Origin of the sequence: Nocardiopsis sediminis (genome assembly GCF_042650565.1) — a bacterium.
Classification (GTDB): Bacteria; Actinomycetota; Actinomycetes; order Streptosporangiales; family Streptosporangiaceae; genus Nocardiopsis_B; species Nocardiopsis_B sediminis.
Window position 1 is genome coordinate 69384 of record NZ_JBHSBH010000009.1, and the last position, 56706, is coordinate 126089.

Consider the following 56706-nt stretch of genomic DNA (forward strand, 5'->3'; position numbering starts at 1 on the left):
CGGGTCGCCCATCGACGCCGTCGACCCCGGCCGCCCCGACCGCACCCCCAGCGACCCCTCCCTGACCGCCGAGCTGTTCGGCACACCCGCTCCGGAGCCGCGCGCACCGGAGCCGGGCCCCAGCCGTCCGGCGGACCCGGGTGCGCCGCCGCCCGGTATCGGCGGCCGCAGCGACCCGATCCGCATCCGCACCGTGCCCGCGAGCCGCATCAGCGCCGAGTGGGAAGAGGGGCGGCTGCGCGCCATCCGCAGCGTGCGCGCCGCGCGGGAGACCGGCGGGGTGGGCGGACAGGCGAGCGGAGGCGGCGCCGCACCCGGCCGAAGGTCCTCGCGCGGGGCCGTCGGAGCGGAGCGAGGAGGCGGGCGCGACCGGAGATCAGCGCCTCCGGCGCCGCCGTGGGTACGCACGGCGCTGTCCTTCCCCCAGGCCGGACGCCTCACTGTGGTGGCGCTGACGATAACGATTTGGGACGCCCGGGTGACGTTTATCGCACTGATCGTCGGTTGCGCCATCGCCATCACCCGGGAGCTCACCGAGCAGCCGGCCCGAGACGCCGCGAGGTAGAGCATGGGCGCGCCCCGATCGGACCCCGACACGCACCGTCCTGACCTGCGTTTTCTCCGTGATGATGGTCACTTGAGTACCGGTCTGGGCCGGTTCGCCCCCGGTGCGCTGCCGCCGTTGCTGCCCGCGCTGGCCGGGGCGATGGTCACGGGCGTCCTCCTGGTGGCCGGGATCGGCCACGCGTCAGGCATTACCCTGTTCGCACCGGTTGCGGCCCTCCTGCTCTCGGGGGTGGCTTCAGGGCATCCGCACGACGGACGGTTTGATTGGATGGTCCCGCCGGTCCTTCGCGGAACGGAGTACCTTTACCTACTCGCGCTCGGCTATGGATCGGGCGTACCGGGCCCGCTGGTCTTCGTACTCTTGACAGCGGTCGTGCTGCACCACCGCGACACCGTCCACCGGGCACGGTGCGGGACCCGTCCGCCCGGCTGGGCCGTCCGGGCCATGCTCGGATGGGACGGCCGGATGCTGCTCGTCGCCCTCGGCGGCGCGCTGGGCTGGCTGCCGTTCACCTACGGTGTGCTCACCGGCCACCTCGTGGTCCTGCTCGTCTGGGAGACCACGGCGAGCTGGTCGGCGACCCCGGTCACACCCTACGAGGGCCCGCCGCGAAACGAACGGGGAGGCATGGACGCCTCCACGACCTAAGGAGGAAGGCGCCTACATGCTCGGGATGGTACTTGCCGCGGGAGCGGGCCGCCGACTGCGCCCGTACACCGACACCCTGCCCAAGGCACTGGTGCCGGTCGATGGTGACACCACCATCATGGACATCTCCCTGCGCAACCTCGCCGCGGTCGGACTGACCGACGTCGTGGTCGTCGTGGGATACAAGTCCGAGGCGGTCGAGGAGCGCAAGGAGCTCCTGGAGAGCCGCCACGGCGTCAAGCTCACCCTGGCCTACAACGACAAGGCCGAGGAGTGGAACAACGCCTACTCCCTGTGGACCGCCCGCGAGTACTTCTCCGAGGGCGTGCTGCTGGTCAACGGCGACACCGTCCACCCGGTCAGCGTCGAGGAAACGCTACTCGCCGCACGGGGACCGGAACTGCTCCTCGCGGTGGACGACGCCAAAACGCTGGCGGACGAGGAGATGAAGGTGACCCTGGACGCCTCCGGGCACCTGGCCACCATCACCAAGCTCATGGACCCCGCCACCGCCGCGGGCGAGTACATCGGCGCCACCCTCATCGAGGGCACCCTGGCCGACCGCCTCGCCGACGCGCTGAAGGCCACCTGGGAGCGCGACCCCCAGCTGTACTACGAGGACGGCTACCAGGAGCTGGTGAACCGCGGCGGCAAGGTCGCCGTCGCCCCGATCGGCAAGGTCGACTGGGTCGAGGTGGACAACCACGACGACCTGAACCGCGCTCGGGAGATCGCATGCCGCTACTAGCCCGCATGCTCCCTTCCCCCCTGACGATCGACGTCCGGCGCGGCGCCATCTCCTCCCTGGGATCGGTGCTGGCCGACCGGCGGATCGCCACCGAGGGCCGCATCGCCGTCGCGGTGGGCCCGGGGCAGGGCGCCCAGATCGGCGCCGACCTCGACCTGCCCAACTGCGAGGTGTTCCGGGTCGAGGGCGGCAGCGTCGACGTCGCGACGGAGCTGGGCAAGAAGCTGCGCTCCGGCGCCTACGAGGCCGTGGCCGGCATCGGCGGCGGCAAGACGATCGACGTCACCAAGTTCGCCGCCTCCATGGCGGGCATCCCCATGGTCGCGGTGGCCACCAACCTGGCCCACGACGGCATCGCCTCGCCGACCGCGTCGCTGGAGCACGAGAGCGGCAAGGGCTCCTACGGGGTCTCCATGCCGATCGCCGTGGTCATCGACGTCGACTACGTCCAGGCCGCCCCGCAGCGCCTGGTCCGGTCCGGGATCGGCGACGTCGTCAGCAACCTGTCGGCCATCGCCGACTGGGAGCTGGCAGGCCGCGAGCAGGGCGAGCCGGTCGACGGCATGGCCGTCACCTTCGCCCGGGTCGCCGCGGCGGCCGTGCTGCACCGGCCCGACTCCATCGAGTCCGAGGAGTTCCTGACCGTGCTGGCCGAGGCGCTGGTGCTGTCGGGCATGGCGATGTCGGTGGCCGGCTCCAGCCGCCCGGCGAGCGGAGCCTGCCACGAGATCCTGCACGCCATCACCCACCTCTACCCCGGCGTGAGCAACCACGGCGAGCTGGCCGGAGTGGGCGCCCTCTTCGCGTTCTACCTGCGCAACCGCTACCGGGGCGAGGGCGAGGCCACCATGCAGGACATCCGCGCCTGCCTACTCCGCCACGAGCTGCCCGTGGTCCCCGCCGAGATCGGCCTCGACGACGACCAGTTCGCGCGGGCCGTGGTCTACGCGCCCGAGACCCGCCCGGGCCGGTACACGGTCCTGGAGCACCTTGCCCTATCCGAGGACGAGATTCGGCGGAGTGTCGGTGAATATGTCAAGACCGTCGGTCGCTGAGGTCCGCGCGGGAGGCCAGCCCGAGGGCATCAAGGAGCGCGTCAACGAGGAGCACTGGGCCGGCCGCCTCTACATGCGCGACATCTCCCCCTACGTGAGCGCGGTGTTCATCCGCCTCGGCGTCGCGCCGAACCCCATCACCTACCTCATGATGGCGTTCGGCGTGCTGTCCGGGGTGGTCCTGGCATTCGGCGGCCTGTGGTCGGCGCTGCTCGCCCTCGTGCTCATCCAGATCTACCTGCTGCTGGACTGCTCCGACGGCGAGGTGGCCCGCTACACCGGCCGCACCAGCGTCGCGGGCATCTACCTCGACCGCATCGGCCACTACCTCTCCGAGATCGCCCTGCTGATCGGGCTCGGTATCCGCGCCCAAGGGGAGTTCGCGGCCGGCGGCTGGGTGATCGCGGGGATGGCCGCCGCCCTGGGCGCCGCGCTGATCAAGGTCGAGACCGACAACGTGGTGGTCGCCCGCGCCAAGGCGGGGCTGCCCGAGAAGATCGCCGACTCCGCCATGGCGCCGCGCTCCGCGGGGCTGGGCCTGGCCCGCAAGGCGGCGGCGGCGCTGCGGTTCCACCGCATCATCCAGGCCGTGGAGCTGTCCATCATCGTCGCGGCCGTCGCGGTCGTCGACGCCGTGCGCGGCGACCTGCTCGCCACGCAGGCGCTCGTGGTCGTGTGCGTGGCCGTCGCGGCGCTCCAGACCGTGCTGCACCTGGTCAGCGTGCTGGCCTCGCGGCGCCTGGAGTAGCGCCCGCCGTCCGGCACACCGCACGAACATCAGCGGTGCCGGTCCCTTGCAACGGGGACCGCACCGCTTCCCCGGGCCGTGGCGTTCGCAAACGCGGGTTTATGCTTCCGTTAGCCTGGACATGCGATCGTCGACTCCCGTCCATTCCGTCGCCACGTTTGAACGGTGCTCATGACCAGTCCCGTATCCCCGGATCTGCCCGCGACCGAGCCGCAGGGCACGGACACCCGGCTCTCCGGCGCGACCGGCGACCCCGGTGCCTCCGAGCACGCCGAGCATGCGGCGACCCTCAGCGGCGCGCAGCGGCTGAAGATCTCCTGCGTGCTGCTCACCATGGGAAACCGCCCCGCCGAGCTGCGCCGCGCCATCACCAGCGTCTTCGAGCAGGAGGACGCCGACGTCGAGGTCATCGTCGTGGGCAACGGCGCCGACCTCCCGGAACTGCCCGACGGCGTCGTCACCGTGCGGCTGCCCGAGAACGTCGGTATCCCCGAAGGCCGCAACCACGGGGTCAAGGCGGCCACCGGCGACATCATCCTGTTCCTGGACGACGACGGCTGGTACCGCTCGCGTGACCTCGCCCACCACGTCGTCGCCCGCTTCACCGGCGAACCCGCCCTGGGCGCGCTGTCCTTCCGCATCGCCGACCCCGACGGCGGCCCCGACCAGCGCCGGCACGTGCCGCGGCTGCGCGCCGGCGACCCGCAGCGCTCCAGCCGGGTCACGACCTTCCTGGGCGGCGCCTGCGCGATCCGCCGCGAGGCCTTCGAGAAGGGCGGCGGGCTGCCCGGCGGGTTCTTCTACGCCCACGAGGAGACCGACCTCGCCTGGCGGATCCTCGACTCCGGGTACGAGATCGAATACGACGCCGACGCCGTCATGTACCACCCGGCCGTCGCCCCCACCCGCCACGCCGACTTCTACCGGCTCAACGCCCGCAACCGGGTCTGGCTGGCGCGGCGCAACCTGCCGTGGCCGCTCGTCGTCGCCTACCTGGGCACGTGGGTGGGGATCACGCTGCTGCGCGAGCGGTCCCGCTCCGCGCTGCGCGCCTGGTTCCAGGGCTTCCGCGAGGGCTGGCGCGAGGACCCCGGTCCGCGCGCGCCCATCTCGTGGCGGACCGCCTGGCGCATGACCCGCATCGGGCGCCCGCCGATCATCTGACCCGCCGGCCGCACGGCCCGGGGCGCCGGTCCGGCGGCCCCGGGTCAGCGCTCGGATGTGGCGGGGCCCACCAGCGGGAAAGGCCCCTGCGTGCGCTGGGGCGTCCCCGCGGGGCCCGTCGGCATCTGGCGCGGCAGCCGCACCCCGGCCACGCCCTCGGCCTCGCTGCCCCGGGCGGCCTGGGCCCACTCCTCGAGCTGCTGGACGAACTGCGTGGCCTGCGTGGGCCAGTGGTAGGCCGACCGTGCGATGGCGTGCCCGGCCTGGGCCAGCCGGTTGCGCAGCGGCGGGTCCGAGCGCAGCCGCAGGACGGCGTCGGCCGCCGCCGCTGCGTCGCCGTAGGGCACGACCAGGCCGGAGTCGCCCTCGGGGCGCCCGTTGACCAGCCGGGCCGCCACCGGGGTGGGCGAGGTGATGACGGGCAGCCCGTGGGCCATGTACTCGATCACCTTGGTCGGCATGGAGTGCCGGTAGTTCGGGGTGTCGTGGAGCAGGCTGACACCGGCCAGCGCCCCGCTGATCATCCGCAGCGCCTGGTCGTTGGGGACGAACCCGTACCAGCGGACCGCCCCTTCCTGCTGGGCTTCGCGCAGCAGCGGCTTGGTCTCGCCGTCGGCGGCGCCGATGACCTCCACCTTCACGCCGTGCGGCTGGAGGATCCGGCCCAGCTCGACCAGCTCGCGGGCGCCGCGGGCGGTGGAGAGGTGGCCGAGGTAGACGACCCGGTCGGTGCCGGGGCGGCGGGCCGGCTGCTCGGGAACGTAGGTGGTGTTGGGGACCACGGGGTGGCCGTACTCGAAGCGGTCCCGGTAGCCCTCTTCGGCCAGCAGCAGGTGCATGTGCTTCTCGGCGCGGCGCTCGAAGCCGCGCACGATCGGCGCGAGCGGGCGGCGCAGCGCCTTGGGCAGCCACGGCTTGGTGAGCAGCGCGGCGGCGGCGTCCTCGTGCACGTCCCAGATGGTCACGGGCCGCTTGCGCGGGAGCGCCAGCATCAGCTCGGGGTCGTGGAAGAGGAGCACGTCGGCGTCCGGGGCGTGCTCGGCCAGTGCGGCGCGGGCGGCGCGCAGCGCGCGCAGGCGCCGCCGGCCGGCCGCCCGGGGCACGTCGACCACGTTGAGCTCGGGCCAGGGCGTCACGCCGCGCTCACGGAAGGGTGCGACGTAGGTGACGGTGTGTCCGGCGTCGAGGAGGGCGCGGATCTGGCGGTGCAGGATGCGCGCGTCCTCGGGGTGGTGGACCACCGTCGCGACGAGAGCGTGCATGTGCAGTTTCACCCACTTCCGACTACTACGTCCCAGTTTGGCCGAATGACGGCATATGGCCTGGACAGGACGGTAAATGCTTCCGGAAACATCAGGTGAATCAGCGAGTGACGGAAGGGGGTTCTCCCGGTGAATCCAGAGGTCGGATCGCCGGATTCCGGGCAAAGGCCGACCGCCGCGGCCCCTTGGGCCACGGCGGTCGCGGGTAAATCGCCGGACCGCGGTCAGCGGGTCAAAGGACCTCGACGCCTCGCGGTGACGGGTGGGTTGATCCGGCACTCCCTACGGAGCGCCGGAACTGCTCAAAGGACCTCGACGCCCTCGCGGGTGATGGGCGCGGTGATGCGGCGCTCCGCGCCCGGAACCGGCGCCGCGCCGTCGGCCCGGCGCATCACGCCCCGGGTGTCCAGCAGCAGCCGGGCGTGCTCGGCGAGCAGCTTGGGCCGGTAGTCGCTGTGGTCGGTGAGCAGGACCGTGAGGTCGGCCTCCTGGAGCGCCTGCTCCAGGTCGTCGATCCGCGGCACGTCGGTGCCGTTGACCGACCACTCCGCCACCCGCGGGTCGTGGTAGACCAGCGTGGCGCCCTTCTCGGCGAGCTTGCGCGCCACCGGGCGGGCGGGCGATTCGCGCTGGTCGGCGATGTTGGCCTTGTAGGTCACGCCCAGCAGCAGCACCTTGGACCGCGACAGCGCCAGCCCGGCGTCGTTCAGCAGCTCCTGGGCGCGCTGGAGCACGTAGGCGGGCATGCGGTTGTTGATCTCCTGGGCCAGCTCGACGAACCGGAACGGGTAGCCCAGCGTCTTGACCTTGTAGGAGAGGTAGTTCGGGTCGATCGGGATGCAGTGCCCGCCCACGCCCGGCCCGGGGTAGAACGCCTGGAAGCCGAACGGCTTGGTCGCCGCGCAGGCGATGGCGTCCCACAGGTCGACGTCCAGCTCGCGGCAGAAGATCGCCATCTCGTTGACCAGGGCGATGTTGACGTGCCGGTAGGTGTTCTCCAGCAGCTTGGCCATCTCGGCCTCGCGGGTGCCCCGCGCCTTGACGACCTCGCCGACGAACTTGCCGTAGAACTCCGCGGCCAGCTCGCCGCAGCGGTCGGTCAGGCCGCCCACCACCTTGGGGGTGTTGGCCACGCCGAACGCGGTGTTGCCCGGGTCGATGCGCTCGGGCGAGAACGCCAGGTGGAAGTCGGCGCCGGCGACCAGGCCGGACTCCTCCAGGATCGGCCGCACGACCTCCTCGGTGGTGCCCGGGTAGGTCGTGGACTCCAGCACCACGAGCGTGCCCGGCCGCAGGTGCCCGGCGATGGAGCGGGCCGCGGAGGTGACGGCGCCCAGGTCGGGGCCGCCCTCGGCGGACAGCGGCGTGGGCACGCAGATCACGATCGTGCGGGCCGAGCCCAGCACAGCGGGGTCGGTGGTGGCCGTGAAGCCGGCGGCGCGCATCTCGGCGAGATCGTCGCCGCTGAGGTCGTCGACGTGCGAGGTGCCCGAGGTGAGACCGTCGACGACCCGGGAGCTGACATCGAGCCCGGTCACGCGCAGCCCGGAACGGGACGCCTCCTGGGCCAGCGGTAGACCGACGTAACCCAGGCCGACGACGACCAGATCGGTGGTTGAGGTGACGACGTCCACAGGGGTTCCCCCTCGTGATTCATGGCTCGGGTGTGGGAAATCGATCGAGGAACAGACTTTCCGCGTGAACTGGACGCCCGAGTGGTGTTCTCAGTTGCCGCAGCCGGTGCGGCTCCGCGGTTATGGCCTGCTCCGGACAGTCTTCGCAATAGGGGTGCTCGACCCCTGCCGACGCGGTAGGGCGCGCGCTCGTGTTCACCGCCGGTTCACCGCCGGCGGCCGTTCGACCTGCGACGGCGCGGTCCCATCGCGTTTTTCGACTGTAAGCCCCGATTCAGGGCTAATGGGCGATCATTTCCGATCCTTGTGGAGGAATTAACTCACCGGCCACTTCCGGTTCCGGTGGCCTCCCCGATCACACCGGACGATCGGGCGCGATTCCGCTCCGCGGCCCGCCACCACCGGTGAAAGTGCCGTTCCATCCCCGGCAAACGCCTTCTGTTCCCCCGAGATCACATTCAGGTCCGCGTGCGGTGATCGGCCGGTGAATACGCGGTGGCGGGAATACGGCCGGACGGCGGGCCCGCCCGCCGTGCCCCGGCCCGCCCGCTCCGCCCCGAGCCGCCGCTCCCGTGCCGTTCAGCCCGCCGCCGGGCGGCCCTGGAGCAGCGCCGTGTAGGCGTCCAGATAGCGGTGCGCCGCCGCCGTCCACGTCCGGTCGGCGCCCACCTGCTCGCGCGCCGCGCGCCCGTAGTCCGCCCGCATGTCGGGGCTCGCCCCCAGCTTCTCCAGGCACGCCGCCAGGGCGGCGGCGTCGCCGGGCGGCACCAGGTCGCCCGTGACCCCGGGCCGGACGATCTCCCGCAGCGCCTCGACATCGGAGGCCACCACCGGCAGCCCGCCCGCCATGGCCTCCACCGGCTTGAGCGGGGTGACCAGCCGGCTCACGCGCTCGTCGCGCCGCGGCACCGCGAACACGTCCAGCGCCGCGTGGTAGCGGCGCACCTGGTCGGCCGGCACCCGGCCGGGGAAGTGCGCGGCCCCCGCGAGCCCGGCCTCCTCGGCGCGGCGGCGCAGCGCCCCCAGCTCCGGGCCGTCGCCGACGATCAGCGCGTGGGCCGCGACCCCGCGCCGGCGCAGCTCCGCCACCGCGTCCACCAGCGTGTCCAGGCCCTCGTAGCCGTAGCAGCTCGTGGTCGTCCCCGCCACGAGGTCGCCGGGGCCGATCCCCAGCTCGCGGCGGATCCCCGCGCCGTCGGGCAGCGGCTCCAGGAACGCCTCGTCGACCGCGTTGGGCACCACCACGACCTTCTCGGCCGCCACCCCGCGCGCGACGATGTCGGCGCGCATGGTCGCCCCCAGCGTCACCACCGCGTCGGCCGCCAGCATGCAGGCGGTCTCCCGCTCGCGCTCGGCGGTGTAGTAGGCGTCGGAGGTGCTGCGCGAGGGGTCCCGCGACAACCAGGACTCCTCCAGGAACCCGCGCACCTCGTAGACCACCGGCAGGCCGAAGCGCCGCCCCAGCTCCAGGGCCAGGTGCGCGTTGCGGTGGTTGCTCGCCGCGTGCAGCACATCGGGGCGGACCCGCTCCACCAGGGCGCTCGCCAGGCGCAGCCCGGCGCGCAGCTCCTGCTCCGGCCCCGCCGGGGCGGTCCACGGCAGCAGCCGGTGGTAGGGGATGCCGTCGACCTCCACCCGCGTGCGGGTGTCGGGCACGCCGATGGTCATCGGGTACCCGAGGCGGGTCACCACGTGGGGGTCCAGCCCGGCCGCGCGCTGGCCCAGGGCGATGCGGTGCGTCCGCTGCGTGTAGCCGGCGTTGGTCAGCGGCAGCGCGTTGGTGACCAGGTGCAGTACCCGCAGCGGACCGCCGCCGGATATCCGATCGTTCATCGCCTCGTAGCGCTTCGTTCTCTCCCCCGGCGTTACGGTAATGGCGTGCCACTGGCCAGGCGCTTCCTCGGGGACCGCGCGACCCGTCGTGAGCGCGAGCCGGTGCTCCAGATGTGTCCGGCGCCGATCTCGGGGCAGTCGTTCCAGGAGTTCTCCGGCGATCGCGGGCTGCTCGATGGCCAGCGAGAACGCGGTCAGACGGGCCAGGTGACGAGGGGAGGCGCCATGGGCAGCGCTGCGGACCGCCTCCAGGGTCTCCGTGCGGTGCCCGGCGTCCCACAGCGCGTACGCACGGGGCAGCGCCCCCGCGCGGCCCAGGGCGCCCCGCGCCCCGGCGCGCACCCGGCCCGGGAGCAGCCGCAGGCCCAGCAGTGGCAGCCGCGCCGGCTGCGCCCGCAGATGCCGCCAGGTCAGAGTGGTGGTGAAGGAAGCCGCTTTCACGATGTTGCGCACGGTCGGGTATCCAACCACGTCAGGGTGGCCGTCCGGTGACGCCACGGCGTCTTGCACGGGTCGTGATCGCACGTCGGTTCATGCGAAGGGAAGAAGATGTCGTCAGCATCGGCCGAGCGCCGGCCCGCATCCGCCGCCTCCGGGGCAGCGCCTGAGGCCGAGATCGTGCACATCGTCGGGGCCCGCCCCAACTTCGTGAAGGCCGCCCCGGTGGTGGCCGCACTGGAGGCCAGGGGGGTCCGCCAGGCCGTCGTGCACACCGGCCAGCACTACGACGACCGCATGTCCGCGGTCTTCTTCCGCGAACTGGGCCTGCCGCGGCCCGATGTGGACCTGGGCGTGGGGTCCGGATCGCACGCCGAGCAGACCGCCGCCCTCATGGTCGGCCTCGAACGCGAGTTCACCGAGCGGGCGCCCGGCCTGGTCATCGTCTACGGCGACGTGAACTCCACCCTCGCCGCCGGGCTGGTCGCCGCCAAGCTGCACATCCCCGTGGCCCACGTCGAGGCCGGGCTGCGCTCCTTCGACTGGAGCATGCCCGAGGAGGTCAACCGCCGCGTCACCGACCAGCTCTCCGACATCCTCTTCGCCACCAGCCCCGAGGCCGTCGGCCACCTGGCGCACGAGGGCGTCGACGTCGACCGGATCCACCTCGTGGGCAACCCGATGATCGACACCCTGCTCGGCAACCTCGACCGGTTCGACGTCGCGGCCCTGCGCTCCCAGTTGGAGCTGCCGGCGAAGTACGTGGCCGCCACGCTGCACCGCCCCGCCAACGTCGACGACCCCGCCACCGTCGCCCGGCTCGCCGCACGCCTGCACGAGGTCGCCGACCAGGTCGACGTCGTCATGCCGGTGCACCCGCGCGGCGCCGCCGCGTTCGAGAAGGCCGGGCTGGCCGACCACCCGCGGATGCGGCTACTGGAGCCGCTGGGCTACATCGACTTCGTCACCCTGGTGCGCGGGTCCACGGCCGTGGTCACCGACTCCGGCGGCGTGCAGGAGGAGACCACCATCCTCGGCGTGCCCTGCCTGACCCTGCGCCCCAACACCGAGCGCCCGGTGACCATCACCCACGGGACCAACCGGCTGGTGGTCGACTCCGAGCTGCCCGGGCTGGTCTCCAAGATCCTCGCCGGGGAGACCCCCGGCACGCCCGCCATCGCCGACGTGCCCCCGCTGTGGGACGGGCACGCCGGGGAGCGCATCGCCACCATCCTGGCGGACCGGTGAGGTTTTCACGCCGCTCCGCCGCGTCGCCGGACCCCGTTCAACCCCGCAAGGTAGGAATGTTGCTGTGAAACGGCGTGAACAGAGCCAGACCGAACAGCTACGGCAGGCCCTCTCCGAGCGGGAGGCCCAGCTCCAAGAGGCGCAGACCCGTCTGGCCGCCCTGGAAGGGTCGACCTCCCTCCAGGTCGGGCGCGCGCTGACCGCCGCCGCCAAACGGCCCGGGCGCGGCCTCATCAAGCTGCCCCGCGACCTGTTCCGGCTATGGCGCCGCAGCGGCACCAGCGCCCAGGGCACCGGCCGCCGGCGCCGCAGCGAGCCGGTGCGCTCCTACGACGCCGAGCGGCAGGAGGCGCGGCTGCTCTCGGGCACCATCGGGGTGCGCGAGGACAAGCTCGTCGTGGCCGGCGTCCTCTCCCCCGAGGTGCAGGCGGCCCTGGAGCCCTACGTGCGGGTGATCCCCCTGCGCCCGCAGGACGCACAGGTGGTCCTCGACTCGGTGGACGTCGACGTCGTGTGCGTCGCCGCCTCCGCGACCGCCCCCGGCTCGCTGTGGGCGCACGCGGGCGACCCGGCGGTGGCCGACCGCACCCGGACCCTCAACTGGGTCGTGGAGTCCGCGGCCGGCCGCGGCACCCCCACCGTCCTGCTCGCCGACGCCCCCGCGCCCCCGGCGCTGCGCACCCTCGCCTTCGACCACATCCACGAGGGCGACACCGGGGTGCCGCTGCACCGCTTCAACCCGATCGCGGCCGAGCCCGAGCGCGAGCCCGAGCCCGCCTACCTGCCGTCGGCCGGCCACGAAGGCCCGGTCGTCCACCGCCTGGTGGAGACCCTCGACGGCGTCCGCCGCCTCGACCCCCGCTGGGACGACCTGCCCGGCGTCCTGCGCGCGGCCACGGGGGTCGTCGTCGACGACGCCGGGCTCGCCGACCGCGCGCTGGTGTGCGGCGCGCGGGCGCTGCTGATCGGCGACCGCCGCACCGGCCGCAACCCGGCCGGCGGGCCGTCGCTGCACTCGGTCCCGGCCGACGCCGGGGCGCTGCGCTCGGGCGACGCCGCCCGCGAGCTGGCCCGGATGCGCGAGTCCGGCCAGCTCACCGCGGAGGAGCTGCGGCTCGCGCTGCGCTCGGTGTTCCTCACCGACGCCACGCCGGTCCGGCTCGCCGAGATCCTCGGCAAGGTCGCGTTCGCGCCCGGATCGGGCAGCGCGTCCCTGCCGCTGCGCGGCCGCGAGAGCGCCATCGTCGCCTGCCCGGCCGACGACAACGCCTCGCTGGCGCTGGCGGGCGACGTCCTCGGCCAGGTGCACGCGCCCGTGGAGGTGGTCGTGCCCGAGGCCGCCGCGCACTTCGCCGGCGTCGAGCGGCTGCGCTCGCACGGGCTCCCGCTGCGCATCGCCGACGGCATGGCCGCCGTCGCCGCCCCGGGACCCGCCGACTGGGCGCGGCTGGCGCAGGCCGCCACAGCGCCGTGGGCGGCCCTGTGGCGGGGGTCCCGGGGCGAGGCGTTCCTCGCCGACCTGCTGTGCGCCGCCGAGTGCTCGGGGGCCGACGCCGTGGGCCCGGCGATCTCCGCCTGGCGCGGCGACGGCGCCCCGGAAGGCGACCCGGTCGACCGGGCCATCGCCGACCAGGAGTACGTGTTCGTCAGCGCCATCCAGCCCCACCTGGCCCGCCGCGAGCTGCTCGCCCGCGGCATCCAGCCGGGCGTGTGGAACCGGCACGGTGCGCGGCTCCTCGCGCTCGGCCCGGTCGGCGACCACCGCGAGCCCGCCGACCACGCGCGGACCGCGCCCAATGTTCAGCCGTGACAATCGAGCGCTGCCGCCGGTGCGCCGCGACGCGGCGGCAGCGCGCACGTCCCCCGGGGTGTGGCCCCGGCGGATCGGTTTCGAAGGGAAGCACGTGACCAACCACCGAGCGGACACTCAGGCAGGGCCGGAGGGCGGCGGGGGAACGCCGCTCCCGGCGACGGGGCGGCACCGCATCGCGGCCGACACGAGCGGGCGGGGAGCATGAGCGTGCAGGGCGACGGAACACGGCTACGGGCGCTCGTCTACGGCGACGTCGACCTCAACATCATCGACGGGTCGGCCATCTGGGCCCAGTCCATGACCCAGGGGCTGGCCGCCGCCGGATGCGATGTCACGCTGCTGCTGAAGGCCCCGGTGACCACCGACCGGCTGGTGGCGCCGCTGCTCGACACCGAGCACGTCACGGTGCGCCGCCCCTACGAGGAGCGGCTGCTGGCGGACCTGGGCCCGCGAGGGCTCACCCCCGACCAGGCGGTCTCCCTGATGACCCGGCTCGACACCGAGCGCCGCTACGACCTGGTGGTCGTGCGCGGCAGCCGGCTGGCGGGCGTCGCGGCGCAGGCCGAGCAGCTGACCGGCCGGCTGTGGACCTACCTCACCGACGTGCCGCAGAACGTCGCCGAGATGACCTCCACCGCCGCCTCCGAGCTCACCGACATCGCGGTGGCCTCGCGCTACCTGCTGTGCCAGACCGAGGAGCTGCGCGGCTTCCTGGAGGCGTTCATCCCGGCGGCGTGCGGCAAGAGCGTGCTGTTCCCGCCGGTCGTGGTCACGCCCGAGGGCGTCGCCGGCGAGGGCACGCCGCACACCCCGCTCAAGCTCGTCTACACCGGGAAGTTCGCCCAGCGCTGGAACACCCTGGAGATGACCGAGCTGCCGGCGGCGCTGGCCGCGCGCGGGGTCGCCGCCGAGCTGCACATGATCGGCGACAAGGTGCACCGCGACTCCGCCGAATGGGCCCGGCGCATGACGCGGGCGCTGGAGTCGACCCCCGATGTCGTCTGGCACGGCGGCAAGCCGCGCGCCGAGGCGCTGCGCCTGTCCGCCGCCTGCGACGTCGGCCTGTCCTGGCGCGACCCCGAGATGGACGCCAGCCTGGAGCTGTCGACGAAGGTGCTGGAGCTGGGGGCACTGGGGCTGCCGGTGGTGCTCAACCGCACCCCGATGCACGAGGAGCTGCTCGGCGCCGACTACCCGCTCTACGCGGGCCAGGACCTGGACTCCGTCGCCGACACCCTCACCCTCGCCGCCGAACCCGACATCTACCGCGAGGCCGCCGAGCGGTGCCGTCGGGCGTCGGAGCGCTTCTCCCTGGAGCGCGCGGCGGCCCGGCTGCGCGAGTACCTCACCGCGGCCTGCCCGTCGGCCCCCTCGGGCACCGACCCCGAGCGCCCGCTGAAGGTCGTCATCGCAGGGCACGACCTGAAGTTCTTCACCCGGCTCGCCGACTTCCTGATGTCGCTGCCCGGGCTGGACGTGCGGCTGGACGAGTGGGAGTCGCTGCGCGCCCACGACCAGTACCGCAGCAAGGAGCTCGCCGCCTGGGCCGACGTCGTCATCTGCGAGTGGTGCGGGCCCAACGCCCTGTTCTACTCGCAGAACAAGCGCCCCGGCCAGCGCCTGGTGGTGCGGCTGCACCGGTTCGAGCTGTACGCGGAGTGGCCGCGCAAGCTCGACATCGACAAGGTCGACGCGGTGATCTGCGTCAGCCCCTACTACGCCTCGCTCACGCGCGAACTCGCCGGGTGGCCCGCCGACAAGGTCATCGTCCTGCCCAACTGGGTCGACGACGCCCAGCTCGACCGGCCGAAACTGCCCGGCGCGGAGTTCACGCTCGGCATGATCGGGATCGCGCCCTCGCGCAAGCGCCTGGACCGCGGCTTGGACGTGCTGGCGGAGCTGCGCCGCCGCGACCCCCGCTACACCCTCGCGGTCAAGTCCAAGCAGCCCTGGGACTACTGGTGGATCTGGAACCGGCCCGAGGAGCGCGAATACTACGAGCGCACCTACCGGCGCATCCAGCGCAGTGACCTGCTCGCCGACGGGGTCGTCTTCGACGGGTTCGGGCCCGACGTCCCCGCCTGGCTGCGCAGGGTCGGGTTCATGCTCTCCACCAGCGACGACGAGAGCTTCCACCTGGCCCCCGCCGAGTGCGCCGCATCGGGCGGTGTGCCCGCGGTGCTGGCCTGGCCGGGCGCCGACACGATCTACTCGGCGCGCTGGCTGCACGAGGACACCGCGGCCATGGCCGACGCGATCCACACGATCGTCACCGAGGGCCGCTTCGACGCCGCGCGCCGGGCCGCCCAGGCGGAGATCAACGGGAACTACGCCCTGCGCCGGGTCTGCGACATGTGGGCCGACCTGATCGTGCACGGCAAGGTGCCCGAGCCGCTCGACCTGCGCGGCGCGGTCTCGGCCTAGCCCCGCATACGAGAACCGCCCCGCACCGGAGGCGCGGGGCGGTTCTCACGTGTCCGGGCCCGCGCGGCGGGCGGGCCCGGGGGCTCAGGGGGCGGTCAGCACTCGGACCGGGCGTCGGCCGCGCTGGTGCTGTCGGTCCCGCCGTTTCCGCCGCTGATCTTGACGCCCGCCCAGTCGGCGGCCATCACCAGCTCGACCGCGGGGCCGGCCAGAGCGGGGTCCTCCTCGGTGGTGCCGACCTCCAGCTTGTCGGCCAGCGCCTGGGCGTGGGCCTCCTGGCCGGGGGCGTAGTAGACGGTGGTGGTCGCCGGGACCGGGCGGTCGGGGTTGCCGGTGTCGGCGACCTGGAAGCCCTCGTTGGCCAGGACCGTGCCGACCTGGTCGGCGGCGCCGGTGACCCCGGTGCCGTTGCGGATGTCGACGCTGACGTCGCCGGGGCCGACACTCGGCTCCTCGTCGCCGCCGGAGTCCGAGCCGCCCCCGCCGTCGCCGCCGCTGGACTCCTCTTCCTCTTCGCCGGGGAGCGCTTCGTCGGCGGCGATGGCCTGGAACAGCTCGCCGGCGTCGGGCTCGCTGAGGACCAGCCGGTTCTCGTCGGTCGGGTCGGCGCCGTTGGGGGCGGTGACGAACTTGACGTCGGACATGTCGACCTCGCGCATGGCGATGGCGATGTCGGCCATGGTGTCGACCGTGAGCTCGTCGTCGGTGGTGATCGTGTTGGTCACCGACCCCAGGAAGTCGTAGAGGTTGGTCGGGCTGCGCAGGATCTCGCCGCTCATGACCTGGCTGAACATGGCGCCCAGGAACTCCTGCTGGCGGCCGATCCGCGAGGTGTCGCTGCCGTCGCCCTGGCCGTAGCGGGAGCGCATGTAGCCCAGCGCATCGGTGCCGTTGAGGGTCTGCTGGCCGGCGTCGAGCTGGAGGTGCGCCTTGTCGTCGTCAATGGGCTCGGGGATGCACATCTCCACCCCGCCGATGGAGTCGACGATGTCGCGGAAGCCGGTGAAGTCCACACTGACGAAGTGGTCGATGTGGATCCCGGTGATCTGCTCCACCACGGCCCACTGGCACTGCACGCCGCCGAACGTCATGGCGGAGTTGATCATGCCGCGCTGGGCGTCCATGCCCTGGTACTCGCCGTCGTCGGTGGCCGGGCAGCCGGGCAGGTCGACCATGGTGTCGCGCGGCAGGTTGATGAGGGTGGCGCTGCCGCGGTCGGGCGAGACGTGGGCGATGATCAGCGAGTCGGGGCGCTCGCCCTCGGCCTCGCCGCCGAGGTCGGCGTTCTCGCCCGTGCGGACGTCGGAGCCGATCACCATGATGTTCAGCGCGCCGTCGACTCGGCTCGGGCGGTCGCCGAAGGCGTCGGTGTCGATGCTCTGCTGGCTGATGTTGCCGTAGATGTCGTAGTAGGCGCCGTAGGCCGTCAGGCTGCTGCAAATGACGAGCCCGGTCGTGATGACGGCGGCCCAGCCGCCGCGCGACAGGTTCGTCCGCGCCGCGCGCGCCTTGGCAGAGCCTCGGGAGGAACGATTTCTGGGCATCGGGCACCAAACGGACGGAGGTCAGGGAAGATGGCGGATACCGCTCGGGATCTCGAAGAAGCGATCCTCCAGGCCCACGTACGCGGTGACGCGCTCCATGCGGAGCTGGGATTGCAGGCGGGCCGAATCCCTTTCGTGGCTGAGGACCAGAGGGAGGCCACCGGCCACGGGGCACAGGAGATCGGAGAGGTCCGATCCCAGGACGGCAAGGGCTTCCGATTCATCGGTGATGATAGCCACGCGATCAGTGGATGTCAGCTCCGACTTCGCAAATCGGTCCTCTGCACGGGCTGCGAGATCGGCTCCGCTGTAGGTGCCGGGATACGACGACAGTGCCGCGGCGTCCGGGTCGACCGGGGCACCAGGTACGAACCGGTCGCCGTACCCGCGGACCTCCACCGTGTAGTCCAGGACCGAAGGAGGGCAGGTCGGCAGCGGGGCACCCAGCGGATGCAGCGAGGTGGCGACCACTTCTTCAGCCCCGCTGGCGAGCGCGGCGTCCATGCCGTCGGGGCCGGTGACCACGATGTCGGGGTCGTCCTCACCGAGGGTCGCGACCGTGGCGGGGATCACGTTCAGCCCGGCGGTCCAGGAGGCGATCAGCCAGACGAAGCCCTGCCAGTGCACCGGCAGCGCCAGCGCGATCTTCGCCCCGGGTTCGGCGGCCAGGCCGTCGACGATCATGTTCGCCGTCTTGGCCACCCAGTTGTCGAAGGTCGCGAACGACAGCTCCACCCGGCCGCCCGCGGCGTCGTAGGCCGTGACGAAGGGGCGCGCGGGGTCGGCGGCGACGGCCGACCGCCACAGGTCCCCAGGGGTCTTCGCGGGCACCGCCGCTCCTTCCTCACCGCGCCGGTTCGGGCCGGCGGCACCGCCCGCCGATTCGGGCGGGTCGGCCCAGGTTACCCCGTCTGTCCGGTACCGCCGCTGCGGCCAGAGCGGCCGGGGAAGGCCGCAGCGGCGGTACCGGGCCGTGTTCCCGGGGGCACAAGGGCCTCCACGGGATCAATCGGACTCCGACGAACACACGGCTCATCCGGGCGGATGGTTCACGGCGGGCTTCCCGGCGCCCGCGCCGAGGCGACGGAGGGGGGTGGGGTCCGGCCGTCACGGCCCGTTATCCCCGAGTTCGGTGGTGCGCCGCTGTGGGCTTCGGTAGGTTCGGCCGGGTGGCGTCACCGGAGCGTGGCGGCGACGCGACACCGTGCAGCCGCCTCCTTCACGCCGATCACAGCCCCCGATAGAGACACTTTCCGCCATGCCCCCGAGCCCCGGACGCCTCTTCGCCCGCGTCACCGCCCTGCCGGCCATCGCCTTGGGCGCGTGGCTGCTGGTGGCGTTCCCGCTGCTGCTCCTCGGCCTGTTCACGCCGCTCGCCGGGGCGCTGGCCGGGATCCCGGCGGTGGCGGCGGCGGTCGTGCTGCTGCCCCGGCTGCTGCCGGACCTGCCCGAGGAGGACGTCCCGTGGTGGCCTCTCGCGGCCACGGCGCTGATCACCCTCGCGTTCGCGGCGGTCCAGGTCGCCTACCACGCCGAGGCGCTGGTGATCCGGCGCGACCCGTCCTCCTACGCCCAGTTCACCGCGTGGATCGCGCAGAACGGGTCGCTGCCCATCCCGCAGCAGCGCGACCTGATCGCCGGCGACGACCCGGCGCTGATCTACGGCAGCCTCGCCTTCTACCAGGTCGGCGACGTCGTCTGGCCGCAGTTCCTCGCGGGCGCGCCGCTCGTGCTGTCCATCGGCTACTGGATCGGCGGGCTGACCGGTATGGTCGTCGTCCCGCCCCTGCTGGGCGCGCTGGGCGTGCTCACCTTCGCCGGGCTGGCCGCGCGGCTGATCGGGGCGCGGTGGGCCCCGCTCGCGGCGCTGCTGCTGGCGGTCTGCCTGCCCGAGCAGTGGGTGAGCCGGTCCACCTACAGCGAACCCCTCGCGCAGGTGCTCCTGCTGGGCGCGCTCGTGCTCGCCTACGACGCGCTGTCGACGCGGACGGACCTGCGCGGGCGCTGGGGCGCGCCGCACGCGCTGTCGGCCGCCGCCGGGCTCGTGTTCGGGCTCGGCCTGGTGGTGCGCATCGACGCCATCCGCGACCTGCTGCCCGTGGTCGCCTTCATCGGCCTGCTGCTCCTGGCCCGCCGCGGCCAGGCGGTCCCGCTGCTCGCCGGGCTGGCGGTGGGGCTGGGCTACGGGTTCACCGCGGGCTTCGGGCTCTCGGCCCCCTACCTCGACTACCTGTCGGCGTCGCTGGACCCCCTGCTGCTGCTCAGCGCGGGCGTGGTCGTCCTGACCGCCGTCCTGACCGCCGTCCTGTGGCGCCGCGGCGTGCCGCGCACGGACCGGCCCGGGTGGCTGCCCACCGCCGCGGCCCTGCTGTCGATCGCGGTGGTGGCGGCCCTGGCGGCCCGGCCCCTGGTCTACGTCGCGCGCGGCCACGGTGACGACGCCACCGGCGTCTTCGTCGGGCAGGTGCAGCAGGCCGAAGGGCTGCCGGTCGACCCCGACCGCACCTACGACGAGATGAGCCTGTACTGGGTCGGGTGGTACCTGGGGCTGGGCACGGTGCTCTTCGCCACCCTCGGCGTGGCCCTCGTGGTGCGCCGGATCCTCCAGCGCCGCGACCCCCAGTGGGTGCTGCCCGCGATGGTGTTCATCTGGACGGTCGCCACCACCCTCGCCCGCCCCGCCATCACCCCCGACCACCCGTGGGCCGCCCGCCGCCTGGTGGTCCTGGTGCTGCCCGCGTTCGTGCTGTTCGCGGTCTGGTTCGCGGCCTGGCTCATCCGGCGCCTGCGCGAGATCCGGCCCGCACCGGGGCCGTGGGCCGCGGCAGGGGCGGCGGCGTTCTGCTCCGCCGTGCTCCTGGCGCCCACCGCGATCACCGCCGCCGGGGTGATGACCTACCGTTCCGATGTGGGCAGCATCCGCGGCGCCGAGGCGCTGTGCCGCGAGATCCCGGACGACGCGAGCGTCGTCATCGTCGACGGCCTCTACTACGCCTACATGCCGCTCATCCGCGGGGTCTGCGGGGTGCCGACCGCCGCCGTGTCCGGCACCGACACCGTCGCCGACGTCCAGCGGGTCGTCGGCGAGATCGAGGAGCGGGGCCGCACGCCCGTCCTCGCGGCGTCGGAGCCCGACGCGATCTTCGCGGCCGAGCCGTCGGTCAAAGCGGTCTCCCACCCCTTCGACGTGCAGAGCGACCAGGATATGAGCACACTCATGGAGCCGCCGGCCGGCTCCTGGCCCTTCACCGGCGACGTGTGGATCGCCGTGCTGTCCTGACCATGGGCCGCCACCCCACCCCACAACGGCGGCCCACGACCCCACCCCACGACCCCGCTACCCCGTGAGCCCACCGTGAACGAGACACCCCAGTCACCCGACGGGGCGCAGGAACCGCGCCCCCACGTCAGCATCGTGCTGCCCTGCTACAACGAGCAGGACCACGTGGTCCAGGAGGTCGAGCGGATCTGCGCCGCGATGGACGCCTCCGGGCACGCCTACGAGCTGCTGGCCGTCGACGACGCCTCCACCGACGACACCCTGCTCCGGCTGCGCAGCGCCGAGCCCGGCCACCCGCACCTGCGCGTCATCGCCTTCGGGCACAACGGCGGGGCCGGCACGGTGCGCCGGATCGGCACCCAGCGGGCGCGCGGCGAGATCGTCGTGTGGACCGACGCCGACATGAGCTACCCCAACGAGCGGATCCCCGACCTGGTGGCCCTGCTCGACGAGAACCCCGACATCGACCAGGTCGTGGGCGCCCGCACGCACGAGGCCGGCTCGCACAAGCTGCTCCGCGTCCCCACCAAGTGGCTGATCCGCAAACTCGCCGAGCGGCTGACCAATACCCGCATCCCCGACCTCAACTCCGGGCTGCGGGCGTTCCGCCGCGAGGTGTCCCTGCCCTACCTGCGCCTGCTGCCACCCGGGTTCTCCTGCGTCACCACCATCACCCTGGCGTTCCTGTCCAACCAGCACCAGGTGCACTACACGCCCATCGACTACGCCACGCGGGCGGGCACGTCCAAGTTCCACTTCGTGCGCGACGCCTACCGCTACATCCTCCAGGTGCTGCGGATGGTCATGTACTTCAACCCGCTCAACGTGCTCATGCCGCTCGCCCTGTGGCTGCTGGGGATCGGGGCGGGCAAATTCGTGTTCGACATGGTCCGCCAGCCGCTCTACGTACCCAACAACACGATCATGCTGTTCATGACCGGGCTGATGGTGGCGTCCATGGCGCTCCTGGCCGACCTCATCGTCCGATCACGCAACGGGAGCTGAGGGGGGAGGGGCGGCGGCGATGCGGATCACGCTGATCGGCCCGGCCCACCCCTACAAGGGGGGCGGGGCGCGGCACACCACCGAACTCGCGCACCGGCTTGCGGCGCGCGGCCACGACGTCGTCATCGAGTCCTGGCGGGCGCAGTACCCGGCGGCCCTGTACCCGGGGCGGCAGACCATCGACGTGCCCGAGGCCGACCTGTTCGCGGGCACCCGGCACGACCTGGCGTGGTACCGGCCCGACGGGTGGCACCGCATCGGGCGGCGGGCGGGGCGCGGCGCCGACCTGGTGGTCGTGACCGTGTTCTCGCCGGTGCAGGTGGTGCCCTACCTCGGGATCCTCGGCGGGGTCGGGGGGCGGGCGCGCACGGTCGCCCTCTGCCACAACGTGCTGCCGCACGAGCGGCGCGCCGTCGACGTGGCGCTCACCCGGGCCCTCCTACGCCGCGTCGGCACCGTCCTCACCCACTCCCCGGCACAGGCGCGCCTGGCCGGCGCCCTGGTCCGGGGGACCGGGACGGAGGTGCGCACGGCGGCCCTGCCGCCCCACCTGCCGGATATGGGAGGGGCCGCCAAGGGAGGGGGAGCCCGGAGCGAGGGGGCGGCAAGGGAACCCGTCCGTGACCACCTGCTCTTCTTCGGCATCGTGCGTCCCTACAAGGGGGTCGACGTCCTTCTGCGTGCGCTGGCCGCCGGAGCACCGCCCTCGGTCACGCTGACGGTCGCCGGGGAGGTCTGGGGCGGATCCGAGGGGCTGCGGTCGCTCGCCGCCGAGCTGGGGATCGCCGACCGGGTGGAATTCCGCGAGGGCTACGTCGCCTCGTCGGACCTGCCGGAGCTGTTCGGCGCCGCCGACGCGCTCGTCCTGCCCTACCGGTCGGCGACCGCCACGCAGAACGTCTGGCTCGCCCACGAGCACGGCCTCCCGGTGATCGCCACCCGAGCGGGCACCCTGGCCGGCCAGGTCCGCGACGGCATCGACGGCCTCCTGTGCACCCCGGGCGACCCCGGCGACCTCGCACGGGCGCTCGCGGACTTCTACACCGAGGGAACCCCCGAGCGCCTGCGGGCGAGCGTGCGCCCGGTGGACCCGGGCCCGTACTGGGACACCTACATCGACGCACTGACGACCTGAGAGGAGGGGCGACCGGGAGGCGCGGGGCCCGTCAAGGGAACCGACCCGTCGGCCTCAACGACGCCATTAGTGTGGGGCGCATGACGTTCGACGGGTTTGAGACGCTGGCCATTCACGCCGGTCAGGAGGCCGACGCCGAGACGGGCGCGGTCGTTGTCCCCATCTACCAGACGAGCACCTACGCCCAGGACGGTGTCGGCGGCCTGCGCGGCGGGTTCGAGTACTCCCGCACCGCCAATCCCACCCGCGTCGCTCTGGAGGAGTGCCTGGCGGCCCTGGAGTCCGGGATCCGCGGGCTGGCGTTCGCGTCGGGCATGGCGGCCGAGGACACCCTGCTGCGCACGGTGCTCAACCCCGGCGACCACGTGATCATCCCCGGCGACGCCTACGGCGGCACGTTCCGGCTGTTCGCCAAGGTGCTGGAGCGGTGGGGGGTGCGCTGGGAGGCGGTGCCGCAGTCCGACCTCGCCGCGGTGCGCGCGGCGGTGCGGCCCGAGACCGCGCTGATCTGGACCGAGACCCCCACCAACCCGCTGCTGAACATCACCGACATCGAGGCACTGGCCGAGATCGCCCACGACGCGGGCGCGCTGCTCGTGGTCGACAACACCTTCGCCTCGCCCTACCTCCAGCAGCCGCTGCCGCTCGGCGCCGACGTCGTCGTCCACTCCACCACCAAGTACCTGGGCGGGCACTCCGACGTGGTGGGCGGCGCCCTCGTCGTCGCCGACCCTGAGCTGGGGGAGCGGCTGGCGTTCCACCAGAACACCATGGGCGCGGTGGCGGGGCCGTTCGACGCGTGGCTGACCCTGCGGGGGATCAAGACGCTGGGCGTGCGGATGGACCGGCACAGCGCGAACGCGGAGCGCATCGTGGCGGAACTGGAGGGCCACCCCGCGGTAGCGGAGGTCTTCTACCCGGGCCTCGCCGACCACCCGGGCCACAAGGTCGCCGAACGCCAGATGCGCGCCTTCGGGGGCATGGTCTCCTTCCGCCTGACGGGCGGCGAGCCCGCAGCGCTGCGCGTGTGCGAGCAGACCAGGGTCTTCACCCTGGGGGAGTCGCTGGGCGGAGTCGAGTCGCTGATCGAACACCCGGGCCGCATGACCCACGCCTCGACAGCCGGCTCCCCATTGGAGGTCCCGGCGGACCTGGTCCGCCTCTCGGTAGGCATCGAATCGGCCGACGACCTGGTGGCGGACCTCAGGGCGGCCCTGGAGCCGTGAGGAACCGGCGGGGCNNNCCCCCCCGTCGGCTGTCAGAGAGCGTCGATGTCGTCGAGAAGAGCCCGCCACTCGCCGAAGGGGAAGGCGAGGGTGGCCAGGCCCCGGTTCTGGGTGTCCCGCATGAAGATGGTCCGTCCTTCGGCGACCTCGACGCAGTCGCCTCCGTTGCCGTCGCTGTAGCTGGACTTATGCCAGGTCACTTCATATATCCCTTCAGCTGAGCTCGCGGATGTCGGCGATCAACGCCCACCATTCACGCGCAGGGAAGGCCAGGGCACCGCGTTCCTGGTTCTGACTGTCACGTACGAGGGTGACGCACCCTTCCGACACTTCGACACAAGAGCCGCTGGAACCGCTGTAACTCGACGTGTGCCAGGCCTTGTCAATCATCGATCGAGAACCCGTCGATTTCGGCGAGCAGAGCCCGCCACTCGCTGGAGGGGAAGGCGAGGGTGGCGAGGTCCCGGTTCTGTGTGTCGCGGACGAAGGTCGTGCGGCCCTCAGCCACTTCGATGCAGTTGCCACCGTTGCCGTCGCTGTAGCTTGACTTGTGCCAGTCGTTGCGTGCATAGCTCACGACAAGTCTCCCTAGCGGACTTGTTTCCCAGATTTATCCATCGGGGGTCGCTCTTCAACTTGACAGTCCAGCATAGCCTCTTGCCTGGCATCGACATTTATCGATTTTCTCGTGCGCATGAGTGCAAGGTCTAGAGGATCGTCACCCCGAACGTCGCGCAATGTTGTCCTCAGGGAAGAGGCGGAGTCAAGTCGGGGAACCCTGCTCTGCGGTCCTCCAGCGGCACAAATCGACGAGGACCACGAAGACGAGCATTATCGGTACGCAATCCCGATCGGGATATCTCCGACGGCACCGAGCGCGGCGGTTCGCCCCTATCTGTCCGAAACCGAATGCCGGCGCTCGTACATCGTCATGGGGCGGTGATGGGGATGTCCTATACGCGTGAATTCCCCGGATGGGCCGAGCGGGTCCGCGAGGCTCGCATCTGGGCCGACCAGGTCATGGCCGTCCACTCCGGATACGCCATCCCGGACGACACGGCCGCCGCTGCCGTCCTGTGCCTGTCGGAAGCGGTGACCAACAGTCTGCGCTACTCGGCTTCCGGCCGCGGCGGCGTCTTCAAGGTGACAATCAAGCTGGACCGCCGCCGGGCAACCTTCGAGGTAGACGACGAAGGGTGTCCCGCCGGCGGGACGCTTCCCTTCATCCGTCCCCTCACCCCCATGGCCCAGCACGGGCGCGGTCTTGCGCTGATCGACCACTTCGCCGACTCCTGGGCACCCCTCGCCCACCCGCGCACCGGCGTCACCTTCACGCTCACCTGGCAGCGCACCTCTGCCAGAGCAGCCGAAGCCTCCTGAACCCCCGCGTGCCGGTGCCTCCACCGAGGAGAGGAAGGCACCGGCACGCGGACCAGTGTCTTGGGGCCGTGCTAAACCGGATGATCGACGGTTCCGCTCCACCGAAGGGACACCGTGGGCGACACACGCGACGAGAGCTCCGACGAACTGCGCCGCATCCCACTGATCATCGACACCGACATCGGTGGCGACGCCGACGACGCGCTGGCGGTGACGATCGCCGCTCGCTGTGTCCCGGACCTGGCACTGGTGGTCACCACCGACGAGACGGGCCCAGATCACGGGCCGCGACAACGTGCCCGGTTCGCCCGCCACCTGCTGGACGCCATCGGCAGGCACGAAGTGCCCGTCGTGGCGGGCGCCTGCTTGGGGGAAACGCGGTACTACTGCGTGGACAGCCTGGTCCCGGCCGACGTCCCCGACCAGAAGACCGACGTCGTCGGCGCGGTGCGCGCGGTCGCCGCGGCTCATCCGGGACCGATCCGCTGGGTCGGCATGGGGCCGATGACGAACCTCGCCCGGGTGGTCGAGGAGGCGCCGGAGGCCGCGGCGCGGCTACGGGTGACCCAGATGGGCGGCGCCCTGCGCTACCGCGACCCGGAACGCGCCGAGCACAACTTCCGCCTGGACGTCCCCGCGGTGCACGCGGTGTTCGCGGCCGTCGCCGAAGGCCGGCTGCCGCCCCCGGAGTTCGTCACCTCAGAGGTCACCTTCGTGCCGGCCATCAAGGTGACCCCGGATCACCCCGTCACCCGGCGCCTCGCCGCCCCGGACGCACCGCCCTGGGCCCACCTGCTCCACGCCCACCTGGACCGCTGGTTCGCCGGATCCGGCGGCTTCCGGATCCCCGGCACCCTCCAACACGACGGCCTTACCCTGAGCGCCGCCTTGGGACTGCCCTACGTGGACTCCACGCCCATGCCGCTCGCCGTCGACGCCATCGGCCGCACCACCGAATCCCCCGACGGAACCGTCGTCCAAGTCAGCGTCAGTGCCCGCTACCAGGCGTTCATGACCTGGCTGGAAACCAACCTCGACCCCGCCGCCATCCCCTCAGGCCCCTTCATGTCGTGACCCGGGAGGGGGCCGATGAAGCCGTCCGGCGTTGGTCAGATGGCGTGCGCTTCCACCTTGCGGCCTTCCGGGGCCGGTCACCACGTGCCGCCCTTCATTCCGGAATCGAGCCCGGTTGCCGGTCACCGACCGAGTTCGGGGCCGGGGTCGCGCCTTTGATCACGAAAGTGTTCGGGCGGGGGTTTCCTGCCGGCGGGTGGAGCGGGTTTCTGGGCGAGGGAGGCCCTGCCCTGCATGAGATTGGCGACGCGCAGGGCCTCGTTGGTCCTCATCCTGCCTGCTCCGATCGCAGGTTCGGCCCGGCTATCGAGGTCGGCGAGCCTGTCGGGCCAGTCGGGTCCCAGCGCGGCCTTCACTTCCGGATCACGCTGGTTCTTCATCGAGTTCTGCTTGGTGAGGAAGTCAGTGATGTCGCCTTCGGTCCACGTCTCGCGCCCGCTCACCAGAGCTTCGTGTAAGGCGGGGGCGGTGCTCCAGCGGCCGGAGGAGCCCAAGGTGTTCTCGTATCGGGGGGCCGCCTCACCGCGGCGGAAGAGTCGTACTCTGTCAGCCAGATGATCGCGGTCGATCAGGGCAGCGATCTCTTCGACGTCCTCATAGGATCGATCGGCACTGCTTCCGATGGCCGCAAGCTCGGGGTCCTTGGTGGTCGCGCGTTCGTGATCGCGCCAGGCCGTCTCCTGATCCCCGCCGACCTTGGGCACGCCCATTAACACGGCCTCGACCCGAAAGCCCGCGTCCTGGTAAGCGCGCATCGTGGCGGCGGTGGCCTGGGGGTCCTGCGGCGTCGTATGGACGATCGCGCCGGTGTCTCTCTCACGGTCGGCAGCCGCCGACCCTCGGAGGCTCTCCTCGGCCCCGGGCTGTGCGATGAGGAACACGGCAGAGGGCGCCTCGCCTTCATCCGACCCTGGATCGTCGATCGCATTGGAAGTTCCCATGGCCGCGATGAATTCGGTCTGCTTCGCGGTATCCGCCGCATAGAAGTCGGCCGGAGTGCGAGGGAGGTCGGCGTTGGGCGCTCCTCGCCGGGCGGCGGTGAATACGGTCTTCTGCACGGCCTGCCACCGCGTGTGCTGCTCCAGTGCGGCGGGATCATGGGTGTACGCGACGGAGGCGACTCGGTCGGCGTCCTGATGCAGCCGCAGCATCGTGGGAGCGGTGGTGGCGTTCAGCTCCTCGCGCTCAAGAAGCTTTTGGGCGTGTTTCCAGTAGGAGGACAGCCACTGTTGTGCCTCGGACTGGTCGAAGGGGACCCGGCCCTCATTGCGTATGCTTCGAAGCGCCTCTGACGCGCGACGCGGGTCGCCCCTCCAATCGCCGGTGCCGGGATCGCGGACATTGTCGTAGAGGTGGTCGCCACTGCGATCGGTGATGATGATGCGCTTGACCGCCGGGCTGGCTTCGAGCGTGTCGAGTGTTCCAGGGAGATTGTCGTACGCCAGGTCATGAGGTTCCGTACCGGACCAGCGTCCCTCGCCTGGGGGCTGTGCAAGGTAGCGTCCGACCAAGTCGATCCGACTGCGCATGTCATTGACCGCAAGAGCCACGACTTCGGATGAGAAGCCCTTGTGGAGCTTGTGAGGTGCTGTGCCGGGCTCAGGCTCGGTTGCGAGACGTTCGGCGATGCCGAGGGGCTTCCCGGCCTTGATGAAGGTGCCTTCGATTACCAGTGAATGGCCTTGCTGGTAAGCGTATTTCTCACACAAGTCGGTCCATGCGCGCATGGCCTGGGCGGTGAGCCGAGGCATGTCATGGGGTCGCTCGGCCATGATCTTTTTGAACTTGGGGTGATACCGGCGGAACTCATCCGGCTGAATCTCAACGATTCCCTTGTGGCGCGTGGTGATCGTTCTCATCGCCGTCGATTTACCGGCGGCCAGTTGGCCGCCCAACAGGACCACGGTCGATGGCGTTTTGGTGGGGGAAGAAGTTCCTGAAGCCTCAACTTCTCCGAATACAAAGTCCTTGACATCAGAGTCGAATAGGGCCTTTAGCGTCTCCGTGTCGACGTCATAGGAATCGTCCGTCACTGGTTAGACGCCCCGCAACGCGTCGCGTTCTTGCTCCAGTCGCCGGACTTCAGTGATTAGCGCCTCTCGGTCATCGGGATCGACGTTTCGTTTGGCTTGCCGTACTTTGATTGCCTTCGCCTTGGCGTCCGACTTGATAGCAGGGTCGTCGGTCTCGACAGAGATCTGTATGTATTCCCCGATGACGTCGGTGGCGACATCGCTAAGAACGTCATAGATCACCGCATTCGGTGTCTCAGGGTCGAACGAGATGCGCCCCTTCGGCTTTCGCTCCGCAGGGGTGGAGTCATCGGCGTCGTCTGTCATGGTGGCGTCCTTGCTGTCATGTTCGCGCCAGGGGTCGCGTTCGGTTGACTCTGGATATCCTCGTCCGGCCTGGTCCGCCGTCTGTAACGCCGCCTAGAGGTTGCTACCCCGCCCTCCTGCGGCGGGATAGGAAGTCGCGGACCACGTAGCCGCCCAACCGGTTGGTGTCCGGGCGGACGACTCTGCCGCCGTTGCGGCGGGCTACCTCGTCGACAAAGCGCTCTAGGCGGGGGTCGTCGGCGAGGAGGAAGATGTTGAGGGCCGCTCCGCGGCGGGTCATGCGGTCGACCTCGGCGAGGGTGGCGGTGGTGGTGTCCTGGGATGGCGGCCAGGCGAAGGTGGCCTCGCCGGTGCGGCCGAGGTGGGCCGTCGGCTCGCCGTCGGTGACGATGAGGACGATGGGCTCGAAGTCGGAGTGCCGGTCGAGGTGGCGGCCGGCGAGCATCAGGGCGTGCTGGAGGTTGGTGCCCTGCACCGGCTCCCACGTGAGCTCGGCGAGCCCCGATGGGGGGAGTTCGCGGGCGTAGTCGCTGAACCCGATGATCTGCACCGCGTCCTGCGGGAACCGGGTGGTGACCAGGGAGTGGAGCGCCATCGCGGTCTGCTTGGCGCTGCCCCACAGGTCGCGCAGGGCCATCGAATACGACAGGTCGACGAGCAGGCACACGGCCGCGGCGTCGCGCCGCTCGGTCTCGGCGACCTCGAAGTCCTCGGGCGCCATCCGGATGGCGCGGCCCGAGCCCACCCCGTCGCCCCCAGGCTCTACCCCGCCGCCCCCGGGCTCCACCGCGCCGCGCGCGATCGCGTTGGCCAGGGTCCGTACGACGTCCAGCGGCTGTTCGTCGCCGAACTCCCACGGCCGGGCGGCCCCTGTGGGCTCGCCGGAGGACCCGGCCGCGGCCTGGGCGTGCGAGCCCGGCCGCCCGTGCTGGGCGGTGTCGGTGAACACCTCGCGCAGCGCGGTCTCGCCGAGCCGGCGCACCGCCTTGGGGGTGAGCCGCATCTTGTTGCGGGCGCCCTCCAGGTACCCCTGGTCGCGCAGCTCGCGTTCGAGCGCCCGCAGCCGGGCGAGGTCGTCGACCGCCGGCCGGCCCAGGGCGCGGCGCACGGCGTCCTCGTCGATGTCGTCGAGCCCCGCCCCCGCATACCCCTGCCCGAGCGCCGCCTCCAGCTCGGCGAGGTCGGCGAGGTCCTGCACGGCGCTCGTGGCGTCGCCCATGCCCAGCCCCTCGGGGCCGTCGATGTCCTCGCCCCCCGACCACGCGAGGTCGGGACGGCGCGACCGCAGCGCCCCGGCGAGCCGGTCGAGCGCGTCGCCCATCCCGGCCTCGGCGGTGGCCTGCTGCATCAGCGAGCTCAGCTCGGCCCGCTGCTCCGGGGTGAGCGAGTCCATCATCCGCTGCGCCGCGGCGGACCGCCGCGCCAGGGTGTCGACCAGCTCCTCGAGGTTGCGCGGGCGCGGCTCCTCGGGGAAGAAGTCGCCGTAGGCGTCCATGAACCGGTCGAAGTCGGCCTGGGTGTGCTCGCCCCGCTGGTCGGCGTCGAGCATGTCGTTGAGGGCGTCGATCATTTCCCGCACCCGCCGCATGTCCTCGGGCGAGCCGTCCTGCAACGCCTGCTTCATGCCGCGGAACTGGGTGTCGAGGACTTCGCGCCGGAGCAGGTCGCGCAGCTCGGCGAAGGAGCGGGCGGCGTCGGCCGACCGCCACTGGTAGTCGGAGAGGCGGCGCACGGCGGCGGCGGTGACGGCGGGCAGCGAGTCGAGCTCGGTCTCGCGCAGGCGGGCGTCGTCGGAGGGGTCGGGGAACAGCTCGGCCCGCTCCTGGCCGATGGCGCGGTCCAGCAGCGACCGCACCTGGTCCAGGGTGCCGTCGAGCCGGCCCTGCGACCGGAGCCGCTCGCGGCGCTCGCGCGCCCGGCGCAGGAGGTCGTCGAGCCCGCTGATGCCCTGGGTGCCGCGGCGCAGCAGGTCGCGCAGCGCCCGCAGCGGCTTGGTGCCGGCCATGATGTCGCGGCCCAGCTCGTCGAGCGCCGCGCGGACGTCGTAGGGCGGCGCCAGGGGGTCGGGTCCATCGTGAAATTCGCCGTACCGGAAACGGTCCATCGGGGTCTGCCCTCCCCTGGCGTCGATGTCGTGTGGCCGCCGGGTCAGGTCCGGTAGACGGTGCGGTCGTCCACGGTGTCCTTGGACAGCCGCCGGTTGAGGTACAGGCCCTCCAGCGCGAACTCCACCGCCGAGGCCGCGAAGCCGGGGGTCTCGCCCGCGCCCTCCTCGGGCGACAGCCGGGCGATGAGGTCGGCGAGGCCAGGCAGCGGCCCGACCCCCTGCAACAGTTCGGCGGACGCCACCAGCTCGCCCGACTCCACCGTTCCGCCATCGGCGAACAGGTCGGTCAGCGCCGTGAGGTCGGCGCCGCCCAGGGTCTGCCGGAAGGTCTCGGCCGTGGCCCGGCGCAGCAGGTGCGCCAGGACCTCGCCCTCGCGCCCTTCCTCGCCGACCTCGAACTCCACCTTCCCCTGAAGGGTGTCGACGATCGGCGGGAGGTCGCACACCCGCGCCACCGCGTGCTCCTCGCCGCTGAGCGCCGCGCGGCGCACGGCCGATGCGGCGGCGGTCTCGATCCCGGCGATGGCGAACCGCGCGGACACCCCGGAGCGGTCGTCGACCGACGCGGAGTCGCGCACCAGCCGGGTGAAGCGGGCGACGATGTCGATGAGGTACCCCGGCACCGTGGGCCCGGCGGCGAGGTCGGCCTCCTGGCGGATCAGCGCGACCTCGTGGTCGAGGGCGGGCGGGTAGTGGGTGCGGATCTCGGCGCCGAAGCGGTCCTTGAGCGGGGTGATGATCCGGCCGCGGTTGGTGTAGTCCTCGGGGTTGGCGCTGGCGACGAGCAGCACGTCAAGCGGCAGCCGCAGCGCGTACCCGCGGATCTGGACGTCGCGCTCCTCGAGCACGTTGAGCAGGGCGACCTGGATGCGCGCGGCGAGGTCGGGCAGCTCGTTGAGGCAGAACACCCCACGGTTGGACCGCGGCACCAGCCCGTAGTGCACGGTTTCGGGATCGCCGAGGCTGCGGCCCTCGGCCAGGCGCACGGGGTCGATGTCGCCGATGAGGTCGCCCACGCCGGTGTCGGGGGTGGCGAGCTTCTCGCCGTAGCGGTCATCGCGATGCCACCAGGTGACGGCGAGCCCGTCGCCCTCTTCGTCGGCGAGGCGGCGGCAGCGCGCGCACACCGGCGCGTAGGGGTGGTCGTTGATCGGGCAGCCCGCGACCACCGGTGTCCACTCGTCGAGCAGGCCGGCGATGGTGCGGATCAGCCGGGTCTTGCCCTGGCCGCGCTCGCCCAGGAGGACGGAGTCGTGGCCGGCGAGCAGCGCGCGCTCCAACCGGGGCAGCACCGTGTGGTCGAAGCCGACGATGCCCGGGAAGCGCGGTTCGCCGGAGCGCATGCGGGCCAGCAGGTTCGCGCGGACCTCGGCTTTGACGGTGCGGTGCGTGTGTCCTGAGGCGCGCAGGGCGCCCAGGGTGGTCGGGAGGCGGGTGGGGGGCGTGTGGCCGGATGTCGGGGCAGGCACAGGGTTGAGTCTATGCACCCTCCGCGATTTGGCCAGTGGCGAAGCGCACACCTGTGGACGGTTCTCACGTCGACGTGAAAAATGCCGGGATCCGGGAAGGTTCACCCGTCAAGGGAAGGGAGTAGGGTCCAGGCAAGATCGAGTCCGTGGGCGAGGCGGGGGTGGCGACGGGTGGCCAGGTTCGGTGACGCGCTGGCGACAGGCGCGGACCTCGTGAGCGCGGCCGAAAGAGCGGTGCTCCAGGCCTTGAGCCCTCTCGACGGCGACGCCGATCTCATCTGCTTCTTCGTCTGCGGCGCCGACCCCGAAGAGGTCACCCTCGCCGGCGAGCGTGTAATGGCCCACGCGGGCGAGGCGCTGTCCATCGGGTGCAGCGCCACCGGCGTGATCGGCGGCGGGCGCGGCGTCGAGGGCCAGGGCGCGGTCAGCGTCTGGGCGGCGCGGATGCCCGATGTCACTCTGACCCCCTTCCGGCTCGACGTTGTCCCCGAGGGCGACCACCTCGCCGTTGTGGGCATGACCGAGCCCGAGCCCACCGACCAGGTCGCGCTGCTGCTCGCCAACCCCTACGAGTTCCCCGCGCAGTCCTTTGTCGAGCGCTCCACCGACGCGCTGGGCGGTCTGCCCCTGATCGGCGGCCTGGCCGACGGCATGCGCGGGCAGGAGTCCGTGCGGCTGTTCTTCGAGGGCGGGGTCGCCGACGCCGGCGCCGTCGGCCTGCTGCTCGGCGGTCCGGGCATCGTGGGCACGGCGGTGAGCCAGGGCTGCCGGCCGATCGGCCCGGCCATGGCGGTCACCAAGGCCGAAGGCAACATGATCGTGGAGCTGGCGGGCGTCTCCGCCTACGAGAGGCTCGAATCCCTGGTCAACGCCCTGCCCCCGGAGGAGCAGGAGCTCGCCGCGGTGGGCCTGCACATCGGCATCGCCATGGACGAATACGCCGACCGGCACGAGCGCGGGGACTTCCTGGTGCGCTCCATCGTCGCCGCCGACCCCGAGATGGGCGCGCTGACCATCGGCGACATGGTGGAGGTCGGCCAGACCGTCCGCTTCCAGGTGCGCGACCAGGAGAGCGCGAGCTCCGACCTGCTGGACCGGCTCCAGAGCTTCGACGCCGACGCCGCCGGGCGCACCGCCGCGGCCCTGCTGTTCTCGTGCAACGGGCGGGGCGCGGCCATGTTCGACGCCCCCGAGCACGACGTCCGCTCCGTGCAGCGGACCCTCGGCGCCGACACGGTCGGCGGCTTCTTCGCCGCCGGTGAGATCGGCCCGGTCGCCGGACGCAACCACGTGCACAGCTTCACCGCCTGCCTGCTGGCCTTCGAGGGGTGACCGGCGGGGCCGTCCTGCCCTCGATCGAGGGGTGTGGGCTGTCGGCACCGCACCCTATCCTTGCGCTCGCAATGACGCCCCGACCGTAAGAACAGGACCCCCCATGAGTGACGGCGTTACGGCCAAGCGGAGACCCTCCTCACCTGAGGAGTGGAGCGCCTATCTTCGCGTGTACAGCAAGATCTACCTCCGCGACGTCGACGAGGAAGACCCCCACGTCACGGATGAGCAGCTGGAGACGCGCTGGATGGGCCGTGAGCCCGCAACAGAGGAGGCCGTCGCGGCGGCCGAACGGCGGCTCGGCGTGCGGTTCCCGCCGAGCCTGCGCGGCTTCCTGCTCACCAGCGACGGCTGGCTCGGCGTCGGCGGGTGGGTCGACCGCGTCTACGGGTGCGCGGAGATCGGCTGGATGCGCGAGAGCGCCGCCGGGAGCGATTTTCCCCGGCTCTACCGCGATATGGACAATCCGGACTATGCGGAGTTGTTCGAACGCGTCGTGGAGGTCGCCTCCGGCGAGGACTTCTGGCTGCTCGATCCCACACAGCCGGGGCCGGACGGCGAGTGGCCCGCCTACCTGTTCGAGCCCAAGTACGGCGAGCTCGAGGAGTTCCCCGACTTCGCGGCGCTCTTCGACGAAAGCCGCGACGACCTGGACTGACGGACAGCCCACCCATCCGGGCGGGCCTGCTGCGGGAGCGCGGGGCGGACGTCCCCGCTCCCGTCAGCGCACGACGACGACGGTCGCCGAGGCCTTGTCATGCAGCGCCGTGCCGCCCTTGTCGGCGTCGAGGGCCACGAGGCAGTCGACCAGGTTGATGAGGTGGCCGAAGCACGGCAGTGACTGCGGGAGCCCGTAGATCGCCGCGCGGCCCACGGCCTGCCCCTGGGTGATGGGCCCGCCGTCGTAGGCGCGGACGACCTGGATGCCCAGCAGCATTTTGCCGGGCGTGCGCCCGCGGCCGACGTGGAACACCCAGTCGTAAAGGAACTGGGACAGCCCCCAGCCGAACAGGAACAGCCAGGCCCACGCCTCGTAGTACTCGTCCGTCAGGTCGGTTCCGTTGGGGTTGTCGATCGCGGAGACGAACGACGCCACGATGAAGAACAGGAAGCAGAAGGCGGCCAGGATGAAGCCGTCGATCAGGCGGGCCACCACGCGCGTTCCGAAGCGCGCGCGGATCCGGCCCTCGGGGATGGGGTCGCGCTTGGAGGCGTCGAACCCGGGGTCGGGACCGGGGCCGGGGTAGGGGGGCGGTCCGCCGGGCTGTGGAGGGTACCAGGGCTGACTCACCCGGCGATTGTGTCACTTACCCACGGATCGGCCGAATCGGACATCAGGGTGGAAACATCTCCGGCGGGCCGCCGTTCGCGCTTCGCGCAGGCCGTGGCCTCCGGGCCTCAGACCCTGATCACGAGCGTGTCGCCGGCCTTGTCGTGGATCGTCTGGCGCCGGCCGTCCCATAGGGGCCAGAGGACGTCGATGAATCCGACGCAGGTCTGGGCGAAGACGACGTAGACGACCTCCCGGAGGAACGAGCGCACCTTGGTGGGCGGACGCCCTGTCTCGCGCGAGATCACCTTGATCCCCAGCCACCGCTTGGCCGGGGTCTGCCCGCTGCGGGCGTGCGGCAGCCACCGGTAGCAGAAGGCCGCCGCCAGGCCGAGCAGGATCGAGGGGATGAACAGGACGAGGAAGATCGGCGGCATCTCCGCGCCGGCGTCGAACGATCCGGGCGCCACGAGGTAGGTGACCCCGAACGCGACCGCCGCCCCGGCTCCTGCGACCGCCAGGTACACGAGGGCGATCAGCACGCCGTCGATCAGGTACGCGGCGGCCCGGCGCCCCCAGCCCGCCAGGGGCTCCCCGCCGGGGGCCACAGCGGTACCCGGCGGATACCCGGGGACCGCGGGAACGGGCGGTCGGGGCGGGGGAGGGTACGGGGGCAGGCTCATGGGGCGATTGTGGCACGCCCGGTCTCCGGCGCGGCGGCGGACGGCAGGACCGGGGCCCGTTGCCTGCGGCTACACCGCGGCCTGGGCGTGCGGCGCGGCCGGAGGCGGGAGCACCGTGACCACCACGGTCGAGCCCACCTTGTCGTGGATGGTCTGCCGCTGGTCGTCCCACAGGGGCCACAGGATGTCCAGCAGGCCGATGACGCTGATCTGCCCGAGGACGGCGTACAACAGTTCACGCAGGAACGAGCGCCCCTTGGTGGGCGGCAGCCCGGTTTCGAGCGACACCACCTGGATCTTCATCCAGCGCTTTCCGGGTGTCTGGCCGGTCCGGGCGTGGTGGAGCCACCGGTAGCAGAGGCCGAACGCGAAGGCGGCGAGGAACGACACGATGCTGCCGATGATGAAGAGGACGGGCGGCCGCTCGGCGAACCCCACCGGGTCGATGAGGTAGGCCAGCCCGGCCGAACCCCCCATCCCGACAGCGAGGATGGCGAGGATCACGAGGAAGACGATGAGGGCGTCGAGCAGCGCGGCGCCGGCGCGCGACGGCCAGTCCGCCAAGAGCCGGCCGTGGGGTGACATCGGCGGTCCCGGCGGTGCGTAGCCGGTGTAGGGGCCGTACCCGGGCGCCGCGGCGTACCCCGGTGCGTGACCGTATTCGGGTTGGCCCCCATATCCGTATTGGGGCTGGCCGTAGCCGGCCTGGGGGTCGTTCCACGCGGGGGTGCTCATTGGGTCTCTTCTTCTCTGTGGCGGTCGGGCCCGAAGGGGCGGGCACCACCCATTCTCGGGCGCGGTGACCTGGCGGTCCAGCCCGGGGCCGCCTCCGGCCGTCCGGCCCGGCACGAGGAGGCATCGGCCCGCCCCGCACAACGCGGAAGGGGTGGCTCCCGGCCACCCCTTCCGCGTCGTGTTGGGAGGGGTTATGCCCCGTAAGGTACGGCGTCGATGATCTCCACCCCTAGGCTGCGCCCGTTGGGCAGCTGGTAGCTGGTGGAATCGCCGATCTTCTTGCCGTTGATGGCACTGCCGAGCGGCGACTTGGGGGAGTAGACGTCGATCGGCGCCCCGCTCTCCTCGCGCGATGCGAGCAGGAAGGTCACCTCTTCGTCGTCGCCTTCGAACTTGATCGTCACGGTCATCCCCGGGCCGACGACCCCGGCCTTGCGCGGCGCCTCACCGACCCGCGCGTTGCGCAGGATGGTCTGGAGCTGGACGATCCGGGCCTCGATCTTGCCCTGTTCCTCCTTGGCGGCGTGGTAGCCGCCGTTCTCCTTGAGGTCGCCCTCCTCGCGGGCGGCTTCGATCTTCTCGGCGATCTCGATGCGACCAGGTCCCGTCAGGTGCTCCAGCTCCGCATTGAGCCGGTCATACGCCTCCTGGGTCAGCCAGGTGACGTTGTCATCGCGGGTCTCGGTCACGGGAACTCCCTCGGTGCGTCTAGTGCCCGCGGCCATCAGGCGGCCGCGGATGAACTTACGAGAATATCACCGAGCCCTTTTGACGGTACTGCCATGAAACCCGGTCCTCCCAGGCCGGACGCCCTGTGGGCGCGGGCGTGGCGGGGGCCGGGCTGCGGTGGCGGCCGTCGGGCTGCGGTACGTGGCGGTAGGGGGAGGGCCCTTGTCGGGCCCGGGCTCGGCTGGACTTCCGGAACTACTTTGTCGAACCTTGTTCCCTGCACGAGGCCACTTGTACCGCCGAAGCCTCACGAATCGTCTCTACGGATGTCGTGACGTCCTGGATGCCCGCCTCGACCTCGACGCTCGTCTGGCCGACCTCGACGTGCTGGGCGTCGGTCGCGGTCACCAGGCACTCGACCGGCTCGCGGCTGTTGACCTGGAAGGTGATGGTGGCCTCGGCGTCGGAGAGCACCCGCCAGGCGACCGTCTGCATGGAGACGCCGCCCGCCCCGCCGTAGCTCAGCAGCGCCGACCCCCAGCCGATGGCGACGACACCGGCGACCAGGACGCCGATGATGAAGATGACCGGCTTGTTCCCGTGGCGGCGCTTCGCGCCCGGCGCCTGCTCCACGACGGGGGGCGGGACATCGGAAGGGCTCTCGGGCATGCGGGAATCTCCGAACGTGGTGGCTATGTTGTCTAAGATAGCTCCGTCCCGAGCGACCGCCGTTCCACCCCCGACCCTGTGGATGAGCCCAGGCAGGCGGCGCGGCGCTGACGCCGGAGCGGTCGAGTGCACATCCGTGACTATCCAAGGGGATCTGTCCGTTGTCCGAGCGCTTGCGGCTGATGGCCGTGCATGCCCACCCCGATGACGAATCCAGCAAGGGCGCAGCCACCATGGTGCGCTACGTGAGCGAAGGCGCCGACGTGCTCGTCGTCACGCTGACCGGCGGCGAGGCCGGGTCGATCCTCAACCCCGCGATGGACCGGCCCGAGATCCTGGAGAACATCGCCGAGGTCCGCCGCAAGGAGATGGACGCCGCCCGCCGGATCCTGGGCGTCCGCCAGGAGTTCAGCGGCTTCGTCGACTCCGGCCTGCCCGAGGGCGACCCGCTGCCCCCGCTGCCCGACGGCTGCTTCGCCGTCCAGCCCCTCGACATCGCCTCGGAGCCGCTGGTCCGCTCGGTGCGGTCGTTCCGGCCGCACGTCATGCTCACCTACGACGAGCAGGGCGGCTACCCCCACCCTGACCACATCATGACCCACAAGGTCTCCGTCGAGGCGTTCGAGGCCGCGGGCGACCCCGAGCGCTACCCCGGCACCGGCGAGCCCTGGCAGCCCCTCAAGCTCTACTACCACGTGTCCTTCACGCGCGAGCGGTTCGACGCGATCGCCGCCCTGCTGGAGGAGCGCGACCTGGAGAACCCCTACGCCGAGTGGATCGAGCGGATGGGGGACCGTGAGCCCCCCAAGTGGGAGATCACCACCCGGGTCCGCTGCGACGAGCACTTCGAGACCCGCGACCGCGCCCTCATCGCCCACGCCACCCAGATCGACCCCAACGGCTTCTGGTTCGCCGTCCCCATGGACATCCAGCGCGAGGCGTGGCCCACCGAGGACTACCACCTCGCCCGCTCGGTGATCGACACCGAGCTCCCTGAGGACGACCTCTTCGCGGGTATCCGCGAGACGGTGAGAGCATGAGTGGTATGAACGCCGCTCTCGTCCTCGCCAACGCCGAGATCGCGACCGACACCGTGACCCCGGGGGTCCTGGGGTTCATAGTCGTCGCGCTCATCGGCTACGCCCTCTATCTGCTGATGAAGAACATGGGCAAGCACCTGGCCGCCGTGAAGGAACGCGATTTCGACGGTGCGGGCACCGGCACCACCACGGCCGCCGCCACCGGCACCGACACCCGCGACGAGTGAGGACCGGCGGACCGCACGCCGCCGTGTCCCCGTCGCGGGCCCGCCCGCCCGCAACCGAGCCCCGGCACCGGGTTCCCGCCCCGGCCGGGGCTCCGTGGCGTCCGCGCCGGCCACCCACTGGGGCGGAGGGGCGCTTCAGCCTGTGAGCATCGTCGTGGGTTGCCCGGTATGCCGTGCGACCGTCTCGAAGTCACGGTCGCAGTGCAGCAGGCTGAGCCCTGACAGTTCGGCGACCGCGGCGACGAGAAGGTCGACCGGACCGGCGCTGCGGTGCTCGCCGTGATCGACAAGGGCCTGCTGGCCCTGGAGCGCTCGGCGGAAGGTGGTGTCCGGGATCGGAGCCCAGGCGTAGAAGCCGCTCAGGTACTGGTGCATCTGTTTGTGGTGCGCAGATGACCGTGCCGAGCGCAGGACCTCGATCTCTGTGATCTCGCACATGCCGACGAGCCCGGCGTCCAGCGCTTCGCCCCAGCCCCAGGTGTCCGCGCCGTGTTGCAAAAAGCGAGCCACCACTGAAGTGTCCGCCAGGTACTTCACGCAGCCCCACCCTGGTCGTCAACGGCGGTGGGGCCAGGGCGATACACGGCCTTGTCCGTCAGAGCGTCGAGGTCCAGGGCTTCGGCGGCGATGCCTTCTGCGGCCATGCGTGCTTCGTGGCGCTTGACACGGTCGCTGACCTCGCGCAGGGCCCGGTTGATGGTGTCCTTCTTCGTCTTGGTGCCGAACACATCCTGTGCTATGGCGAGTGCGTCTTCGTCGATCTCGACCAGCGTTTTGCCCATGAGGCCTCCCCGTGTGTATATCCAAAATCTATCATGGATATATAGAGTGATGGCCTGCGGCGGGTGCGCATCGGCGGTCAGAACCGCTCCGCCGTCTCGTGCTCCGTCGCGCGCGCACGGAAGTGCGGTAGCCCCCGGGAGAGGGAGCCACCGCACGAGCCGGCTCCGGGACGACCCGCGGGAGGGGCGCCCGCAGGTCGTCCGGGGAACGGCCTCAGGCTCAGCCGGTCGCGACCGGGGTCAGGGTGAACCCGTCGTTGGGCTGGCCCGCGAGGAGGTCGGCCAGGCCGCCGCTGAGCGCGTAGGTGTCCCCGTCCGGTCCCGCGGTCACGTCGCTGGTGACGGGGTCCTCGACGGTACCGGTGGCCTCCACCGTGGCCTCGGTCCAGCCGTCGCCGGGCTCCACACGCTGGATCTGAGCGGGCTCACCGGAGAGCAGGCCGCTGCTGACCGCCGCGAGCGAGCCGTCCTCGAGTACCCGCACGCCGGCCATGGGGGCCGTCAGGGGCTCGGAGAGCTCCACCGGCTGCGCCTCCTCGGGGCTGTCGACGGGCACCCGCACCAGGGAGCCGTCGCCCATGCCGATGATCAGCTGGTCGCCCTCCACGTAGTCCACCGTGGACATGCCCACGCCGTCCAGGAAGTCGGGGATGTCCAGCGTGCCTTTGAGCAGGTCGCTCTGGAGGAAGATCTCGGCGCTGCCGTCGGGCGCGACGGCGAACACCGTCGGGGTCAGCTGGTCGACGGCGTAGACGGTGCCGTCGGGCGCCACCGTCACGTCGGCGATCAGGTGCTTCGTGCCGTCCTCGAAGAGCGGTCGCAGGTCGACGCACCAGTCCTGCTCCCCGGTCTCCAGGTCGTAGCTGCCCACACCGGCGTAGCCGAAGGGGTTGTCCTTGTCCGAACGGTCGGAGGTGCCGTAGTCCACATTGCTGACCAGGATGCGGTCGCGCTCGGAGTCGACCTGGACGGCCTGCGCCGACACCAGCAGCGGGTCGTCGATGTGGGTGCGCACCTCTCCGTCCGGGCCGAAGGCGAAGACCTTGCCCTGGCTCAGCGAGCCGGCGTAGAACGTGTCCGACTCCGGGTCGTAGTCCAGCGAGTGCGGGAAGACGTTCGCGCCGTCGACCGCGATGGGGTCGGCCGTGGGCGTGTCCTCCTTGGGCTGCACGGTCGCGGGCTGCTCGGAGCCGGATCCGGCGGGGAGCATGGTCGCGGCCATCGCCGTCCCGGTGGCCACGGCGGCGACGGACACCGCACCGGCGATGACGAACTTCAGCTTCGGCTTCTTCATGGTCCTTGTTCCTCAGGGGTAGTGGGGGTGGCGTGTACTGCGGTCAGCCGTGGGGGGCTACTCGGTGGCGTCGCGTCCGAGCAGGGCGGCCAGCCGGTCGATCGCGGGGGCGCCTTCCGGAGCGGGGTCGGCGTCGAGTGCCGGCAGGGACGGCTCGGCCCCCATCACGACGGTGAAGGTGCGCTGCGCCGTCATCAGGTGGTCGACCAGCTGCCGGACGTTCCAGTCCGTGCAGGGCGTGGGTGCGCTCCACTGCCCGTCCTCCACGGCTTCGACCAGGTGGCCGATGGTGTCGATGACCTCGGTGAAAGCCGTGACGGGTGTGGTGGGCATGGGAAACCTCCAGTGGGAGTGAAAGGGGATGCTCATTCGCCCGCGTGCGGGCACCGGACGGGCGGTGCCGGCGGGCGGGGACACATGGGGGAGCAGGCATGGGTGACCGCGTCATCGGCGGCAGGAGGGCGCGCGTGACGAGACCCGTGGCGCTCCCTGCCGGCCTCGGGCCAGGGGCGCCGGGTTGGTGTTCAGGCGTGGTGCTGTGAGCGGACGGGGGTACTGCGGCGGCCGGACGGCCGGATCAGCGGTGCACGGGCGGGACGCCGCACGCGGGCGTGTCGACGGCGGGGCGGTCGGTCGCGGGCGTGTCCGCAGCGGGCTCGAGGGGCTGGTTGAGCAGCCGTAGTGCCGCCTGGGCGGGGGAGCCGGGCTCCGCCGTCGTCACCACCAGCCGGACCCCCGGCTCCCGGGGCACCGGGATCGAGTGCTGGAGCACGTCCAGCTCCCCGACCATCGGATGGCGCATCCGGTACTCGGCCATGTCCCAGCCGCGCACCCGGTGCTCGGCCCACAGTTTGGCGAACTGCGGGCTGTGCATCGTCAACTCGCCGATGAGGGAGGCCAGCCGGGGGTCGTCCGGATATTCGCCGACCGCCTGCCGCAGCTTGCCCACCACGTCCCGTGCCTTCCTGGGCCAGTCCACGTACAGGTCCCGCGTGTGGGCGTCCAGGAACACCAGCCGGGCGGTGTTGGGCCGCGTGGCCTTGCGATCCGGGCTGTCCGGGGCCAGGTGCCCGGCGAACAGCGCATGCCCGGCGCGGTTCCACCCCAGGACGTCCGAGCGCCGGCCGAGGACGACCACCGGTGAGTCCCCCATGGCGTCCACCAGCTGGCGCACCGCCGGGGTGACGCGCTCGGCGGGGAGCCTGCGGCGGCTCTGCCGGGCGTCACCGGACAGGGTGTGCAGGTGGCGCCGCTCCGCGTCGTCCAGCCGCAGAGCCGCGGCCAGCGCGTCGAGGACCTGCGGCGAGGCGTTGAGCGACTGCCCCTGCTCCAGCCGGATGTAGTAGGCCACGCTGACACCGGCCAGCCGGGCCAGTTCCTCGCGCCGCAGCCCCGGCACCCGGCGCCGGTCGCCGTAGTCCCGCAGCCCCACGTCCGCCGGCTTCAGCTGTGCCCGGCGCGTGGACAGGAACTCGCCGAGGAGGGACTTTCCGTGCGTTGTCTCGTCCATGCGACCGATTATGGTCAGGCCCGCCGGGTTTAGCCTGTCCCTGCGAGTAGCAGACACGGAAGCGGTCCCGCCTCCACACCGGCCTGCGGAGGCACGAAGCGCCCGCGGCCGTCCGGGTCCCGGTTGTCCACAGCCCGTGGATCGGCTGGTGTCAGGCAGGTGCGCTCGGGCAGAGTGGTGGTATGCCCAACCGCCTCGCAGACGCCACCAGCCCCTACCTGCTCCAGCACGCCGGGAACCCCGTCGACTGGCACCCGTGGGACCCCGCGGCGTTCGCCGAGGCGCGCGACCGCGATGTCCCGGTGCTGCTGTCGGTGGGGTACGCGGCCTGCCACTGGTGCCATGTCATGGCCCACGAGTCGTTCGAGGACCCCGCCACCGCCCAGCTCATGAACTCCGCGTTCGTCAACATCAAGGTCGACCGCGAGGAACGCCCCGACATCGACGCCGTCTACATGGAGGCCACCCAGGCCATGACCGGCCAGGGCGGCTGGCCCATGACCGTCTTCCTGACCCCCGACGGCGCCCCGTTCTACTGCGGCACCTATTTCCCCCGCGAGCACTTCCAGCGGCTGCTGATCGGGGTCTCCCGGGCCTGGGGCGAGGAGCGCCACGACGTCGTCGAACAGGGCCGGCGGGTCGTCGACGCCCTCAGCGCCCCCCGCCGCCTGGGCGGCACCGCCGCCCCGGGCGCCGATGCGCTCGACTCCGCCGTCACCGTGCTCGCCCGCGACTACGACTCCGCCCACGGCGGATTCGGCGGCGCCCCGAAGTTCCCGCCGTCCATGCTGCTGTCCTTCCTGCTCGCCCAGCACGCCCGCACGGGCGACCCCCGCAGCCGCGACATGGCCGTCGGCACGGCCGCAGCCATGGCCCGCGGGGGGATGTACGACCAGATCGGCGGCGGCTTCGCCCGCTACTGCGTCGATGCCGAATGGGTCGTCCCGCACTTCGAGAAAATGCTCTACGACAACGCCCTCCTGCTGCGCGCCTATACCCGGCTCTGGCTGGCCACCGGCGACCCCCTGGCGCGGCGGGTGGCCCTGGAGACCGCCGACTGGATGGTCGCCGGGCTGGGCACCGCCGAAGGCGGCTTCGCCTCGGCCCTCGACGCCGACAGCGAGGGCGTGGAGGGGCGGTACTACGTCTGGACCCCTGAACAGCTCGCCGACGTCCTCGGCGCCGACGACGCCGCCTGGGCCGCCCGCCTGTTCGGCGTCACCGAGACCGGCACGTTCGAGCACGGCAGCTCCGTGCTCCAGCTGCCCGCCGACCCCGACGACCCCGCCCGCTACGCACGCGTCCGCGCCGCCCTGCTGGCGGAGCGCGCCACCCGGGTGCCGCCGGCGCGCGACGACAAGGTCGTCGCCGCCTGGAACGGCCTGGCCATCGCCGCGCTGGCCGAATCCGGGGCGCTGTTCGAGCGGCCCGACCTCGTCGAACGCGCCCGCGAGGCCGCCGATCTCCTGGAGCGGGTGCACATCGGCGACGGCCGCATCCTGCGCACCTCCCGCGACGGAGCGGCCGGCACCGGCGCGGGCGTCCTGGAGGACTATGCCGACGTCGCCGAGGGCCTGCTCGCCCTGCACGCGGTCACCGGCGAACCTCAATGGGTCGCCACCGCCGGCTCCCTGCTCGACTCCGTCCTGGACCGCTTCGCCGACGACGACGGCGGGTTCTACGACACCGCAGACGACGCCGAATCACTCTTCACCCGGCCGCAGGACCCCACCGACAACGCCACCCCCTCCGGCCGCTTCGCGGCGGCCGGCGCGCTGCTGGGCTATGCCGGGCTCACCGGGTCGCAGCGCCATCGCGAGGCCGCCGAACGCGCCCTCGCTCCGGTGGAGCCGCTGGCCCGCAAGGCCCCGCGGTTCGCGGGGTGGGGGCTGACCGTCGCCGAATCCCTGCTCGCCGGCCCGCTGGAGATCGCCGTCGTCGGCCCCGAGGGCGACCCCGCCACCGATGCCCTGCACCGCGAGGCGCTGCGCTCGGCCCCGTTCGGCACCGCCATCACCCGGGGGGACGGCCGCGGCCACCACGGGATCCCGCTCCTCGCCGACCGCCCGATGCTCGACGGCGCCCCGGCCGCCTATGTCTGCCGGGGGTTCACCTGCAAGCTCCCCGTCTCCACCCCCGAGGCCCTGCGTGAGCACATAGCAGCCATCTGACCCCGGGGCGGTGGCCGAGGCGGCCCCTGGGCGGGCGAGGGACGGCCGCCGCATCCGGCGGCGCCCCTCCTCGGCCCGGGGAAGCCGCCGCCTCCGCCCGGAGCCCTTCACCCCCCGCCGGGGCCGGTCAGACGAGCCGGGTCCCCGCGATGATCCGGTTCACCACCTCGGGGCGCCGGTCCGGCTGGCGGACCTCCAGATAGAGCGTGCGGTCGGCGGTGGTCGAGCGCAGGGCCGCCATGGTGAGGGCGCCCCCGCAGTCGGGCCAGTACCACACCTCGCCGCGCCAGCGCCGGTCGGCGAACGTCCGCCGCTCCACGCGGCCCGCGCAGGGTACGGCGCCCACCGTCGGCGTCAGCCCGTCGGCTCCGCCGGCCCCCCTCTCGCGGGGGAGCAGCGCGGCGAACACACCCGACACCGCACCGTCCCCGTCGCCCCACGCATCGATGTCGGTGGCCACCAGCAGGCCGTCGTCCACCGCGTCGGGCTCCCCGTCCACGCCGGGCGACAGCCCGCTGTGGAACTGTTGCGCCCAGGCGCCCGGGACCGCCAGGTGGAGGTCGCCGGCCGCGGCCCGCACCGCGGTGAACTCCAGCCCTGGTGAACCCGCCGCGGCGGTGGTCCCGAACGCCAGCGCGGTCACCGCGGCGGCCACGGCCGCGGTGCGCCGCCCCACCGGGCGCAGCCGCGACGCCCAGGTCCTCCGGCGCGATCCCGGGCTCATCCGGATGGCGCGGATCCGGTCGGTGAACGCCTTGGCGTCGGGCGGGCGCTGGCCTCGGTCGGCCGAGAGCGCCGACATGATCAGCGCGTCGAGCTCGCGGGGCAGCCCGGGGCGCAGCCGGCTGGGCGGCACCCGGACCGGCGGTTGCGGCGGGCGGCGGCCGGTGAGCAGCTCATAGGCGACCGCCCCCAGGGAGTAGACGTCGGCCCGCACGTCGAGGTCGCCGGCGGGGCTGCCCTGCTCGGGCGACATGTACCCCGGCGTGCCCGCCGCCTGGGTGAACCCCGACGCCCCGTCGATGGCCTTGGCGAACCCGAGGTCGGCCACGAGCACACGCTGCCCGACCGGCGACGACTGCAACAGCACATTGGACGGCTTGATGTCCCGGTGAATGGTGCCGTGCCGGTGCAGTACCGTGACACCCTGGCCGATTTCGGTCAGGAGTCGCAGGGCTTCGTCGAGTTGCAGCCGTTTCCGTGCGATCAGGTCGGCGACGCTGCCCTGGTCGGCGTAGGGCATGACGAAGTAGGGCCGGTCATCGGGGAGGGTGCCGATGTCGTGCACACGCACGAGCCAGGCGGAGTCCGCCTGTCGCAGTATTCGCGCCTCCTCGAGGAACCGCTGGTGGATGTCGAGCTGGTGGGTCCAGTTCTCGGCGAGGACCTTGACGGCCACGGGGGTGTCGAGCCGGTCGTCGTGCGCGAGCCAGACCGTTGCGAACGAGCCCGATCCCAAGTGTCGTATGACGCGGTATCGGCCGAACGTGTCCGGTTGTGCCACAGGTACTGCTTTTACCAGAGCCGGGCGGGGCAAACGTCCGCCAGCGTGCGGGAGCCGGGCGTCCGATCTTCCGGATCGCGTAGAGAACCGACCATGGTGTGAACCTCGTAAGTATGTAAGTAGCGGATGGGCGTGTGACAACTAAGACGGCATGTGCGTCTTTTCGACAGCAGGGAGTTACCAGCCGTGCGAAAAATTGACAAGGGCTCGGGATCCCGACGTTCGGCCGCCAAGGTCGACGATTCCCTCGAAGAGCTGGCGCGACGTGCGCGCGACGGCGACTCCGACGCCATCAACGATCTCCTCCGCAGGATCCAGCCCGAAGTGCTGCGCCGGTGCGCCCGCTTCCTGCCCTACCGCCAGGACGCCGAGGAGGCGTGCCAGGACGCCCTGCTGAGGGTGGCGCGCAACATCGGCTCATTCAAGGGCGATTCGCTGTTCACCACGTGGCTGTATACGGTGGTGTCGAATTCGGCGCGGCAGACCTACCGGTCGATGAAGCGACGCTCCGCAGAGCTTCCGACCGAGGCCGACCGCATACCGCAGCAGCGCGACCCGCGCACCACGAGCGTCATCGCCGGGTCTCGGATCGATCTGCTGGAGGCCCTCGACCAGCTCGAACGCGACCGCCCCAACCTGGTCGCCCCGCTGGTCCTGCGCGACCTCTGCCAGATGGATTACAACGAGATCGCCGCTGAACTCGACCTGGCCCTTGGGACCGTCAAGTCCCGGATCCACGAGGGCCGCAAGCACGTGCGCAAGTCGCTGGCCGTGACGTAACGGACTCAAGCCGCTTACTCTGATGTGTGGAAACGCGCATCACCAGGCTTGGGGCGCCGCGCCGGGTCCTGTGATGAGGGAACCCGGAACCGTTCCGTGGGTCCCCTTCGACGGCGGCGAAAGGGAGCAACGTCCATGGGGTTCCGTGATCCCCTGTACTGGCTGTACGAGCGTCGGCTGGAGCGCAAGCTCGGCAGCTACGAGATCCCCCGGCACGTCGGGGTGATCCTCGACGGCAACCGCCGCTGGGCCAAGGCCAGCGGTCTGGCCAGTGTGGAGCAGGGGCACCGCGCCGGCTCCGACAAGATCTTCGAGCTGCTGGGCTGGTGCGACGAAGTCGGTGTGCAGGTGGTCACCCTGTGGCTGCTGTCCACCGACAACCTCGCCCGCCCCCCTGAACAGCTCGAACCCCTCTTGCAGATCATCGAGGACACCGTCACCCGGCTGCGCCGCGAGGGCTGGAACGTCAACCCCGTGGGCGCGCTCGACCTGCTGCCCGATTCCACCGGCCGTGTGCTGAAAGAGGCCGCCGCGGCCACATCCGGCGGTTCCGGCCTGATTGTGAATGTTGCGGTCGGGTATGGAGGAAGGCGTGAGATCGCTGATGCGGTTCGGTCGCTCCTCCTCGCGGAGGCGGCCAAGGGCACCTCTATCGAGGAGCTGGCCGAACGCCTCGACCTGGAGCACATCTCCGAGCATCTCTACACCCGCGGCCAGCCCGACCCCGAGCTCCTCATCCGGACCTCGGGGGAGCAGCGGCTCTCCGGCTTCCTGCTCTGGCAGAGCGCGCATTCGGAGTTCTACTTCTGCGAGGTCTTCTGGCCTGCCTTCCGCAGAGTCGACTTCCTGCGCGCGCTCCGGTCCTACGGCGCGCGGAACCGACGGTTCGGCTCCTGAGCACCGCCACCCCAGTCCACACCACCGCACAGATCGGAGGAAAACCCCCGTAACCGGGTGTTCACACGCCATGCGACCTGGGGGTCTTGCTCTTTTGGCGCAGCCGGGTACCGTCGAAACCAGTGGATGGTGCGCATCCGTCCACTCGGGAGGCCCCGATCGTTTGAGGTCCTGGTCATTGAAGGAGCTCATGGTGACGAGGGCCGGTCCCGGCCCTCATGGGGCTGGTCCCGGTCCTTGGATTCCCGTGAGACCAGGGCACCCCGGTGCCCAAGGGGAGAACGAGTGGCTAGTTCCTCGACCTACCGCCGTGACCTTGACGCCCCTGCCGCCCGCGGGGAGGTGAGCCAACGGCGGATCTACGTGCTCGACACCAGCGTCCTGCTGGCCGACCCGATGTCGATCACCCGGTTCGCCGAGCACGAGGTGGTCCTGCCGATCGTGGTGATCACCGAGCTGGAGAGCAAGCGGCACCACCCCGAACTCGGGTACTTCGCCCGCGAGGCGCTGCGCCGGCTCGACGACCTCCGGGTCGCCCACGGCAGCCTCCACGACGACGTCCCGGTCAACGAGCACGGCGGCACGCTGCGGGTGGAACTCAACCACAGCGACCCCTCCGTCCTTCCCGCCGGGTTCCGGCAGGGCGACAACGACACCCGCATCCTCACCGTCGCGTGCAACCTGCGCGATGACGGTGGCGACGCCGGCGTCGTCCTGGTCAGCAAGGACCTGCCGATGCGCATCAAGGCGTCGTCCATCGGCCTGGACGCCGACGAGTACCGCGCCGAGCTCGCCATCGAGCACGGCTGGACCGGCATGGCCGAGCTCGAAGTGCCCGCTCACGAGATCGCCGAGCTGTTCGACGGCGGCACCGCCGACATCGAGGCCGCACGCGACCTCCCCTGCCACACCGGCCTGGTCCTGGTCTCCGAACGCGGCAAGGCCCTGGGCCGGGTCCTGCCCGACAAGTCGGTGAAGGTCGTCAAGGGCGACCGCGACGTCTTCGGGCTCCACGGGCGCAGCGCCGAGCAGCGCATCGCGCTCGACCTGCTCACCGACCCCGACGTCGGCATCGTGTCGCTGGGCGGCCGGGCCGGCACCGGGAAGTCGGCCCTCGCCCTGTGCGCGGGGCTCGACGCCGTGCTCGAACGCGGGCTGTACCGCAAGGTCATGGTCTTCCGGCCGCTGTACGCGGTGGGCGGCCAGGAGCTCGGCTACCTGCCCGGCACCGAGAACGAGAAGATGACGCCGTGGTCGCAGGCGGTCCACGACACCCTTTCCGCCGTCACCACGCCCGAGGTCATCGACGAGGTCGTGGAGCGCGGGATGCTGGAGGTCCTCCCGCTCACCCACATCCGCGGCCGGTCGCTGCACGACGCCTTCGTGATCGTCGACGAGGCGCAGTCGCTGGAGCGCGGGGTGCTGCTGACCGTGCTCTCGCGCCTCGGCGAGAACTCCCGCGTGGTCCTCACCCACGACGTCGCCCAGCGCGACAACCTCCGGGTGGGCAGGTACGACGGCGTCGTCGCCGTGGTCGAGAAGCTCAAGGGCCACCCGCTGTTCTCGCACATCACCCTCACCCGCTCTGAGCGCTCGCCCATCGCGGCGCTGGTCACCGAGATGCTGGAGGGCTGACAGGGCAGGGCCGTCGTGCTGTCTCCATGACGGCCGGTCCACCGCACCGCTTTCACGCCGCCGGGCGGGCCCGCGGGCCCGCCCGGCGGCGGTGTTTCCCCAGGCCCCAGGCGCCTGCGCGTTCACGGCGGCGTCGGCGGCCGTTGGGCCGCAGGTCGCGGCCGGGGTGTAGAAACCACGGTGCGCCCCCCGCACCCGCGCACCGCCACGACGAGGAGACCGCGCCCGTGACCGTCCCACCTTCCCCCGCAACCCCGCCCCCTCCCCGGCCCCTGCTGTCCCGCCGCTCCCTCCTGCGCTACGGGGCCGTGGGGATCGGGGCCGCCACCGCAGGCTCGATCGCCGGCGCCCCCGCGCTCGCCCAGGGCCGCAACCGCCCCGTTCTCACCCACGGCATCCAGCTGGGCGACCCGCGCGGCGACGGCGCCGTGGTGTGGACGCGCGCCGACCGCGCCGCCCGCATGGTGATCGAGGTCGCGACCCGGCCCGACTTCGCCGATGCCCGCACCGTCCGGGGTCCCCTGCTCACCCCTGAGAGCGACGGCACCGGACGCCTGCGGATCACCGGGGTCGAGCCCGGCCGCGAGGTGTTCGTCCGCGTTAGCGCGGAGTCCGGCCGTGCGTCCAGCGAGGCCGTCGAGGGGTCCTTCCGCACCCCCGGCGGCGGTGACCGCCCCATCCGCTTCGTGTGGTCGGGCGACGTGGCGGGCCAGGGCTGGGGCATCAACCCCGACATCGGGGGGATGCCGATCTTCCGGGCCATGGCCGAACGCGACCCCGACTTCTTCCTGCACAGCGGCGACGTCTGCTACGCCGACGGCCCCATCGAGGAGCAGGTCGCCCTGCCCGACGGCCGGACCTGGCGCAACCTGGTCACCCCGGAGAAGACCAAGGTCGCCGAGACCCTGGCGGAGTTCCGCGGCCAGTACGCCTACAACCTGCTCGACGACAACCTGCGCGGCCTCACGGCCCGCGTCCCGCAGATCGTCCAGTGGGACGACCACGAGGTCACCAACAACTGGTACCCGGGCGAGATCCTCCAGGACGACCGCTACACCGAGACCCGCGTGGACGTGCTGGCCCGGCGCGCGCACCGCGCGTTCCACGAGTGGCAGCCGATCGTCCCCACCGAGGCGGTCGACGGGCGCATCCACCGCCGGATCGGCTACGGCCCCGACCTCGACGTCTTCGTGATCGACATGCGCCCCTACCGCGACGCCAACTCGCCGGGCGAGGAGCCGCTGGAGCGCATCCTCGGCCGGCGGCAGGCCGACTGGCTGGTGCGCTCGCTGAGCGAGTCGACGGCCACCTGGAAGGTCGTCGCGGCGGACATGCCCATCGGCGTGGTGGTGCCCGACGGCGACGAGGACATCGAGGCCGTGGCCAACGGCCTGCCCGGCGCCCCCCGCGGCCGCGAGGCCGAGATCGCCGACGTGCTCCAGCGGATCCACCGCAACGGCGTGCGCGACGTGGTGTGGCTGACCGCCGACGTGCACTACTCCGCCGCGCACCACTACTCCCCGGACCGCGCCGCCTCCGGCACCGAGTTCTCCCCGTTCTGGGAGTTCGTCTCGGGCCCGCTGCACGCGGGGGCGTTCGGACCCAACGAGCTCGACCCGACCTTCGGCCCCGAGGCCGTGTTCGTGTCCGCGCCGCCCGAACCGAACACCTCCCCGCTGGACGGGTTCCAGCACTTCGGCGAGGTCGAGATCGACCCGGAGAGCAAGGAGTTCACCGTCCACCTGCGCGACATCGCCGGCGAGAGCCTGTGGTCGCGCACCCTCACCCCCGAGGGCAACGCCTCCTGACGGACGCCGTCGGCACCGCGGGCCCACACGCCGAGTGCGGGCCCGCGTCGCATATGCCACACTCGGCACCCCCTCACCCTCAGTGTGTTCGCCCTGGTATCGGCCGTTTCGCCCCTAACTGTCGGTAATGTGATTCAGGCCATATTTCAAAGGGTGTTACGGGGTCGTGATCATGCGGCATGGTTGGTCCCGTTTCTGAAGGAGCCCCTTGGGACGCGCGTGGCGCATCGTCGAGATGCCCCCCGATCACCCGCGCGCGTGACCTCCAGCGACGACGGCGGCCAGCCAGCGATCACTGCGCGCCACGTCACGTCCGTCGCCTGCACCCCGATGACAGCATCTGCGAGCCCAGGGGCCGTGGTCGATCGTGCGCGTATCGCTGGGCGCACGGCTGACGAAAGGGCGATTCTTGCTACTCAACCGGATCTCGCTGCGGGTCGCCACGGCGGTCGGCTCGGCCGCGATGGTCGCCGGGGCCACGTTCGCCGTGTCCGCCTTCGCGGACAGCGGCGAAGAGCCCGGCGACACCGCGGCCTCCGCCGTCGTGCCGCCCCAAGCCGATGACACCGGGGCCGACTTCTTCGCCGACGCCCCCCAGATCTCCGAAGAAGAGCTCGCCGAGCAGCGCGCGGGCGTCCAGAACCTCATCGAGGAGGCGGGCGGGACGGCCAGCGGCTCGGCCACCGCCACCGAGGAGCAGGAGGAGGAAGAAGAGGAGGAGTCCGACTCCGGTTCCTCGATCCCCTCGGGCGACCCCAAGGAGATCGCCCAGGCGATGCTCGCCGACTTCGGGTGGAGCGCCGACGAGTTCAGCTGCCTGGAACCCCTGTGGGAGAAGGAGAGCAACTGGAACCCCTCCGCGGAGAACCCCAGCTCCGGCGCCTACGGCATCCCGCAGGCGCTGCCCGGTAACAAGATGGCGACCGCCGGCAGCGACTGGCAGACCAACCCGGCCACCCAGATCACCTGGGGCCTGGGCTACATCGAGGACCGCTACGGTTCGCCGTGCGAGGCCTGGGACCACTCCGAGGCCAACGGCTGGTACTGACGGCCCGGCCGGCCCGGCACCGGACCGCATCGGCGGGAACGGTGCCGGCGGGCGCCGAGGACGGCCCCCGCGATCACGTCGATCGCGGGGGCCGTCCGTGTTCCCGGTACCGTTCGCGGCGGCCGATCCCGACTAGACCGGCTCGAAGGAGTCCAGGACGCTCTCGTACATCCGGCGGTGGTCGCCGGCCTCGTCGGCCGGTACGTTCATGGTCACCGCGAACGCCTCCTCGCCGATCATGATGATGTGGGAGGTGAAGTGCCGCGCGGGGGTGGTCCATCCGCCGGTCTGGAACTCCGCCTCCAGCGTCGCGACGTCCCAGTCCGCCGGGAAGCCGGAGTCGACCGCGGCCATCTCCAGGGTCCGGTACTCCGTGACCTCGCCGTCCTCGCGGAAGCCGTTGTCGTCGAACTCCACCCACCCGTAGCTGGTGCGGGGGTCGGACGGGCCGTTGTCCCAGGCGTTGACGTAGATCGCGACGTCCCGGTCGGCGCGGCGGAAGTAGACGTAGGTCTGGGCGGCCTCCGTGGTGTCGTCGACCTCCCAGCCCTGGGGGTAGTCGACGTTGAAGCGGTCGGATTCGAAGCGCTCGTAGGTCGTGGTGTCCATGCGCACCAGCGAGACCACCGCCACCACGACGATCACCAGGCCCAGCATGCCCACGCCCATCATGGCGGGGATGAGGACGCTGCCGCGGCGCCGGTCGTCGCCCGGGGGGCGCGCGGGAGGCGCCGGCGGCGACGGGGCGGCGCCCCAGGGCGGCACCGTGCCGCCACCGCCGGGCCCGGGGCCGGAGAAGGCGCCGTGGGCGGGCCGGGGGCCCGAGGGGAACGGCGTGTGCGGGCCCGGGGCCGATGGGTGCGGGGTGTTCGGGCCGGGGGCGGTGTGCCCGGCGCCGGGATGCGGGGCGCCGACGTGCCCGGTGCGGCCCGGGTGCCCGCCGGTGACGGCCCCGGGGAAGGGGGTGGGCGGCGCGGCCGGGTGCGGGGTGTGCGGCGCGGGACCGGAGAAGGCCTGGGCGGCCGGGTGGCCGCCCGTCGCCCCCGGGCCGGGGCCCGCGGTCTCCAGGTCGCCGAGGAGCGCCAGGGCGGCGTCGGCGGTGAGGCGGCGGGCGGGGTCGCGCTCCAGGAGCCCGTTGATGAGCGGGGCGAGCGGGCCGGCGCGGTCGGGGCGGGGGATGGGGGCCGACAGGACGGCGGCGATGGCGGCGGTGATGCCGTCGCGCTGGAACGGGGAGCGGCCCTGGAGGGCGGTGTGCAGGGTGACGCCCACGCTCCACAGGTCCGAGGCGGGGGTGGCCGCCTCGCTCTGGAGCCGTTCGGGCGACATGTACTCGGGCGAGCCGATGAGGGTGCCGGTGCGGGTGATGGTCGAGGAGCCTTCGACGGTCGCGATCCCGAAGTCGGTGAGGACGATGCGGGAGTCATCGCAGACCATGACGTTGCCGGGCTTGATGTCGCGGTGGACGACGCCCGCGGCGTGGGCGGCGCGCACGGCCTCCAGGAGCGCGGCGGCGACCTTGGCGGCCGCAGCGGGGGTCAGGGTGCCGCGTTCGGCGAGCTCCTCCTGGAGGGAGCGGCCCCGGATCAGCTCCATGACCACCCAGGGGTGGCCTTCGGCGTCGAAGACGTCGTGGACGGTGATGACGCTGGGGTGGGCGATGCGGGCGGCGGACTGGGCCTCGCGACGGACGCGCGCGTTGGCCTCGACCTTCTCGTCGTCGGTGAGGTGGCCGGGGAGCAGGACCTCCTTGACCGCGACGTCGCGGTCGAGCTGGGAGTCCCATGCGGCCCAGACGACGCCCATGCCGCCGCGGCCGAGTTCGCGGCGGAGCTCGTAGCGTCCGGCGATCACGCGGGTGCCGTCGCCGTTGTCCACTGACATGTATCGCCTCTCGGGGGGAGCGGGCGTGAGAAGGTCATCAAGCAGGTTACTTCGACCGCCGGAAGGGTCGGCGATGTCGGTCGATGCACCGATATGCCGGGAACGGTAGCGGCCGGCACCGACGCAAAAGGGCCGGCGCGCGGGTGGCCCCGCACACCGGCCCAGGCCCCGGCGCGGCGCCGGGGGTGCGCGCTAGTCCCTGTTTTTCGGATCATTCCGGGCTCGCGACCACCAGACGCCGCCTCGCTGCGCCGATTGCGCTCGGACAGCCAACCAGGCTGACCTTCGCGAATCGGCTTGCGACGCGACGCCTGGACGGCCGCTCGCTATTCCGAAAGCATCCAAAAAACAGGGCCTAGGCGCGCTGGGAGTTCGTCATGCTCAGCACGTCGAGCGCGTCGTCGAGCTGGGCCTCCGTCAGCTTGCCCGCCTCGATGTAGCCGCGCTCCAGGACCACCTGCCGGATGGTCTTGCGCTCGGCCAGCGACTGCTTGGCGACCTTGGCGGCCTCCTCGTAGCCGATGTAACGATTCAGCGGCGTCACGATCGAAGGGCTGGACTCCGCGTACTCGCGGCAGCGCTCCTCGTTGGCCTCGATGCCCGCGATGCAGCGGTCGGCGAAGACCCGCGACACGTTCGCCAGCAGCCGGATCGACTCCAGGACGTTGCGCGCGATCAGCGGCAGCTGCACGTTGAGCTCGAAGTTGCCGGAGGCGCCGCCGAAGGCGACCGCGGCGTCGTTGCCGACCACCTGCGAGGCCACCTGGAGCACCGCCTCGCACAGCACCGGGTTGACCTTGCCCGGCATGATCGAGGAGCCCGGCTGGAGGTCGGGCAGGAAGATCTCGGTCAGGCCGGTGCGCGGGCCCGAGCCCATCCACCGGATGTCGTTGGCGATCTTGGTGTGGCCGACGGCGATCGTCCGCAGCTGGCCGGAGAGCTCCACCAGGCCGTCGCGCGCGCCCTGCGCCTCGAAGTGGTCGCGCGCCTCGGTCAGCGGCAGCCCCGTGGCCGCGGCGATCTCGGCGATCACCCGCGCGGAGAACCCCTCGGGAGTGTTGATGCCGGTCCCGACGGCGGTGCCGCCGAGGGGCAGCTCGGCGACGCGGGGCAGCGACGCCTCCAGGCGCTCCACCCCGTAGCGCACCTGCGCCGCGTAGCCCGCGAACTCCTGGCCCAGGGTCACCGGGGTGGCGTCCATCAGGTGCGTGCGCCCGCTCTTGACCACCGAGGCGAACTGCTCCGCCTTACGGGACAGCTCGCCCTCCAGGTGGCGCAGCGCCGGGATGAGGTCGTTGACGACCGCCGAGGTGGCCGCGATGTGGATCGACGACGGGAACACGTCGTTGGACGACTGCGACGCGTTGACGTGGTCGTTGGGGTGCACGGGCAGCCCGGAACGGGCGGTGGCCAGGGTCGCGACGACCTCGTTGGTGTTCATGTTGCTCGACGTGCCCGATCCGGTCTGGAACACGTCGATCGGGAACTCGTCGTTCCACTTGCCCTCGGCGACCTCCAGAGCGGCGTCGCGCACCGCCTTGGCGAGGTCCTCGGGGACCACCCCCAGCTCGGCGTTGACCTTGGCGGCGGCGGCCTTGATGTGCCCCAGCGCCGCGATGTGCGCGTGCTCCAGGCCCTGGCCGGAGATGGGGAAGTTCTCCACCGCCCGCTGGGTCTGCGCCCGCCACTTGGCGTCGGCGGGGACCTTGACCTCGCCCATCGAGTCGTGCTCGATGCGGAATTCACTCATTGTTCGAAGACACCTCCAGGAAACTGCGTCCAAGACTGCCAGATTCCCCGGTCAGCGGGCCCGGCGGCCCCGTGTGACCCGTGCGGGCTTCGGTGGGGCCCGGCGGTCACTCCAGCGAGCGGCGCTCGCGCCGCCGGGGCAGCCAGGCGCGCCGTCTTCGCGGGGCGCGTACCGCGAGCGAGCCGAGCACGCTGAACCCGTCGATCTCCACAACGGGGGCGTCGCCGCGCCGCGGACGCCGGGCCGTGGTGATCCGGCGGCCGAGGAAGGACCAGCCGCGCAGCCGGACCTCGACGCCGTCGGGCACCTCGATGTCGACCCGGCCCAAGACCGCCCAGGCGCCGATCCGCACGTGGTTGCGCATGAGCAGCGCGTCGCGCAGGTCCAGCCGGACGGTGCCGCCGATGGCGATCACGGTCTCGCGCGCCTGCACCACCCACCGGCCCGAGCGTTCGGTATTGGTGAAGAACACGCCGAGCGGCTCGGTGGGCAGCCGGATCGGCTGGGCCTCGGGAGGGACGAGGTCGGCGGTCACCGGGGGGAGGTCGCCCAGGGTGCGCGCCCGGTAGACGTGTTCGGCGCGGCCCTCGAACTCGGTGATGTCCAGCCGGCCGTCCTCCACCGCCGAGCGCAGCACGGCGATCACGCGCTCCCGGTCGATGTGGGAGGCCCGCAGCCGGTCGGGGGTGACACCGTCGCTCACGAGAACTCACGTTAGCCGCACCCGCGGGTGGGGGCGTCCGGGGCAAGCCTGCCCGGCGGTGCCGTGTGCGGTGCGGGGTGGCTCGGTAAAAGGGGCGGTGCCCCGGCCGGATGGGGACCGGGGCACCGCGTGCGGGGCGGAGCGGGGGCGCCCCGCGGCTGGGGGCACGGGCC

50 protein-coding genes are annotated in these 56706 nt (G+C 71.9%); 24 read left to right on the top strand and 26 right to left on the bottom strand.

Features of this window, described 5'->3' with window-relative positions; translation table 11 throughout:
- The first annotated feature begins 568 nt into the window (after window positions 1–568).
- The 5 genes from ACFOVU_RS14110 to ACFOVU_RS14130 all read left to right on the top strand — a co-directional run bounded on the left by ACFOVU_RS14110 (window position 569) and on the right by ACFOVU_RS14130 (window position 4931).
- Window positions 569–1216 carry a DUF5941 domain-containing protein gene (locus ACFOVU_RS14110; RefSeq protein ID WP_378533696.1) on the top strand — a complete coding sequence of 216 codons (648 nt, stop codon included), beginning with the start codon at window positions 569–571 and terminating at the stop codon, window positions 1214–1216.
- Between the two features lie 16 nt (window positions 1217–1232).
- Window positions 1233–1964, top strand: a complete 732-nt coding sequence (locus tag ACFOVU_RS14115) for a phosphocholine cytidylyltransferase family protein (protein WP_378533698.1) — start codon at window positions 1233–1235, stop codon at window positions 1962–1964.
- A gap of 5 nt (window positions 1965–1969) precedes the next feature.
- The gene (locus ACFOVU_RS14120; RefSeq protein WP_378533700.1) at window positions 1970–3019 is read left to right on the top strand and encodes an iron-containing alcohol dehydrogenase family protein; all 1050 of its coding nucleotides are present in this window, start codon (window positions 1970–1972) and stop codon (window positions 3017–3019) included.
- Window positions 2997–3767 (top strand): CDP-alcohol phosphatidyltransferase family protein, encoded by a 771-nt coding sequence (locus ACFOVU_RS14125; RefSeq protein ID WP_378534049.1) that lies wholly within the window; start codon window positions 2997–2999, stop codon window positions 3765–3767. Before ACFOVU_RS14120 ends, ACFOVU_RS14125 begins: the two co-directional genes overlap by 23 nt.
- 333 nt (window positions 3768–4100) lie before the next feature.
- Window positions 4101–4931, top strand: coding sequence for a glycosyltransferase family 2 protein (locus ACFOVU_RS14130; RefSeq protein ID WP_378534051.1), 831 nt, complete (start codon window positions 4101–4103; stop codon window positions 4929–4931).
- 44 nt (window positions 4932–4975) lie between these two features.
- Here ACFOVU_RS14130 and ACFOVU_RS14135 read toward each other — a convergent pair whose 3' ends face one another.
- From ACFOVU_RS14135 to ACFOVU_RS14145, 3 genes are all read right to left on the bottom strand, one after another.
- Complete coding sequence (locus tag ACFOVU_RS14135; RefSeq protein ID WP_378533702.1) at window positions 4976–6193, bottom strand: glycosyltransferase family 4 protein; 1218 nt, start codon at window positions 6191–6193, stop codon at window positions 4976–4978.
- Window positions 6194–6495: 302 nt separating this feature from the next.
- Window positions 6496–7827, bottom strand: coding sequence for a nucleotide sugar dehydrogenase (locus tag ACFOVU_RS14140; protein ID WP_378533703.1), 1332 nt, complete (start codon window positions 7825–7827; stop codon window positions 6496–6498).
- 579 nt (window positions 7828–8406) lie between these two features.
- Window positions 8407–10113: a glycosyltransferase family 4 protein gene (locus ACFOVU_RS14145; RefSeq protein ID WP_378533705.1), complete on the bottom strand. Its 1707-nt coding sequence runs from the start codon at window positions 10111–10113 to the stop codon at window positions 8407–8409.
- Window positions 10114–10278: 165 nt separating this feature from the next.
- On the opposite strand from ACFOVU_RS14145, the gene wecB reads away from it, so the two are divergent.
- The 3 genes from wecB (at window position 10279) to ACFOVU_RS14160 (ending at window position 15583) form a co-directional block, all read left to right on the top strand.
- Complete coding sequence (wecB, locus tag ACFOVU_RS14150) at window positions 10279–11346, top strand: non-hydrolyzing UDP-N-acetylglucosamine 2-epimerase (protein WP_378534053.1); 1068 nt, start codon at window positions 10279–10281, stop codon at window positions 11344–11346.
- 64 nt (window positions 11347–11410) lie between these two features.
- Window positions 11411–13156 (top strand): hypothetical protein, encoded by a 1746-nt coding sequence (locus ACFOVU_RS14155; RefSeq protein ID WP_378533707.1) that lies wholly within the window; start codon window positions 11411–11413, stop codon window positions 13154–13156.
- Between the two features lie 204 nt (window positions 13157–13360).
- Window positions 13361–15583, top strand: coding sequence for a glycosyltransferase (locus ACFOVU_RS14160; RefSeq protein ID WP_378533709.1), 2223 nt, complete (start codon window positions 13361–13363; stop codon window positions 15581–15583).
- 95 nt (window positions 15584–15678) lie between these two features.
- Here ACFOVU_RS14160 and ACFOVU_RS14165 read toward each other — a convergent pair whose 3' ends face one another.
- Together ACFOVU_RS14165 and ACFOVU_RS14170 are read right to left on the bottom strand one after the other, a co-directional pair.
- Complete coding sequence (locus ACFOVU_RS14165; protein WP_378533711.1) at window positions 15679–17127, bottom strand: LCP family protein; 1449 nt, start codon at window positions 17125–17127, stop codon at window positions 15679–15681.
- A gap of 21 nt (window positions 17128–17148) precedes the next feature.
- Window positions 17149–17958 carry a TIGR03089 family protein gene (locus tag ACFOVU_RS14170; RefSeq protein ID WP_378533712.1) on the bottom strand — a complete coding sequence of 270 codons (810 nt, stop codon included), beginning with the start codon at window positions 17956–17958 and terminating at the stop codon, window positions 17149–17151.
- Between the two features lie 427 nt (window positions 17959–18385).
- Between ACFOVU_RS14170 and ACFOVU_RS14175 the strand changes: the two genes are divergently transcribed.
- From ACFOVU_RS14175 to ACFOVU_RS14190, 4 genes are all read left to right on the top strand, one after another.
- Window positions 18386–20407, top strand: coding sequence for a hypothetical protein (locus ACFOVU_RS14175; protein ID WP_378533714.1), 2022 nt, complete (start codon window positions 18386–18388; stop codon window positions 20405–20407).
- A 75-nt stretch (window positions 20408–20482) separates the two neighbouring features.
- Window positions 20483–21412 (top strand): glycosyltransferase family 2 protein, encoded by a 930-nt coding sequence (locus ACFOVU_RS14180; RefSeq protein ID WP_378533716.1) that lies wholly within the window; start codon window positions 20483–20485, stop codon window positions 21410–21412.
- Between the two features lie 19 nt (window positions 21413–21431).
- Window positions 21432–22547, top strand: a complete 1116-nt coding sequence (locus ACFOVU_RS14185; RefSeq protein WP_378533718.1) for a glycosyltransferase family 4 protein — start codon at window positions 21432–21434, stop codon at window positions 22545–22547.
- Window positions 22548–22627: 80 nt separating this feature from the next.
- Window positions 22628–23773: a cystathionine gamma-synthase gene (locus ACFOVU_RS14190; protein WP_378533720.1), complete on the top strand. Its 1146-nt coding sequence runs from the start codon at window positions 22628–22630 to the stop codon at window positions 23771–23773.
- A 32-nt stretch (window positions 23774–23805) separates the two neighbouring features.
- Here ACFOVU_RS14190 and ACFOVU_RS14195 read toward each other — a convergent pair whose 3' ends face one another.
- Genes ACFOVU_RS14195 through ACFOVU_RS14205 form a run of 3 tightly spaced genes read right to left on the bottom strand, consistent with a single transcriptional unit; the run spans window position 23806 to window position 24350 of the window.
- Window positions 23806–23973: a DUF397 domain-containing protein gene (locus ACFOVU_RS14195; protein ID WP_378533722.1), complete on the bottom strand. Its 168-nt coding sequence runs from the start codon at window positions 23971–23973 to the stop codon at window positions 23806–23808.
- A 13-nt stretch (window positions 23974–23986) separates the two neighbouring features.
- Entirely contained in the window at window positions 23987–24163 is a 177-nt protein-coding gene (locus tag ACFOVU_RS14200; RefSeq protein ID WP_378533724.1) for a DUF397 domain-containing protein, read from the bottom strand.
- Window positions 24156–24350 (bottom strand): DUF397 domain-containing protein, encoded by a 195-nt coding sequence (locus ACFOVU_RS14205; protein WP_378533726.1) that lies wholly within the window; start codon window positions 24348–24350, stop codon window positions 24156–24158. The genes ACFOVU_RS14200 and ACFOVU_RS14205 overlap by 8 nt, the downstream gene beginning before the upstream one ends.
- A 365-nt stretch (window positions 24351–24715) precedes the next feature.
- Here ACFOVU_RS14205 and ACFOVU_RS14210 point away from each other — a divergent pair, with 365 nt between their 5' ends.
- A complete protein-coding gene (locus tag ACFOVU_RS14210; protein WP_378533728.1) occupies window positions 24716–25153 on the top strand; it encodes an ATP-binding protein in 438 nt (145 codons plus the stop codon).
- A gap of 114 nt (window positions 25154–25267) precedes the next feature.
- Entirely contained in the window at window positions 25268–26227 is a 960-nt protein-coding gene (locus tag ACFOVU_RS14215) for a nucleoside hydrolase (protein WP_378533730.1), read from the top strand.
- A 122-nt stretch (window positions 26228–26349) separates the two neighbouring features.
- Here the strand turns inward: ACFOVU_RS14215 and ACFOVU_RS14220 are convergent, their stop codons facing one another.
- The 4 genes from ACFOVU_RS14220 to ACFOVU_RS14235 form a co-directional block, all read right to left on the bottom strand.
- Entirely contained in the window at window positions 26350–28260 is a 1911-nt protein-coding gene (locus tag ACFOVU_RS14220; protein WP_378533732.1) for a zeta toxin family protein, read from the bottom strand.
- Between the two features lie 3 nt (window positions 28261–28263).
- Window positions 28264–28566, bottom strand: coding sequence for a hypothetical protein (locus ACFOVU_RS14225; RefSeq protein ID WP_378533734.1), 303 nt, complete (start codon window positions 28564–28566; stop codon window positions 28264–28266).
- A 103-nt stretch (window positions 28567–28669) separates the two neighbouring features.
- Window positions 28670–30670 carry a hypothetical protein gene (locus ACFOVU_RS14230; RefSeq protein WP_378533736.1) on the bottom strand — a complete coding sequence of 667 codons (2001 nt, stop codon included), beginning with the start codon at window positions 30668–30670 and terminating at the stop codon, window positions 28670–28672.
- A gap of 44 nt (window positions 30671–30714) precedes the next feature.
- Window positions 30715–32142: a sigma 54-interacting transcriptional regulator gene (locus ACFOVU_RS14235; RefSeq protein ID WP_378533738.1), complete on the bottom strand. Its 1428-nt coding sequence runs from the start codon at window positions 32140–32142 to the stop codon at window positions 30715–30717.
- 171 nt (window positions 32143–32313) lie between these two features.
- Here ACFOVU_RS14235 and ACFOVU_RS14240 point away from each other — a divergent pair, with 171 nt between their 5' ends.
- The gene (locus ACFOVU_RS14240) at window positions 32314–33474 is read left to right on the top strand and encodes an FIST signal transduction protein (protein ID WP_378533740.1); all 1161 of its coding nucleotides are present in this window, start codon (window positions 32314–32316) and stop codon (window positions 33472–33474) included.
- Between the two features lie 103 nt (window positions 33475–33577).
- On the top strand, window positions 33578–34132 hold the full coding sequence (locus ACFOVU_RS14245) for an SMI1/KNR4 family protein (RefSeq protein WP_378533742.1): 555 nt from the start codon (window positions 33578–33580) through the stop codon (window positions 34130–34132).
- Between the two features lie 63 nt (window positions 34133–34195).
- Here the strand turns inward: ACFOVU_RS14245 and ACFOVU_RS14250 are convergent, their stop codons facing one another.
- From ACFOVU_RS14250 to ACFOVU_RS14270, 5 genes are all read right to left on the bottom strand, one after another.
- Window positions 34196–34765, bottom strand: a complete 570-nt coding sequence (locus ACFOVU_RS14250) for an RDD family protein (RefSeq protein WP_378533744.1) — start codon at window positions 34763–34765, stop codon at window positions 34196–34198.
- A gap of 107 nt (window positions 34766–34872) precedes the next feature.
- On the bottom strand, window positions 34873–35427 hold the full coding sequence (locus ACFOVU_RS14255) for an RDD family protein (RefSeq protein ID WP_378533746.1): 555 nt from the start codon (window positions 35425–35427) through the stop codon (window positions 34873–34875).
- A 69-nt stretch (window positions 35428–35496) separates the two neighbouring features.
- Complete coding sequence (locus ACFOVU_RS14260) at window positions 35497–36162, bottom strand: RDD family protein (protein ID WP_378533748.1); 666 nt, start codon at window positions 36160–36162, stop codon at window positions 35497–35499.
- A 191-nt stretch (window positions 36163–36353) separates the two neighbouring features.
- Window positions 36354–36851, bottom strand: coding sequence for a transcription elongation factor GreA (gene greA / locus ACFOVU_RS14265; RefSeq protein WP_378533750.1), 498 nt, complete (start codon window positions 36849–36851; stop codon window positions 36354–36356).
- A gap of 235 nt (window positions 36852–37086) precedes the next feature.
- A complete protein-coding gene (locus tag ACFOVU_RS14270) occupies window positions 37087–37500 on the bottom strand; it encodes a DUF4307 domain-containing protein (protein ID WP_378533752.1) in 414 nt (137 codons plus the stop codon).
- A 161-nt stretch (window positions 37501–37661) separates the two neighbouring features.
- Here ACFOVU_RS14270 and mca point away from each other — a divergent pair, with 161 nt between their 5' ends.
- Together mca and ACFOVU_RS14280 are read left to right on the top strand one after the other, a co-directional pair.
- A complete protein-coding gene (gene mca / locus ACFOVU_RS14275) occupies window positions 37662–38540 on the top strand; it encodes a mycothiol conjugate amidase Mca (protein ID WP_378533754.1) in 879 nt (292 codons plus the stop codon).
- Window positions 38537–38767: a hypothetical protein gene (locus ACFOVU_RS14280; protein WP_378533756.1), complete on the top strand. Its 231-nt coding sequence runs from the start codon at window positions 38537–38539 to the stop codon at window positions 38765–38767. Before mca ends, ACFOVU_RS14280 begins: the two co-directional genes overlap by 4 nt.
- Window positions 38768–38902: 135 nt before the next feature.
- Here the strand turns inward: ACFOVU_RS14280 and ACFOVU_RS14285 are convergent, their stop codons facing one another.
- The 5 genes from ACFOVU_RS14285 to ACFOVU_RS14305 all read right to left on the bottom strand — a co-directional run bounded on the left by ACFOVU_RS14285 (window position 38903) and on the right by ACFOVU_RS14305 (window position 42353).
- Window positions 38903–39304: a PIN domain nuclease gene (locus tag ACFOVU_RS14285; RefSeq protein ID WP_378533758.1), complete on the bottom strand. Its 402-nt coding sequence runs from the start codon at window positions 39302–39304 to the stop codon at window positions 38903–38905.
- Window positions 39301–39549, bottom strand: coding sequence for a type II toxin-antitoxin system VapB family antitoxin (locus ACFOVU_RS14290; RefSeq protein WP_378533760.1), 249 nt, complete (start codon window positions 39547–39549; stop codon window positions 39301–39303). Before ACFOVU_RS14290 ends, ACFOVU_RS14285 begins: the two co-directional genes overlap by 4 nt.
- A gap of 220 nt (window positions 39550–39769) precedes the next feature.
- Window positions 39770–40843, bottom strand: a complete 1074-nt coding sequence (locus tag ACFOVU_RS14295; protein WP_378533762.1) for a hypothetical protein — start codon at window positions 40841–40843, stop codon at window positions 39770–39772.
- A 57-nt stretch (window positions 40844–40900) separates the two neighbouring features.
- A complete protein-coding gene (locus tag ACFOVU_RS14300; RefSeq protein ID WP_378533764.1) occupies window positions 40901–41176 on the bottom strand; it encodes a maleylpyruvate isomerase N-terminal domain-containing protein in 276 nt (91 codons plus the stop codon).
- 244 nt (window positions 41177–41420) lie between these two features.
- Window positions 41421–42353 carry a helix-turn-helix domain-containing protein gene (locus ACFOVU_RS14305; RefSeq protein WP_378533766.1) on the bottom strand — a complete coding sequence of 311 codons (933 nt, stop codon included), beginning with the start codon at window positions 42351–42353 and terminating at the stop codon, window positions 41421–41423.
- A 182-nt stretch (window positions 42354–42535) separates the two neighbouring features.
- Here ACFOVU_RS14305 and ACFOVU_RS14310 point away from each other — a divergent pair, with 182 nt between their 5' ends.
- Entirely contained in the window at window positions 42536–44524 is a 1989-nt protein-coding gene (locus tag ACFOVU_RS14310) for a thioredoxin domain-containing protein (RefSeq protein WP_378533768.1), read from the top strand.
- Between the two features lie 127 nt (window positions 44525–44651).
- Here the strand turns inward: ACFOVU_RS14310 and ACFOVU_RS14315 are convergent, their stop codons facing one another.
- Window positions 44652–46028 (bottom strand): serine/threonine-protein kinase, encoded by a 1377-nt coding sequence (locus tag ACFOVU_RS14315; protein WP_378533770.1) that lies wholly within the window; start codon window positions 46026–46028, stop codon window positions 44652–44654.
- A gap of 186 nt (window positions 46029–46214) precedes the next feature.
- Here ACFOVU_RS14315 and ACFOVU_RS14320 point away from each other — a divergent pair, with 186 nt between their 5' ends.
- The 5 genes from ACFOVU_RS14320 (at window position 46215) to ACFOVU_RS14340 (ending at window position 52196) form a co-directional block, all read left to right on the top strand.
- Window positions 46215–46808: an RNA polymerase sigma factor gene (locus ACFOVU_RS14320; protein ID WP_378533772.1), complete on the top strand. Its 594-nt coding sequence runs from the start codon at window positions 46215–46217 to the stop codon at window positions 46806–46808.
- Between the two features lie 135 nt (window positions 46809–46943).
- A complete protein-coding gene (locus ACFOVU_RS14325) occupies window positions 46944–47705 on the top strand; it encodes an isoprenyl transferase (RefSeq protein ID WP_378533774.1) in 762 nt (253 codons plus the stop codon).
- A gap of 363 nt (window positions 47706–48068) precedes the next feature.
- Window positions 48069–49340 carry a PhoH family protein gene (locus tag ACFOVU_RS14330; protein ID WP_378534055.1) on the top strand — a complete coding sequence of 424 codons (1272 nt, stop codon included), beginning with the start codon at window positions 48069–48071 and terminating at the stop codon, window positions 49338–49340.
- A gap of 227 nt (window positions 49341–49567) precedes the next feature.
- Window positions 49568–51148 (top strand): alkaline phosphatase D family protein, encoded by a 1581-nt coding sequence (locus ACFOVU_RS14335; RefSeq protein WP_378533776.1) that lies wholly within the window; start codon window positions 49568–49570, stop codon window positions 51146–51148.
- A gap of 409 nt (window positions 51149–51557) precedes the next feature.
- Window positions 51558–52196: an aggregation-promoting factor C-terminal-like domain-containing protein gene (locus ACFOVU_RS14340; protein WP_378533778.1), complete on the top strand. Its 639-nt coding sequence runs from the start codon at window positions 51558–51560 to the stop codon at window positions 52194–52196.
- Window positions 52197–52328: 132 nt separating this feature from the next.
- Here ACFOVU_RS14340 and ACFOVU_RS14345 read toward each other — a convergent pair whose 3' ends face one another.
- The 3 genes from ACFOVU_RS14345 to ACFOVU_RS14355 all read right to left on the bottom strand — a co-directional run bounded on the left by ACFOVU_RS14345 (window position 52329) and on the right by ACFOVU_RS14355 (window position 56533).
- The gene (locus ACFOVU_RS14345; RefSeq protein WP_378533780.1) at window positions 52329–54080 is read right to left on the bottom strand and encodes a serine/threonine-protein kinase; all 1752 of its coding nucleotides are present in this window, start codon (window positions 54078–54080) and stop codon (window positions 52329–52331) included.
- 355 nt (window positions 54081–54435) lie between these two features.
- Entirely contained in the window at window positions 54436–55830 is a 1395-nt protein-coding gene (locus ACFOVU_RS14350; RefSeq protein WP_378533782.1) for a class II fumarate hydratase, read from the bottom strand.
- Window positions 55831–55936: 106 nt separating this feature from the next.
- A complete protein-coding gene (locus ACFOVU_RS14355; protein ID WP_378533784.1) occupies window positions 55937–56533 on the bottom strand; it encodes a DUF1707 SHOCT-like domain-containing protein in 597 nt (198 codons plus the stop codon).
- Window positions 56534–56706: the final 173 nt, after the last annotated feature.

What these genes read in the sequence shown, in the direction of transcription:
- ACFOVU_RS14260 (WP_378533748.1), bottom strand. Translation starts at nt 36,162, where the DNA reads ATGAGCACCCCCGCGTGGAACGACCCCCAGGCCGGCTACGGCCAGCCC.
- ACFOVU_RS14160 (WP_378533709.1), top strand. Translation starts at nt 13,361, where the DNA reads ATGAGCGTGCAGGGCGACGGAACACGGCTACGGGCGCTCGTCTACGGC.
- ACFOVU_RS14210 (WP_378533728.1), top strand. Translation starts at nt 24,716, where the DNA reads ATGGGGATGTCCTATACGCGTGAATTCCCCGGATGGGCCGAGCGGGTC.
- ACFOVU_RS14110 (WP_378533696.1), top strand. Translation starts at nt 569, where the DNA reads ATGGGCGCGCCCCGATCGGACCCCGACACGCACCGTCCTGACCTGCGT.
- ACFOVU_RS14345 (WP_378533780.1), bottom strand. Translation starts at nt 54,080, where the DNA reads ATGTCAGTGGACAACGGCGACGGCACCCGCGTGATCGCCGGACGCTAC.
- ACFOVU_RS14115 (WP_378533698.1), top strand. Translation starts at nt 1,233, where the DNA reads ATGCTCGGGATGGTACTTGCCGCGGGAGCGGGCCGCCGACTGCGCCCG.
- ACFOVU_RS14200 (WP_378533724.1), bottom strand. Translation starts at nt 24,163, where the DNA reads ATGATTGACAAGGCCTGGCACACGTCGAGTTACAGCGGTTCCAGCGGC.
- ACFOVU_RS14130 (WP_378534051.1), top strand. Translation starts at nt 4,101, where the DNA reads ATGGGAAACCGCCCCGCCGAGCTGCGCCGCGCCATCACCAGCGTCTTC.
- ACFOVU_RS14350 (WP_378533782.1), bottom strand. Translation starts at nt 55,830, where the DNA reads ATGAGTGAATTCCGCATCGAGCACGACTCGATGGGCGAGGTCAAGGTC.
- ACFOVU_RS14165 (WP_378533711.1), bottom strand. Translation starts at nt 17,127, where the DNA reads ATGCCCAGAAATCGTTCCTCCCGAGGCTCTGCCAAGGCGCGCGCGGCG.
- ACFOVU_RS14295 (WP_378533762.1), bottom strand. Translation starts at nt 40,843, where the DNA reads ATGAAGAAGCCGAAGCTGAAGTTCGTCATCGCCGGTGCGGTGTCCGTC.
- ACFOVU_RS14290 (WP_378533760.1), bottom strand. Translation starts at nt 39,549, where the DNA reads ATGGGCAAAACGCTGGTCGAGATCGACGAAGACGCACTCGCCATAGCA.
- ACFOVU_RS14225 (WP_378533734.1), bottom strand. Translation starts at nt 28,566, where the DNA reads ATGACAGACGACGCCGATGACTCCACCCCTGCGGAGCGAAAGCCGAAG.
- ACFOVU_RS14125 (WP_378534049.1), top strand. Translation starts at nt 2,997, where the DNA reads ATGTCAAGACCGTCGGTCGCTGAGGTCCGCGCGGGAGGCCAGCCCGAG.
- ACFOVU_RS14325 (WP_378533774.1), top strand. Translation starts at nt 46,944, where the DNA reads ATGGGGTTCCGTGATCCCCTGTACTGGCTGTACGAGCGTCGGCTGGAG.
- ACFOVU_RS14190 (WP_378533720.1), top strand. Translation starts at nt 22,628, where the DNA reads ATGACGTTCGACGGGTTTGAGACGCTGGCCATTCACGCCGGTCAGGAG.
- ACFOVU_RS14310 (WP_378533768.1), top strand. Translation starts at nt 42,536, where the DNA reads ATGCCCAACCGCCTCGCAGACGCCACCAGCCCCTACCTGCTCCAGCAC.
- ACFOVU_RS14245 (WP_378533742.1), top strand. Translation starts at nt 33,578, where the DNA reads ATGAGTGACGGCGTTACGGCCAAGCGGAGACCCTCCTCACCTGAGGAG.
- ACFOVU_RS14135 (WP_378533702.1), bottom strand. Translation starts at nt 6,193, where the DNA reads ATGCACGCTCTCGTCGCGACGGTGGTCCACCACCCCGAGGACGCGCGC.
- ACFOVU_RS14175 (WP_378533714.1), top strand. Translation starts at nt 18,386, where the DNA reads ATGCCCCCGAGCCCCGGACGCCTCTTCGCCCGCGTCACCGCCCTGCCG.
- ACFOVU_RS14270 (WP_378533752.1), bottom strand. Translation starts at nt 37,500, where the DNA reads ATGCCCGAGAGCCCTTCCGATGTCCCGCCCCCCGTCGTGGAGCAGGCG.
- ACFOVU_RS14185 (WP_378533718.1), top strand. Translation starts at nt 21,432, where the DNA reads ATGCGGATCACGCTGATCGGCCCGGCCCACCCCTACAAGGGGGGCGGG.
- ACFOVU_RS14120 (WP_378533700.1), top strand. Translation starts at nt 1,970, where the DNA reads ATGCTCCCTTCCCCCCTGACGATCGACGTCCGGCGCGGCGCCATCTCC.
- ACFOVU_RS14280 (WP_378533756.1), top strand. Translation starts at nt 38,537, where the DNA reads ATGAGTGGTATGAACGCCGCTCTCGTCCTCGCCAACGCCGAGATCGCG.
- ACFOVU_RS14230 (WP_378533736.1), bottom strand. Translation starts at nt 30,670, where the DNA reads ATGGACCGTTTCCGGTACGGCGAATTTCACGATGGACCCGACCCCCTG.
- ACFOVU_RS14305 (WP_378533766.1), bottom strand. Translation starts at nt 42,353, where the DNA reads ATGGACGAGACAACGCACGGAAAGTCCCTCCTCGGCGAGTTCCTGTCC.
- ACFOVU_RS14300 (WP_378533764.1), bottom strand. Translation starts at nt 41,176, where the DNA reads ATGCCCACCACACCCGTCACGGCTTTCACCGAGGTCATCGACACCATC.
- ACFOVU_RS14255 (WP_378533746.1), bottom strand. Translation starts at nt 35,427, where the DNA reads ATGAGCCTGCCCCCGTACCCTCCCCCGCCCCGACCGCCCGTTCCCGCG.